Below are 57,671 nucleotides of genomic sequence, written 5' to 3'. Positions count from 1 at the left end.
ACGATTTGATGAATTTCATCTGCGATTACTGCCGCATCATCATCATCGGCAATGCCCGCTCGCACGAGATCGAGGCGCTGATGGACGAGGAAATCCAGACCATCAAGTCCGACAAGATGAAGGCTTATCACGCGATGGTGGCGGTCGGCGACGGCCTGCCCGCGCTCGGCATCGTCGCCGCCGTGCTTGGCGTGGTCAAGGCGATGGGCGCGCTCGACCAGTCGCCGGAAATCCTCGGCGGCCTGATTGGCGCGGCCCTGGTCGGCACCTTCCTCGGCATCTTCCTGTCCTATGCGGTGGTCGGGCCGGTCGCCACCAAGATCAAGACCGTGCGCGAGAAGAACAACCGCCTCTACATCATCGTCAAGCAGACACTGCTGGCCTACATGAACGGCGCATTGCCGCAGGTGGCGATCGAGTTTGGCCGCAAGACCATCTCGTCCTATGAGCGGCCGACGATCGACGCCGTCGAGCAGAGCACGATGAACACCGGCACTGCCGAGAAGAAGGCTGCCTGAGCGATGCGCCAGAGATCGGTCCCAGCATTGTCATGACAAGCCCGGGAAGCCCCTCGGAAGCCCGCTCGCTGATCATCGAGCGCCTGGTTGGCGACAGCGGCGAGGCCGCCCAGGTCATCGGCACCGGCCGGGGCATGGCCGAGCGCGCCGCGCCGCTGCTGCAGAAGAGCCTGACCAGTGAGCTTGGCGTTCCGGTCACCGTCGATCTCCGGGCCGTCGAGATCAGCCGCGTCGCGGAGGCGCGCTCGCATGCCGGCGATACGTTTGCCATGACCATCGTCGCATCAGCCACGTCGTCCGATGCCATGACCGTGGTGATCGATGCGCCGGCGATCGCGATCACGGTCTGCACACTGTTCGGCGGCGACCCGGAGATGCCGGCATCGCCTATCGAGCGCGATCTGTCGCAGATCGAGATCGATGTCTCGACCATGGTGTTCCAGCAGGTCGCACAGGCCCTGAACGGATCTGGACGGCGCTCGCTCGATCTGCGCCTGCCCGTGTCGCGGGCGACGTCGGGCACCGAAGCCAAACGGCACGTGCTGCGCGACGGCGCTGCAGTCCGCATCGTCTTTGGCATCTCGACGCCGGCCGATAGCGGCACCGTCACGGTGACGATGCCGCAGCGTATCGTGCTGGCCAGCCGCGACAGCGCCGCCGGTGTCAGCCAGGACGATCACAGCGCCAGCTGGCGCGCGCGCTTTTCGGAAGAAGTGATGCGATCCACGGTGGCACTAGAGGCCACCATGCCGCTTGCACGACTGACACTCGGCGACCTTGCCGATTTCGAAATCGGCCAGGTCATCGAATTCGAGGAAACGGCACAGTCGCAGGCGCGTCTCAGCGCGCGCGGCAAGACCCTGTTCGTATGCGAGTTCGGCAAACTGGGTCAGAATTACACCGTCCGAATCAGGCATCCCTACGATGCCGGGCAGGATTTTATCGACGGGCTGATGCCGGCTGCCGCCGGACGCGCCTGAGCATTTGGAGACGATTCATGGCCCAGACCAAGGCGGAAGCCGACCTCGACCAGCCCGACGAGCAGCTCGACCGCGCCATCGAAGAATTGCGCGGGGTCCTGCATGAAGAGGAGCAGCGCCCGGATGCGGCGTTCCGGGCCGCTTCCGGTGCCAATTCGAGCGTCATCATGAACATCCCCGTCGATGTCCAGATCATCCTCGGCAGCACCGAGATGCCGGTCTCCGACCTGATGGGGCTGCAGAAGGGGTCGACGGTGGCGCTCAACAGGCGCATCGGCGAACCTGTCGACGTCGTGGTCAACGGCCGCAAGATCGCACGCGGCGAGATCACCGTGCTGGAAAGCGATCCGTCGCGCTTCGGCATCAGGCTGACCGAAATCATCGCCGGCACGAAGGGCGCCTAGACATGGATTGCGGGGCTTGCCGGTGGCAGCGGAGGCGAGAGGCATGACGACGCTGGTGACCTTGACCCGCGCGCAGAAGGCGGCCGCCATACTGGTGGCGATGGGCAAGCCGTCGGCCAGCCGTCTCTTGAAATTCTTCAAGCAGGAAGAATTGAAGGCGCTGATCGAGGGCGCCCGGCTGCTGCGGACCATTCCGCAAAGCGATCTCGAGCGGATCGTCGCCGAGTTCGAAGCCGAGTTCACCGAAGGGGCGGGACTGCTCGATTCGGCCGACAGGATGGACACCATCCTCAATGAATCGCTCTCGCCCGAAGAGATGAGCGCGATCATGGGCGATAAGAAATTCGAGGTCGCGCCTGAAGCCCCGCTGCCGATCTGGCCCGAGCTCGAAAAGCTCGAACCGGCGCGGCTTGGCGCCTTCTTGGCCGGCGAACATCCGCAGACCGCGGCTATGGTGCTGTCGAAGCTGGCGCCGCAAGCGGCGGCGAGCGTGCTCCTGACGCTAACCAAGCCGACACGCGGCGAAATCATCAAGCGCATGGTGACGATGGCCAATGTTCCGGACGCCGCCACAAGGATCGTCGAAAACCGGCTGCGCAGCAGTGTGTTGACGGAAACTTCGACCAAGGACACGTCGGCCGGGCAGGCGCGCGTCGCCAGCGTTCTCAACGAGCTGGACAAGCCGCTGCTCGAGGAGGTCATGCAGGACCTGGAAGCCGCCGGCACGCCCGATCTCGACGGTGTCCGCGCTCGCCTGTTCGCCTTCGACGATTTGCCGCTGCTGACCCAGAAAGCGCGGGTGCTGCTGTTCGACGGGCTGTCGACCGAACTGGTCACGCTGGCCTTGCGCGGCACTTCGGCCGCGCTTGCCGAGGCGGCGCTGTCGGCGATCGGCGCGCGGTCGCGGCGCATGATCGAAGCCGAGCTCGGACAAGGGTCGGAGGGCGTCGCCCTTGCCGACATCATGGCAGCGCGCAAGTCGATCGTGTCGACGACGATCCGGCTGTCGCGCGAAGGCGCCTTCGAACTTCCCTCGACCCAGAACGCCGCCTAAGACCGCGACATGGCTGACGCGGTCGACAAGGATTCGAAAACCGAAGAGGCGACGGAAAAGAAGATCCGCGACACCATCGAACAGGGCAAGCTGCCCCATTCGCGGGAAACGGCGCTGCTGGCATCCTTCGTCGCCATACTGGTATTCACCGTCTTCTACGCCAAGGACGCCATCATCGATCTCGGCATGTTTCTGTCGATGTTCCTGGAGAAGCCGGAAGCCTGGCCGATGGACACCGAGACCGACGTCATCGCGCTCTACAAGATCGTCCTCCTGGAGGTGGGCCGCGCCATCGTCAGCCTGCTGGTGCTGTTGAGCGTTGCCGGTGTCGGCGCCTCGGTGTTCCAGAACATGCCGCAATTCGTCGGCGAGCGGATCCGGCCGCAACTCTCGCGCATCTCGATTGCCAAGGGCTGGAACAGGCTGTTCGGCATTCAGGGTTGGGTCGAGTTCCTGAAGTCTCTCGGCAAGGTCGGTTTCGCCATCGTCGTGCTGAGCTTCACGCTGTCGGAAGACCACCGCAAACTGCTCGCCGGCATGATCACCAACCCGGTCGCCTTCGGCCTCGTCATCCGTGGCATCGCCGTCGACATCCTGGTGGCGATCGTCTTCGTCATGGGGCTGATCGCGGCGGTCGACATCGTCTGGTCGCGCTTCCACTGGAAGCAGGACCTGCGCATGAGCAAGCAGGAGGTCAAGGACGAGTTCAAGCAGTCCGAAGGTGACCCGATCGTCAAGTCGCGGCTGCGCTCGCTGGCGCGCGACCGGGCGCGCAAACGGATGATGACGGCGGTGCCGCGCGCGACGCTGATCATCGCCAACCCGACCCACTTCTCGATTGCGCTGAAATATGTGCGCGACGAGGATTCGGCGCCGATCGTGCTGGCCAAGGGACAGGACCTGGTGGCGCTGAAAATCCGCGAGATCGCGCGGGAACACAACATCCCGATCTTCGAGGACGTGGCGCTCGCCCGCTCCATGTACAAGCAAGTTTCGGTCGATAATGTGATCCCGTCGCAATTCTATCAGGCCGTCGCCGAACTGGTGCGGGTCGTCTACTCGAAAAAGGCTGAGCGCAGACAGATTTCATGAACCGGCAACCGCACGCAAACTCCCGCGAGATCATCGTCGCCAGCGCCATCGAGCAAGTGGTGGGGGAACTCCGGCTGATCGATGTCGCCGACTACATCGCCTTCATCCGGCTGGAGCATTTCGTGTGCCTGTCGGATCTGGTCGATTCGGCGGTGGAGCTGTTTTTCATGCCGGGTACGCTGCGGCTCGGCCATGGCGGCGAGGCGCATGTCGACTGGAGCGGCAGCCCGCGCATCGTGCTCGATCTGGAGCTGAGGCCGCCGGGTGTCACCGTCTATTTCCAGCTGACGCTGAGCGAGCACGGTGCTTCCGTGGTGGTCAACTATGTCTCGTTCGAGAAGCCGGGCGAAGACCCTGAGCACAACACGGCCCTGCTCGAGGCGGTGATCGAACAGGCGCGCATCCGCAGGGTCGAGCCGCTGGCCTTTCGCTGAACATCGGCCGCTTCCGAGCCTTAGAGCGCGTCTCGTTGAAACGGGCTCATGCGAGGCGCTTTAAGCCTTTGCTTCCATGCATGTCGTTTGCCCAAAACCGGGCCATTCTTAAGCGACATGCATTAGCCGCAAGATCCTCGAATTGCCCTATTCGATGAGTCCCAGCCGCAACGCCTTGGCCACCGCCTGGTTGCGATTGACCGCGTTGAGCTTCTGGGTGGATTGCGTCAGGTACTGGTTGGCGGTGTGCACCGAAAGCTTCAGCAGCCGTGCGATCTCCTCGCTGGTGTTGCCATTGGCGGTCAGCTTCAGGCATTCGAGCTCGCGCTTGGAGATCGCGCGCATGCGGCCGGTATCGCTTGGGCGCATGAGGGCGACAGCGGCAAACAGCGAAAAGCAGCGGGCATGAATCTCGTAGAGCGCATCCTGGGGCAGGACGATCTCGGACCCCAGGAAGACGACAAGGCCGCATTGCCCACGCTCGGCATGGACGGGGAAGGCGATGCCGCTGGTGCCAGGCGCCAGCGGTGCCATCTGCTCGGTCCAGGCGAGATTGCCGAACGTCTCCGCCATGGCGGCGATGCCGTCGTCGGTCCACCAGCGCGGTTCCGTTGAGTTGCGGGTGTGGCGCACGATCTCCTCGCCATTGGCGCCTGAAATGAACTTGGTCGCCACCGCAACGCCGGGATAGTCGGAATCGAGGCAAGGCACGAGCCGTGCTCGTTCGGCCGACGGGCTGACGAAGAACAGGCCGAAGGCCGAGGCGTTGATGTCGACAGCGATCCAGCGGCAGCGGCGCACGGCGTCTGGAATGGTGACGGCGTGATGGGTCTCGGAGCCGAGCGTGAAGGCGCCGAACGGGTTGCGCTGCTCGTTGAAAAGGGCTTCGGCAGCCTCCTTGATATCGGCCTGTTTCAAATGATGCCGCTCCTGATCGCCGTGGCGATGGCCATCGCGCGGTTGCTGGCCGCGAATTTCTGGATGGCGTGGGTGATGTAGCTGTTGACGGTGTTGGAGGAGACGCCAAGGATGACGGCGACCTCGTCGGTGGTCTTGCCTTCGGAGACCCAGAACAGGCATTCGCGCTCGCGGTCCGACAGCGGATCCTGCATGGCGGCGGCGGCAATCAGCTGCGGGATGTGCGAGAGCGCGTAGCAGCATTTCAGCTGCGCCTTCATCAGCGCCGGCTGGTCGATGCTACCGGCAGTCGCTGCCGAGAACAGAGCGAACAGGCGCTGCCGGCCGACATTCAGCTTGAGCGAATAGACCTCGGCGTGACCGAGCACATCGAGAAGGCGGGCCTCCTCGCCCGTGATCAACCCGTCCGTCTCGGGCGCCTGCGACGCCACCAGCGGTCTCGGGCGGATGCCGGGCGCAACGGTGAGCGCGCCTTGTGCAAGCCCGGCGATCAGCCGCTTGCCGATCAGTTCGATGGCGTCGAAAATCCAGTTGGACGAAACGATGCGAGCATCGTTGCGGTCCTGGTCGTGGACAATGGCAACCAGCATGTAGCTGTCGGCGCCGATCTCGGCGGTCAGCTGCATGAAAAAGCTTGTGAGATCACCGCGCGACGTCAGGCGCGAGCCCAATGTATCGGATTGAAGAAGCGCGGCGGGACTGCTCATTCTTGTTGCTTTTGGCCGGAATCGTTTCTGCTGTCCGGATGCTGGGTGCCAGCCGCCGAACCTGAATACGCATTACTTTGACGAAGACACACGCTTGGCGCAGGGCTGCGCCAACCAGATCCGAATCCATTCAGGGAACGCGAAGCCGTCCGCGTCTGGTGCCGGAAAACTCCGGAGCAAGAGACTTTGGGTGGTTGCCGCGCCCCCCAAGGACCGGCTGATTCGGGTCTAATCTACCCGCAGTTGAATCTGACATCAAACGCGATTTGACAAAATCGAATCCGATGGACTCGCATGCGACTCAGAGGCGGACTCCCAAGCCCTTTCACCACCCTGGGTCACAGAAACGCCGACACGAAAAAGCCAGACGTTGTTGTTAAGTTGGCATATCGAGGGCCGATCGATTCCGATAGGTTTCCGCTGACCAGCAGGGATGGGCGTCCCTTCGGTCGGGCTGGGCGAGATGGGCAGCGCTTGTTCGCGGCCATCGGCATGGGGGGTGATCATGAAGCGGGTTTTCCTGGCGTTCACGGTGATGCTTGCGATCTTGATCGGTGCGTGGGCGGTAGCCCCCGCACAGGCCGAGCCTGTTGTCACCTATGCGCTCGACAACGGGCTGCAGGTGGTGCTGGTGCCTGACCATCGGGCGCCGAAGGTGGTGATGAACCTGCGTTACCGCGTCGGTTCGATGAATGAACCCGCCGGCCGCTCAGGTTTCGCGCATCTGTTCGAGCACCTGATGTTTTCCGGCACGCCGGCCTGGCCGAACGTGTTCGGCGCCCATGCCGCGCTCGGCAACGAAATCAATGCCTGGACCACCGAGGATGGCACCGTTTTCTATGTCGACGGGCTGTCGTCGTCGCTGCCGATGATCCTGTCGCTGGAAGCCGACCGCATGGCCAATCTCGGCCGCTCGGTAACGCAGGCCAAGCTCGACCTGCAGCGCTCGGTGGTCAAGAACGAGATGCGCCAGAACGTGCTGGACAAGGCCGGCGCATCCGGCTGGGAGGCCTTCTGGTCAGGGCTGTTCCCGAAACCGCATCCCTACAGCCGCATGGTCATCGGCTCGGTAGCCGACCTCGATGCGGCGACACTGGACGACGTGCGCGGTTTCTTCAACACCTATTATTTGCCCAACAATGCGGTGCTGGTGCTGGTAGGCGACCTCAAGGTCGATGACACCAAGGCGCTGATTGCCGACACGTTCGGCCGGGTGCCGCGCGGTGCCGATGTGGCGCGGCCAGCAGTGCCCGAGCCGACGCAGGCGCGACTGAAACTGGTGCTCGAGGACCGTGTGCCGAGCCCCGTCGTCGTGGTCGGCTTCAGCGGCCCGGCGGCGCAATCGCCAGACAATGGCGCGCTCAGCATCGCCGCCGAACTGCTCGGCAATGGCGAATACGGTTTCCTGCGCAATCGCCTCGTCTCGGAACAAGGCGTCGCCACCTATGCCAGTGCAAGCTGGACGGGCGGTTTGCTTGGCGGCCGCTTCACCTTCGAGGCCGGCGCGGCGGCAGGCGTGACGCCCGGAGCGCTCGAAAGCGCGATGAAAGCTGCTTTCGCGGATTTCCAGAAGATGCCGCTTGATGCGGCCGATGTCGAACGCGCGCGCAACGGGATATTGCTGGCCACGCGGCTCGGCAGCGAAGCGCTGAAGGATCGCGCCGGCACGGTTTCCTACAACGCCGACATTCTCGGCGACGCGCAAAGCGCGCTGGTCGACGATCCGCGCGTCAAGAACGCCAGCGTCGCTGATGTCGAAGCAACGATGAAGCGGCTGCTGAGGCCGGAAGATGCAAGCGTGCTGGTGTTGAAGCCGGGTCCGCGCGGCGGCTACCCCGACGCGCTGATCGGATCGTCCGGCACGCCGCAGCCGTTCACGGCGCCGGAGCGGGCAGCGATCGATATTCCGAAGCACCAGGCTGGCGAGGCGCCTTCGGCGGTGTTGCCCGCCATGGAAACGGCGACGCTGTCGAACGGCATCAAGCTCGTCCACTACACCATGCCGGAAGCGCCGATGGTCTATGTGGCGGCCAGCGCCGACGGCGGCTGGAACAGTGTGCCGGAAGGCAAGGAAGGGCTGCTCGAGCTTGCCGCAAGCATGGCAACGCGTGGCGCCGGCGAGCGCGGCTCGGCCGACTTCGCCAAGGCGACCAGCGATATCGGTGCCAGCGTCGGCTACCAGGCCGGATACCTGACCACCGCGATGACGCTCGGCGTGCCGCCGGAAAAACTGGACCAAGGTGTCGGTCTGCTTGCCGATGCGGTGCTGAAGCCGCGTTTCGACAAAGCCGACTGGAGCGTGCTGATGGCGCAGACCGTCGACTGGCTCAATGGCCGCGAGGCGGACCTGCCGGGCGTTGCCGGCCGCGCGGCCAAGGCGGCGCTTATTCCACAGGTGCCTGACAAGGCTGCGATCGACTGGTCGGCCAAGGCGCTGGCCTCGATCTCGCTCGACGATGCCAGGGCCGCCTTCAAGACGGAGTTCACGCCGAAGGCAGTGACGTTCTACAGCGTCGGTCCGATGCCGGTCGCGACGGTGGCGGCAAGCCTCGAAAAGGCGTTCGGCACGTGGGCGGATAACGCCGCCGGCTATGCGGTCGAGCCATCGCCTGGGGCGCATTTCAATGGCGGCCAGAAAGTGCTGCTGGTGCCCGAGCCCGGCGCCAGCCAGTCGGCGCTGTTCGTGGCGCGGCCGGCGCCCGGCACCGACGAGGGCGAGCGCGCGGAATCGACCGCGGTCGCCAATCTGCTCGGCGACGATTTCTCCAGCCGACTGAACTCGGTGATCCGCGAGGAGAAGGGCTATTCCTATGGCGTGTCGAGCTATCTCTTGAGCCCGATGAAAGTCGGGTCCGGGCTGGTGGTGGCAACCACCGTCGAGCGGGCCAACACCGGTCCGGCGATCACCGAGATCCTGAAAGGCTTTGCCGGCCTGACCACCTTGCCGGTGGCGCAGGACGAGGTCGACCGCACGGTCACGGTCTATCGCCGGGCGCTGGCCGGATCGGCGGAGACTTCGGCCGGCCTGTTCGGTTCGCTGATCGGTGCCGTCGGCTCCGGTTCGACGCTGGAGGACCAGCAGAGCCGGATGACGGCGCGCACCCAACTGATGCTCGGTGCGGTGCAGAAGCAGGCGCTGGCACTGTCTTCGCTCGATCCGTCGCTGATCGTGGTGGCAGGCGACCCGGATGTGGTGATGCCGCAGCTTGCCGCGATCGGCGTTAGGAATGTCGAGATCGTCAAGCGCGACGCGGAAGGCGAGCAGACGGCGATGCGGGCGCTTGACCTTTTCGGCGGCAAGCAGCAAGCGCCGCTGTCCGCCTCGCCATGGCGGGTCGGCGACGGTGGCACGACGCGGGCAGTGCATTCCTGTGCTTCGGCCAAGGATTGCGGTGCGCAAATCCACGCCGATTGATCGGTTCAATGCGCGGCCGTCGGCCGCGCGCAAATCTTGGCACTGTTGGTTTCGGGGGAAACGATGAGCGATTCATTTCGGGAAGTTACATCCGTCTCGTGGTTCGGGCGGATCAAGCGCGCGGTCGGTGGTGTCATTTTCGGCCTGCTTTTGATCGTGCTGATGGTGATCGGCCTGTTCTGGAACGAGGGCCGCGCGGTGCAGACGGCACGCTCGCTCGCCGAAGGGGCTGGCGCCGTGGTCTCTATCAGCGCCGACAGTGTCGATGCCGCCAATGACGGCAGGCTGGTGCATGTCAGCGGGCCGGTGACGGCGGACAGCGGCCTGTCCGATCCGGATTTCGGTATCGCGGCGCAAGGGCTGCGCCTGTCGCGCGACGTCGAGATGTACCAGTGGAAGGAAGAGTCCAAATCCGAGACCACCAAGAAACTTGGCGGCGGCGAAGAGACGGTCACCACCTACAGCTATTCGAAGGTGTGGGACGACAGCCAGATCGACTCGTCGGATTTCAAGAAGCCGGACGGCCACCAGAATCCGCCGATGGCAATCCACAGCCGTACCTTCCAGATTCCGGAAGGCAAGCTCAGTGCTTTCACGCTCGATCAGCCGGTGCTCGATCGTATCGAGGGTGACAAGGACTATTCGCTGTCGGCCAGTCAGTCAGCCGCGATCAAGGCCGCCTATACCGGCGCCAGGCCGCTCAACATCGTCGACGGCAAGATCTATCTCGGCGTCGACACGACGACGCCGGCGCTGGGCGACTACCGCATCGGCTACGAACTGGCGCCACTCGGCGTGGTCAGCATCGTGGCACGTCAGGCCGGCAGCCGGTTCGAACCCTACCAGACGGTGGCCGGCGACGAATTGCTGATGGTCGACACCGGCACTGTCCCAGCCAACAAGATGTTTGCCGAAGCGGTCAGCGCAAACACGCTGATCACCTGGCTGCTGCGCGCTGCCGGCCTGCTGTTGCTGACCATCGGCTTTGCCCTGTTCCTCAGCCCGATCGGGGTGATCCTCGACGTCATTCCGTTCCTTGGCAGCATGGCGCGGATGGGCACCGGCATCATCGCCTTCTTCCTGGCGATCCTGGTCGGCACGACGACGATCGCCATCGCCTGGTTCTGGTATCGGCCGGTGCTGGCGGCGGGCATCCTGGCCGCCGGCGCCATCGCGGCGGCGGCGGTCTATCATTTCGGCCGCTCACGCAAGGCAGCCGCACCGGCGGTCGTGCCGAGCACCGGCGCCGCAACTTGATCGCGAGAACCGGAAAGCAACGTCGCCCGGTCCCTGGTTTTGCTTCTGCCGTCGGTGCCCCAAAATCGCTCACGCCTTTGGGGCGACGGCATTTACCTGCCCTCGAAACCGGTCAGCACGCCGACGGCGTTGACGCCGATCTCCTCGACGGCATAGCCGCCTTCCATGACGAACAGCGTCGGCAGGCCGAGCCTGGCGATGCGGCGGCCGATCTTGGGATAGTCCGATGTCTTCAGCTTGAACTGGCTGATCGGGTCCTTCTCGAAAGTGTCGACGCCGAGCGAGACGACGACGACGTCCGGCGCGTAAGCGGCAAGCCTGGCGCAGGCATCTTCAAGCGAGGCATTCCAGGCGTCCCAGTCAGTGCCGAACGGCATCGGATAGTTGATGTTGAAGCCTTCACCGGCGCCCGAACCACGTTCATCGGCATGGCCGAGGAAAAAGGGATATTCGACCATCGGATCGCCGTGCAGATTGAGGACCTGCACGTCGGCGCGGTCATAGAAGATCTCCTGCGTGCCGTTGCCATGGTGGTAGTCGACATCGAGGATGGACACACGGCTGGCGCCCTGGTCGAGGAACCATTGCGCGGCGACAGCGGCGTTGTTGATGAAGCAATAGCCGCCCATGAATCCGGCCCCCGCATGATGGCCGGGCGGGCGGCAGAGCGCGAAGGCGGATGCCTCGCCGCCCTTGACCAGGCCGGCGGCGGTCAGCGCCACGTCGTAGGACGACTTGATCGCGGCCCATGTGCCTTCGACGAAGGTAGCCCCGGCATCGAAGGAATAGTAACCGAGCAGGGCGTCGATACGCTTAGGCGGCACGTCGCCGCGCAGGCCGCGGGTCGGCCATGTGAAGGGCATCGCCGAGCCCTTGAAACCGGCTTCCACCCATTGCGGCCAGACCGTCGGCAGGAAGTCGATGTAGTCGGCCTTGTGGATACGCCTGGCGGCCGCAAGATCGTGCTCGAGCGGAAGGACGATCGGACCCAGTTTCTCGCTTTCGACCCGCGCCTTGATGAATTCGGCCCGCGAGGGCATTTCGAAACCCGGCACGATCGCGGCAGTGACCAGTTCCATCTGGCCGGCATGGCCGGCATGAAGCGGCGAATAGACAGTCTTCATGAAATTCCTCTCGAAGTGCGAAATCAGTCAAGGTTGAGATAGGGGCTCACCAGAGCGAGCCACATGGTTTCCACATCGTCCTCGATGAGGTTGTATGTCCTGCGATCCCTCTTCAGTCCGACCAGCCGGCAGGCGTGCCCGACCTCCATCATCACAAGGCCGAGCCGTTTGGCGATCTTGTCTTCGAGAACAGGATTCACATGCCGCAGCCAGGCGGCGTAAAGCGCGATGATCTGCTCGTCATATTCGTCCTGGATAGGCCTGAGATCGGCATTGCCTGAAATGGCCTCGATCACCGGCATCAGGGTCGCGTTCTCGAGATAGATACTGGACGTGTCGATAAAGAGCTTGCGCACTTCGCGCCGGAATTCTTCGCGGTTGGTGGGCCGGGGGACCTTGATGCGCTTCTCGATCACTTCGGGAAAGGAGGACAGCCAGCGCCGGGCGAGGTCCAGAAGAATGGCTTCCTTGTTGGGGAAGTATTGGTAGACCGACCCGACCGACAGGCCTGCGCGCTGCGCAATGGCGAGCGTCGTCGGCGTCTTGGTTCCTTGCTCCCGCGTCAGGATCAGCGCCGCGTCGAGAATCCGGTCGACCACCTTGCTCGACCGTTGTTGGCGCGGCTGCTTGCGCGGTTCGAGCGCTATCCTGGTTTTGCGGTCGAGACTGCGCTTCACTGCCTGATGTCCCCGTTCCCCGCCCGGTCCCAACACACGGGGAGGGTGCTGTCCACAATACATTCCAAATTCCGCATGTTGACAAACGCGAATAAACAGTCGCATTCTTTATCCACGCTGTCTTCAGGGATAACAAGGGGAATTTCGAAGACAGCACGCTGGCATCGTTTTTTGTCCGTAGCGCCGCTCCAGTGGAATGGCCGCTCGTGGGCACAGGGTTGTCGGTCTCAGTCAGTCGTCAAAAGCGCGGAGTCGCGATGTCTGTCACGGGTGCGGGTCATAATGCTGATCTGATCGTCATCAACGGTCGCGTGCTGACCATGGACCATGACAATCCCGCCACAGAGGCTGTTGCCGTCAAGGACGGCGCCATCATCGCCATCGGCAGCCGCGCCTCCATCGAAGAGCTCAAGGGACCGGCCACCAAGGTCATCGACGCCAAGGGCGGTTCAGTGATCCCGGGCTTCATCGAAGCCCATATGCATCTGTTTTCAGGCGGGGCTGAACTTGCCCACCTTCAGCTCACTGGTATTCACGGGTTCGAGGCGCTGCAAAAGGCGATCCGCGACTATGCGCCAACCCGGCCGGATGCGAAAATGCTGGTCGGGCAGGGCGTCGACTACACGGTGCTCGGCAGCGAGCGGGTGACACGACACCATCTCGACGCCATTTTGCCCGATCGCCCCTTCTGCATGGCGGCGCCCGATCATCACACCATGTGGGCCAACACCAGGGCGCTGGAAATGGCCGGCATCCTGCATGGGCGCATGCTCGGCCCGGGCAACGAGATCGTCATGGGCGATGATGGCCTGGCCGGCGGCGAATTGCGCGAGGGCGAAGCCTTCGGTCCTGTGCTTGACCTTGCCGGCGAAAGCCGGGTGCGGCTGGGCCTGGCCACCGGCGGCGAGCCGGATCCGATGCCGACCGCGGCCGAGCGGGCCGCCGACCGCGATATCATGCGGCGCGGGCTTGCCTGGTGCGCGCGCCATGGCATCACCTCGATCCAGAACATGGACGGCAATCTCTATCAGCTTGAGCTGCTGGCCGAGATCGAAGCCGAGGAAGGGCTGCCCTGCCGCGTGCAGATACCGTTCCACTACAAGAATTTCATGACGCTCGACATGCTCGACAAGGCGTCCGACATGGCCGAGCGCTACAAAAGCGAGTGGTTGTCATCGGGCATGGTCAAGGTGTTCTACGACGGCGTGCTGGATTCCTGGACAGCGGTCATGGTCGAGCCCTATGCCGATCGTCCGGACTGGGTGGGCGAGCCACTGTTCACGCCGCAACAATTCAGCGACCTGGCTGTCGCCGTCGACAAACGCGGGCTGCAGATCGCCGTGCATTCGATCGGCGACGGCGCCGTGCGCGCGGTGCTCGACGGCTACGAAGCGGCGCAGAAGGCCAATGGCAAGCGCGACAGCCGCCACCGGATTGAGCACATCGAGGTCACCACCACCGCCGACGTTCCGCGTTTCGCCGAACTCGGCGTTATCGCCTCCATGCAGCCGCCGCACCCCCCTGGCGCCATGGATTTTCCGCTGGAGCCGACCATATCGCGCATCGGGCCGGCCCGCTGGCCGTTGAGCTATGCCTGGCGGACCTTGAAGGATGCCGGCGCGCGTGTGGTCTTTGCGTCGGACTGGCCGGTGTCGCCGATCGATCCGATCCTGGGCATCCAGGCGGCAGTGTTGCGCAAACGGTGGGCAGAAGGCGACCCGGACCAGAGTTTCTCGCTGCATGAATCCCTCGCCGGCTACACCGTCGAAGGCGCCTATGCCGAATTCGCCGAGCACCGCAAGGGCGTGCTGAAGTCCGGCTATATGGCGGATCTGGTGGTGCTCTCGGCCGATATCGAGGCGACCGCGCCGGAGGCGTTGCACAAGGTGCATCCGGTAACGACGATCTGTGGCGCCAAGATCACCTATCAGGCCTGACTGTGGCATGAGGCTTGCTAGCCAAACTACGAATTGAACTGTGATTCAGTGCCGGGCTTGCCAACATACCGGCCTTGTGTTCACATCGAACAGGGGAAAATTCCGCCAGCAAGAGCGGGGTCAACAGTGAGGCGTAATCGTGCCGGACAAACCGGATCGGAATGCGATTGAAGTTGTCAAAGTAAGCAAAATTTTCGGATCAGGAGAGGGGCAAGTCGCTGCCCTCGATACGGTCTCGGTATCCATCCGCGAAAACGAGTTCTTTACGCTGCTCGGCCCGTCGGGCTGCGGAAAGACGACGTTGCTGCGGCTGATTGCCGGCTTCGACTTTCCAACCGCCGGCGAAATTCTGCTCTACGGTCAGGACATCGCGCCGCTGCCGCCGTTCAAGCGGCCGGTCAACACCGTCTTCCAGTCCTATGCGCTGTTTCCGCACATGACGGTGGCCGAGAATATCGGCTTTGGCCTGGAGATGCTGGGCAAGCCGAAGGCTGAGATCAAGGCGCGCGTCGACGCGATGTTGAAGCTGGTCAAGATGGAAGCGCTCAGCGCGCGCCGCACCAGCCAGATCTCCGGCGGCCAGCAGCAGCGTGTGGCGCTGGCAAGGGCACTGGCTCCGCAGCCGAAAGTGCTGCTGCTCGATGAGCCGTTGTCGGCGCTCGACTACAAGCTGCGCAAGGAAATGCAGATCGAGCTGAAGCGGCTACAGCACGAGACCGGCATCACTTTCATCTTCGTCACCCATGACCAGGAGGAAGCGCTGACGATGTCGGACCGCATCGCGGTGATGTCGTCAGGCAAGATCCTGCAGGTCGGCTCGCCGCGCGACATCTACGACCGGCCGTCGGAACGCTTCGTCGCCGATTTCATCGGCGAGTCGAACTTCCTCAAGGCCGAGGTGGTTGGTGTCTCGGCAGGTCGCGCGACGGTAAAACTGTCGTCGGGCACGGAAATCCCGGCCTCGCTGCCGGAGGGCCTGGTTCCCAAGGGCAAGGTTACCATCGTCGTGCGCCCCGAACATGCGCAGTTGAGCGCCGCAAGCCCCAGTGCTTCGCTGTCGGGCACGGTCGAGAACATCGTCTATCTCGGTACCGACACGCATTTCCATCTGCGCCTCGCCGATGGTGAGCCCTTCATCGTGCGGCGCCAGAACAGCCGCGGCACCGGCGACGGTATCGTCCAGGGCGGCAAGGTCGGCATCGTGATTGGCGGCGACGCCGCCCAGGTCTTGAAGGACTGACGATGGCGACCGCAGAGGAAGTCGCCAAGGCAGCAGAGCGGCGCGATATCCGCGATCGCTGGCTTTTGTCAGCCCCAGCACTGCTGGTCATTTTTCTCGCCGCGACCGGCCCGTTGCTGATCGTGCTGGTCTATTCGTTCCTGACGCCGGGTTCCTATGGCGACGTGAAGTGGCAATTCTCGCCGGAAGCCTGGATAGCGGTATTTCTGGAGCGCGATATCTTCGACGATACGCTTTCCGTCGCCGCAGCCCACGTCACCATCTTCCTGCGCTCGATCAAGCTTTCGGTGGTGACGACCATCGCCACTTTGGTGCTTGGCTTCCCGACCGCCTATTTCATGGCGACGCGCAGCGAAAAGACCCGCGATCTATGGCTGTTCCTGATCACCATACCGTTCTGGACCAACCTTCTGATCCGCACCTTCGCGGTGCTGCAGATCATCCGCAACGAAGGCATCGTCAACACGATCCTGCTCAAGCTCGGCATCATCTCGTCGCCGATCCAGATCCTCTACACCGATACCGCGATCCTGATCGGCATGGCCTATGTCTACCTGCCGCTGATGGTGCTGCCGATCTATGCCAGCATGGAAAAGCTTGATTTTCGCCTGGTCGAGGCAGGCTATGATCTCTATGCGACACGCTTCAAGGTGCTGCGGAAGATCATTTTCCCGCTGGTCAAACCCGGCGTCATCGCCGGCTCCATCCTGGTCTTCATTCCGGCACTCGGCGCCTATGTGACGCCAAGCGTGCTTGGCGGCGGCAAGAACATGATGCTGTCCAACCTGATCGAATTGCAGTTCGGACAAGGCCGCAACTGGCCACTTGGCTCGGCGCTGTCGATCGCGGTGATGATCATCGTCATGGTGGCGCTGCTTGCCTATGTGCGCAATGCCGGCAAGTCGGGGGTGCGTCATGGCTAATCGCTTTTCCATCAAGCATCAGCCGGGATTCACGGCGATCGCCGCGACCTGCTTCATCGTGCTCTATCTGCCGATCGTCGTGCTGGTCATCTACGCCTTCAATGCCGCGACATCGACCTCCGAATGGGGTGGTTTCTCACTCAAATGGTTCCAGTCGGCGTGGCAGAATACGCAGGTCATCGATGCGACCCTGCGCTCGTTCCAGATCGGCGCCACCGCCGCGGTGTTCTCGACCATCTTCGCCACCATGGCCGCGCTCGCCACGACGCGCACGGCCTCCTATCCGGGTCTGACGTTCAAATACGCTGCGATCAACCAGCCGCTTATGGTACCCGAGATCGTCACCGGCGTGGCGCTGCTGATCTTCTTCTCGCGCATCAAGATCTTCACCGGCTATTCCGGCCTAGGTTACCTGATTGCCGCGCACACGGCGTTCTGCATTCCGTTCGCCTACTTGCCGATCCGGGCGCGGCTTGAGAACATGGACCTGACGCTGGAGCGTGCCGCCGCCGATCTGTATGCGACGCCGTGGCGAACCTTCAGGCGCATCACGTTGCCGCTTTTGTGGCCCGGCATTCTCGCCGGCCTGATGCTGGCCTTCGTCATCTCGCTCGACGATGTTGTCATCACGGAATTCGTCAAATCGGGCGGCCAGGACACGCTGCCCACCTACATGCTCGGCCAGATACGCCGCGGCATAACACCTGAGATAAACGCGATATCGACCGTGTTCCTGCTCTTGTCGGTCGCTATCGTGACGTTGTTCTTCTTCATCAGCAGGAAACACGACTAAATCTGAAAAATGGGAGTTAACACCATGAACTGGAAGACAACAGCGACCGCCATGGGGTTGGCGCTGCTCGCATCGACGAGCCTGGCTCGCGCCGATGGCGAACTGAACATCTACAATTGGGGCAACTACACCAGCCCCGACGTGATCAAGAAGTTCGAAGCGAAATACAACATCAAGGTGACCATCACCGACTACGATTCCAACGACACCGCACTCGCCAAGGTACGCCAGGGCGGCACCGGCTTCGACATCGCGGTTCCGTCGCAGACCTACGTGCCGATCTGGATCAAGGAAGGCCTTGTTCTGGAGACCGATCCAGGCAAGATGGAGAACTTCAAGAATGTCGCGCCGGAATGGGCCAATCCCGATTTCGACCCGGGCCGCAAATATTCGGTGCCGTGGGCCCTGGGCACTGTCGGCGTGGTCGTCAACACCGACGTCTACAAGGGACCTGCCGACAGCTGGGGCATCATCTTCAACACGCCCGACGAGCTGAAGGGCAAGGTCAATGTCGTTCCCGAAATGAACGACGTCATCTTCGCCGCGATCAAGTATGTCGGCGGCCAGCAGTGCACCACCGACAAGGAAGTGCTGAAGAAGGTGCGCGACACGCTTGTCGCCGCCAAGCCCAACTGGATCGCGATGGAGTACAACACTATCGAAAAAATGGGCGCCGGCGATTTCAAGGCGACCAGCGACTGGAACGGGTCGGCGCTGCGCCAACGGCTGGCCAATCCGGCCATCCACTACAACTATCCGAAAGAAGGCTTTGGCCTGTGGAGCGACAATGTGGTCGTTCTGAAGGAGGCCAAAAATGTCGAGAACGCCAAGCTGTTCCAGAACTTCATCATGGATCCGGAAAACGCGGCAGGTCTATCGGCTTTCCACCGCTACGCCAATGCCATCGTCGGCTCGGACAAGTACATGCCTGCCGACATGAAGGACGCACCGGAAGTTGTCATTCCGGCGGCCGACAAGCCGCATGCGGAGTTGCAGCAGATGTGCGCTCCTGAGATCCAGGACCTCTACACCAAGATCTGGACCGAACTGCAGAAGTAACTGCCTTTCGACGGACCCGGCGGCACACGCCGCCGGGTCCGTTTTGATGTTCACCGAGGCTTGGCTTTCATGGACTCCTATCGCAATTCCGATCCGCGGCCGCCGATCATGCAGGGCTCGCCGCCCGCCATGGTGCTACCCAAGCTCGACTGGGACCGGCCGCCATGGAACCGCTGGGCGTTCCAGCATATCCGCGAATTCCTGCCGACCGCCGAAGTCTGGCGCGGCAATGGCCATCGCCATCGCTTCGACCGCGCCGAGGTCGATCTCGACGGGTTGCCGGTCGAGGACAGCACGGAGGCGCCGACGACGCTCGCCGGACTTCTGGACGAGACCTATACGGACGGCTTCCTGGTGCTCAAGGACGGCAGGATAGCCTATGAGCGCTATTTCAATGGCATGAATGACCGCACGTTGCATCTGTCGCAATCGATGGCGAAGTCGGTGACCGGCTCGGTGTTCGGGATATTGGCCGGGCGCGGCCTGATCGATCCGGCCAGGCTTGTGACGGACTACCTGCCAGAGCTCAGTGCTACAGGCTGGGCAGGCGCCAGCGTGCAGCACGTGCTCGACATGACGAGCGGGGTGCGTTTTTCCGAGGCGTATACCGACCGCTATTCGGACATCGGTCAGGTCGATGTCGCGACCGGCTGGAAACCGGTGCCGCCGGGCAGCGATCCGGCCTTTCGCTGGCCCTCGCACATGTTCGAGCTGATCCTCGGCCTCACGGAAACGATCCGTCCGCACGGGGCTGCGTTCGAATACCGCTCGATCGAGACCGATGTGCTCGCCTTCATCATGGAGCGGGTGACGGGCAAGCGTCTGCCGCAGCTGGTCTCGGAAGAACTCTGGCAAAAGCTCGGCGCTGATGAAAGCGCCTGTTTCACCGTCGACAGTGCTGGCTACGCGGTGGCCGACGGCGGCTTCAACGCGACGCTGCGCGACTACGGCCGCTTCGGCCAGCTGATCCTCGACAATGGCGGCGGTGTGGTGCCGGCCGACTGGATCGAGGCGACGCGCAGCGGCAGGCACGGGCCGGACTTCAATCCCAGCCTGCCCGAAGGCAGCTACCGCAACCAGTTCTGGATCGAGGATCCGCGCTCGCGCGCGCTGATGTGCCGGGGCGTGTTCGGACAGATGATCCACATCGACTGGAACACAAGTATGGTCGTGGTGAAGCTTTCGACCTATCCGGATTTCAGCAATGTCGCCTATTCGGAGGCGACCGTGAAGGCCGTGCATGCGATCGCCACGGCACTGAACTGAGGGGCTGCTTGGAAACCCACTCCGGCGGCCATCTGGCGGCGTTTTCTGCGCTTCCGGTGCTCACGGACCCGCTCCGCTCCGGTTCTCGAAACCACCGCCATATGACTCGCCGGAGCGACTTTCGAAACAGCCTCTAAGAAACCCAAAGAAATCCGGAAGGAAACGCCATGACCGGCAAGACCGCGTTCGAAACCCGATACGGCTTTCGCCGCAATGAGGTGCTGCTCGCCAACTGGCGTGAAAACCCGTTCAACCGGTGGTCGTTCCAGAATCTCGGCGAGCTGGTGCCGACGGCGCCCGTGGCCGCCGCCCCGGGTGGTGTCGAGACGCCGGTGCGGGATATCAGCGGCCTGCTGGGCAACAAGGTCACGGTCGCCGGCGCGCCGGAGACGGTGGCTGATTTTCTTGTACGCTCGAACACCGACGCGCTGACGGTGATGAAGGGCGGCACGGTCATCGGCGACTGGTTCGCGCCGCATATGGATTTCGGCGCCCGCCACATCATCTTTTCGATCAGCAAGTCGCTGACCGCGATTGTCGCCGGCATATTGGAAGGCGAGGGCTTGTTCGATCCGGAAGCGCCGGTGACGCATTACATTCCGGAAGCCGCCGGATCAGCCTACGCCGACGCGAGCGTTCGGCATGTGCTCGACATGAGCGTCAGCCTCGACTTCGAAGAGGCCTATCTAGATCCGGAAAGCGCCTTTGCCCGCTATCGCCGGGCGACGCTGTGGAATCCGGGCGGCGGCACGGAAAGCCTGCGCGAATTCATCCTGACCTTGCAGCGGCTTGCCGAGCCGCATGGCCAGACCTTCCGCTACCGCTCCCCCAATTCCGACCTGCTCGGCATCCTGCTCGAGCGCGCCTCGGGCCAGCGCTTTATTGACCTGATGCGCGAGAAACTGTGGCTGCCGCTCGGCGCCGTCAGCGAAGCCTCGATCGGCGTCGACATGGAAGGTACGGCGCGCACCGCCGGCGGCATTTCGGTGACGCCACGCGACCTGGCGCGTGTCGGCGAGATGATGCGGCAAGGCGGCACGGCCAATGGCCGCCGCGTCGTGCCCGAAGCCTGGGTACGCGATACGATTGCCACCGGCGGCAGTTCGGAAGCCTGGCAGCGTGGCGCGATGCTGCCGCTGTTCCCCAAGGGCCGCTATCGCAACAAATGGTACCAGACGGGTCTACCGGGCGGCGCCTATTGCGGCATCGGCATCCACGGCCAGTGGCTCTATGTCGATCCCAGGACCGAAGTGGTGATCGCCAAGATGTCGTCGCAGCCGGTGCCGGTCGATGATCCGCTGGATATCGAGATCGTTGCCTTCTTCGAGGCGATGAGCCGGATGGTCTAATCTCCCTACCCGCCGAATCAGCGCGCGCTTTCCTGTGGACCCGCCGGGCTGATGAAAACGCTGCGGTTGGCGGACTGAACGTCTGCGCCTATGGTCGCCGCTCTTTTCGACGAGAGCAGGAACGACATGGCATCCGACTTCAAGCGTATCGCAGCCATCATCGCGGCCGAGATCACCGCGCGGCCCGAACAGGCCGCCGCGGCGATCGAACTGCTCGACGAGGGCGCAACGGTTCCTTTCGTGGCCCGCTACCGCAAGGAGGTGACGGGCGGGCTGGACGACACGCAGCTGCGCCTGCTTTCGGAGCGTCTCGCCTATCTGCGAGAGCTCGATGCGCGCCGCGACACCATCCTTGGGTCCATTCGCGAGCAGGGCAAGCTGACCGACGAGCTTGAAGGCAAGATCGTCGCCGCCACCACCAAGGCGGAGCTGGAAGACATCTACCTGCCCTACAAGCCGAAGCGCCGGACCAAGGCCGAAATCGCCAGGGAGCGCGGGCTGGGGCCGCTGGCCGAAGCCGTCCTCGCCGACCGGTCGCTGGTGCCGGCCGAACTGGCGCTGACCTATGTGACCGACGAAGTGGCCGACCCCAAGGCGGCACTTGAGGGCGCGCGCGACATCCTGTCGGAACAGTTCGCCGAGAATGCCGACCTTGTCGGCAAATTGCGCGCCTACATGAAGAAGCGCGCTTTCATGCGCGCCAGGGTGGTCGACGGCAAGCAGGAGGCCGGCGCGAAATTCTCCGACTATTTCGACCATGTCGAGCGCTGGGCGACCGTGCCGAGCCATCGCGCGCTGGCGATGCTGCGCGGGCGCAACGAGGAAGTGCTGTCGCTCGACATCGAGGTCGATGCCGATGACATTTCGCCGGTAAAGCCGGTCGAGCGGATGATCGCCAACGCCTATGCCATCGGCGGCAGCCTGCCCGGCGACCGCTGGCTGATGGAGGTGGCGGGCTGGACCTGGCGGATAAAACTGTCGCTGCACCTGACGCTCGATCTGATGCGCGACCTGCGCGAGCGGGCGGAAGAGGAAGCGATCCATGTCTTTGCCCGCAACCTAAAGGATCTGCTGCTTGCCGCCCCCGCCGGCTCGCGCGCCACGATGGGGCTCGACCCCGGCATCCGTACCGGCGTCAAGGTGGCGGTGGTCGACGGCACCGGCAAGGTGCTGACGACGACGACCGTCTATCCGTTTCCACCCAGGAACGATGTGCGCGGCACGCAGGCCGAACTGGCAAAACTCGTTCGTCTGCACAAGGTCGAGCTGATTTCGATCGGCAATGGCACCGGCAGCCGCGAGACCGAAAAGCTGGTGGCCGACATGCTGTCCGATATGCCGGCGGATGGTGGGCCTAAGCCGCTCAAGGTGATCGTCAGCGAGGCGGGCGCCTCGGTCTATTCGGCTTCAGCTACGGCGGCGGCGGAATTCCCCGGCCTCGACGTGTCGCTGCGTGGCGCGGTGTCGATCGCCCGGCGACTGCAGGATCCACTGGCCGAACTGGTCAAGATCGAGCCGAAGTCGATCGGCGTCGGCCAGTACCAGCACGATGTCGACCAGTACCGGCTTGGCCGCTCGCTGGAAGCGGTGGTCGAGGATGCGGTCAACGCCGTCGGCGTCGATCTCAACACCGCTTCGGCGCCGCTGCTGGCGCGCGTTTCGGGCCTTGGCGCATCGCTGGCCGACGCCATCGTCGCGCATCGCGATGCGACCGGACCCTTTGCCAGCCGCAAGGATCTGCTCAAGGTGCCCCGCCTCGGACCTCGCGCATTCGAACAATCCGCCGGCTTCCTGCGTATCGCCAATGGCAGCGAGCCGCTCGATGCCTCGTCAGTCCATCCGGAAGCCTATGGCGTGGCGAAGAAGATCGTCGCCGCCTGCGGCCGCGACGTGCGCTCGCTGATGGGCGACAGCGCCGCGCTGAAGGCACTCGATCCACGTGTCTTCGTCGATGAGCGTTTCGGCTTGCCGACGGTGCGCGACATCCTGGCGGAGCTGGAAAAGCCTGGCCGCGATCCGCGCCCCGGTTTCAAGACCGCGACCTTCGCCGACGGCATCGACGATATCAAGGATTTGAAGCCCGGCATGCTGCTGGAAGGCACCGTCACCAATGTCGCCGCCTTCGGTGCCTTCGTCGATATCGGTGTGCATCAGGACGGGCTGGTGCATGTCTCGCAACTGGCCGACCGTTTCATCAAGGACGCGCATGAGGTGGTCAAGGCTGGTGATGTGGTCAAGGTGCGCGTCGTCGATGTCGACATCAAGCGCAAGCGCATCGCCCTTTCCATGCGCAGGGATGGCGGAGAGGGCGGCGCCTCGCGCGGCGGGCCACGTGACACAACGGGTGGCAAGCCAGCGCCGCGTTCGCCTTCACCGCAGCGCCAGCCGGAACGGCCGGCGCAGCAAGGCGCGTTCGGCGCGGCGTTGGCCGATGCGTTGAAGCGGAAGTAGCGGTTCTTCTCGCTCCGCCAAGGTCGGTGCCGCCCCTCATTGCCCTGCCGGGCATTTCTCCCCGTATAGTGACGGGGAGAAAGGGCTGGCCGCATCGCCGTCACTCTTCTTGAAACGCTGGCGATTGGTGAAATCGCCAAAGACAGCCCCCTCTCCCCGTCACTATACGGGGAGAGGATGCCGGCAGGCAGGTGAGGGGCGGCGCCACCGCCCGTAAAGGTCACTGGAAGGCATTCGAAGCCGCCAGTACTCAAGGCTGTCCGCTGTATCTTGCTTCCAGCCGATCAAACCTGCTCCGCGGGGATGCCTGGGCCACTCTCCACACCTTTGCGAATGCCCTCGCGCAACCCGATGTGCATCAGCAGCCAGTCGCGAAAGCTTGCGACCGGCGGGTGGCCGCGCTTGTCGTGCGGGACGACGAGATAATAGGCGCTGCGGCTTTGCATCGGCTTGCCGGGCGCGGGCACCAACTGGCCGCGCTGCAATTCGCCTGCGATGAGGATCAGCGGCAGAAGCGCCACGCCGAGGCCCGCCATGCAGGCCTGGGCGGCGGTGCCGAACTGTTCGAACTGCATGCCCGGTCCGGTCGGCGCGCTCAGGCCCTGGTGCTCGAACCATTCCGTCCAGGCGCCGGGGCGCGTCGTCATGTGCAGCAGCGGCAGGCGGCCGATATCTGCCGGTGTGGCGTTGGCGCGGCCGGCGAGGAACTCGGGCGACACGACCGGCGCCACGGTTTCGCGCACCAGCAGCGTCGAGTCCGCCTCCGGCCAGTCCGGCAGGCCGTAGTGGATGGCGGCATCCAGCCGCTCGCGGGCGAAGTCGAAGCGACCGACGCGGGTGACGAAGTTGATGGTGATATCAGGATTTTTTTCGACGAAATCGGGGATCATCGGCATCAGCCAGCGCGTGCCGAAGGTCGGCAAGATGGCAAGGTTCAGGATGCCACTATGCCGATTGCTCATCAATCCAAGGGCGGCGTCACGCAATTGGCCAAGCGCCGACCGTACCGCGTCGGCGTAGACTTCGCCTGCCGTCGACAGCCTGACATTGCGGCTGTCGCGTTCGAACAGCCGGCGGCCGAACTGATCCTCCAACAGTCTGATCTGCCGGCTGACCGCGCCCTGGGTCAGGTCGAGTTCCTGGGCGGCAGCGGTGAAACTGCCGAGGCGGGCCACTGCCTCGAAGGCGGCAAGGGCACTGATGTTGGGCAAAAGACGGCGCTGGACACTCATGATCCATTACTAACGCTCATTGATCGGCGAAGCAATTTCGTTTGATTTTTTTGAGCCGCGGGTCGATAAGCCGGGCCAAGATTTTGCTTCATGCATGTCGTCATGCCAAAACCGCTGCACACTTTTGGGCGACCTGCATCAGTTGGGAGAGAGCCATGACCGCCGACAAGAATGCATTCGTCTGGGAAGACCCATTCCTGATCGAGAGCCAGCTTTCGGAAGACGAACGCATGGTGCGCGATGGCGCCGCGGCCTTCGCCGCCGACAAGCTGGCGCCGCGGATCGAGGACGCCTATCTCAACGAGACGTTCGACACGGCGATCTTTCGTGAAATGGGCGAGGCCGGCCTGCTCGGCATCACCATTCCCGAGGAGTTTGGCGGGCTTGGCGCCAACTACGTGACCTACGGGCTGGTCGCGCGTGAAGTTGAGCGCGTCGATTCCGGCTATCGCTCGATGATGAGCGTCCAGTCGTCGCTGGTGATGTACCCGATCTACGCCTATGGCTCGGATGAGCAGCGCAAGAAGTACCTCCCCAAGCTTGCCAGCGGAGAATGGATCGGCTGTTTCGGCCTGACCGAGCCGGATGCCGGCTCCGATCCGGGCGGCATGAAGACTCGCGCCGAGAAGACGGCCAACGGCTACAAGCTCTCCGGCTCGAAGATGTGGATTTCCAACTCGCCGGTCGCCGATGTGTTCGTCGTCTGGGCGAAATCATCGGCGCATGACAACCAAATCCGCGGCTTCGTGCTGGAAAAGGGCATGAAGGGGCTTTCGGCGCCGAAGATCGGCGGCAAGCTGTCGCTGCGGGCTTCGATCACCGGCGAGGTGGTGATGGAAGGCGTCGAGGTCGGCGAGGACGCGCTGCTGCCCAATGTTTCCGGACTGAAAGGCCCGTTCGGCTGCCTCAATCGCGCCCGCTTCGGCATTTCCTGGGGCTCGATGGGTGCCGCGGAAGATTGCTGGCATCGCGCCCGCCAGTACGGCCTCGACCGCAAGCAGTTCGGCAAGCCGCTGGCCGGCACGCAGCTTTACCAGAAGAAGCTCGCCGACATGCAGACCGAGATCGCGCTTGGATTGCAGGCCAGCCTGCGCGTCGGACGGTTGCTGGATGAAGGCAAGATGGCTCCGGAAATGATCTCGATCGTCAAGCGCAACAATTGCGGCAAGGCGCTCGACATCGCCCGCCAGGCCCGTGACATGCATGGCGGCAACGGCATCCAGATCGGCTACCACGTCATGCGCCACGCGCAGAACCTGGAGACCGTTAATACCTATGAGGGCACGCATGACGTGCATGCGTTGATCCTGGGACGGGCACAGACGGGCCTACAGGCGTTTTTCTAAGCCGGCACACCTGCTTAAATTAGGTGCACCGCAACATCTCTGCTTGGAGAATGGCCGCCATTTGTGTCAGGGTTCAGCGAATTCGTTTGAAACGCTGAACTCCGGGGCCCCATGGCAATTCTGGCAGCTGTCTACCATCTGACCCATTACAAATATGACCGGCCGGTGGTTCTCGGACCGCAGATCATCAGGCTGCAGCCGGCGCCGCATTCCCGCACCAAGGTGTTGAGCCATTCGCTGAAGGTCGAACCGGCGAACCACTTCGTCAATCTGCAGCAGGACCCCTACGGCAACTTCCTCGCCCGTTTCGTTTTTCCCGAGCCGGTGACGGAACTGAAGATCGAGGTCGATCTCGTCGCCGACATGACGGTCTACAATCCGTTCGATTTCTTCGTCGAGCCGTCGGCCGAGGCGTTTCCGTTCGAGTACCCGGAAGAGATCCGCGACGATCTCGCCATCTACCGCACACCGGAGCCGGCCGGTCCACTGCTTTCGGCCTTGCTTGGGACCATCGACCGCAACGCAAAGAATACCGTCAATTTCCTCGTCGACCTCAATGCCCGGCTGCAGCGCGAAATCGCCTATATCGTGCGCATGGAGACCGGTGTGTTCTCGCCGGAAGAGACGCTGGCCGCGAAAAAAGGCTCGTGCCGCGATTCAAGCTGGCTGCTGGTGCAGATCTTGCGCAATCTCGGCATCGCCGCGCGCTTCGTCTCCGGCTATCTGATCCAGCTCAAGCCGGATCTCGTCGCATTGGACGGACCGCCGGGAACGGCGATAGACTTCACCGATCTGCATGCCTGGTGCGAGGTCTATCTTCCCGGCGCCGGCTGGATCGGCTTCGATCCGACCTCCGGCTTGCTCACCGGCGAGAGCCATGTGCCGCTCGCCGCCACGCCTCATTTCCGCAATGCGGCGCCGATTTCCGGCATGGCGAGCTTTGCCAATGTCGATTTCGGCTTCGAGATGCGGGTCGACCGCATCGCCGAACACCCGCGCATCACCAAGCCGTTCTCGGATGAAAGCTGGCAGGCGCTCGATGCACTCGGCAACAAGGTCGATGCAGCACTTGCGGAAGGGGACGTGCGGCTGACGATGGGCGGCGAGCCGACCTTCGTCTCGATCGACGATTTCGAATCCGCGGAGTGGAACACCGCTGCCGTTGGGCCGACCAAGCGCGAGAAGGCCGATGCGCTGATCCGGCGGTTGCGCGAGCGCTTCGCGCCGGGCGGCTTTCTCCACTACGGCCAGGGCAAATGGTATCCGGGCGAAAGCCTGCCGCGCTGGACCTTCTCGCTCTACTGGCGCGCCGATGGTGAACCGGTGTGGAGCGACCCGTCGCTGATCGCGCGCGAAAAGAGCGCGGCCGATGTCGGGCCGAAACAGGCCGAAAGCCTGTTGACCGCGATTGCCGGCGAGCTCGGCATCGAAAAATCCATGGTCAGCGAAGCCTATGAGGATCCGGCCGAGTGGCTGCTCAAGGAAGGCAAGCTGCCGGACAATGTCGATCCCTCCAACTCCAAGCTCGAGGATCCGGAAGAGCGCAGCCGCATGGCGAAAGTCTTCGAACGCGGGCTGACCAAGCCGTCCGGCTATGTACTGCCGGTGCAGCGCTGGAACAGCCAGGCGTCGGGACCGCGCTGGCGGTCGGAAAAGTGGAAGACGCGGCGCGGCCGGCTGTTCCTGGTGCCGGGCGATTCCCCGGTCGGCTATCGCTTGCCGCTCGGCACGCTTCCCTATGTGCCGCCGGCGCAGTTCCCCTATATCGTGCCGGTCGATCCGTCGCTGCCGCGCGGGCCGTTGCCGGCGCGCGAGGCGATCCTTCCCATAGCGGCTCCGGCCGAGCTTGAAGGCGCCGATGAAATGGCGCGCCGCCAGCAGGCGGTGTCGTTCACCGCGGCAAGCGGCCAACAGGACCGGGTCGAACAGGAAATCACCGAGATCGGCGGCGCGGTGCGCACCGCACTCTCGGTCGAGCCGCGCGACGGGCGGCTCTGCGTTTTCATGCCGCCGGTCGAGGCGCTCGAAGACTATCTTGAACTGGTGGCGGCTGCCGAGAATGCAGCGCGGACCATCGGTCTGCCGGTGCATATCGAAGGCTATGGCCCGCCGCACGATCCGCGCCTCAATGTCATCCGCGTCGCGCCCGATCCCGGTGTCATCGAGGTCAACATTCATCCCGCCGCCAACTGGCAGGATTGCGTGGCGACGACGACGGCGATCTATGACGAGGCGCGGCAGACCCGGCTTGGCGCCGACAAGTTCATGATCGACGGACGACACACCGGCACCGGTGGCGGCAATCATGTCGTCGTCGGTGGCGCGACACCCAATGACAGTCCGTTCCTGCGCCGGCCCGATTTGTTGAAGAGCCTGGTGCTGCAATGGCAGCGGCATCCGTCGCTGTCCTATCTGTTCTCCGGCCTGTTCATCGGCCCGACCAGCCAGGCGCCGCGCTTCGACGAGGCGCGTCACGACTCCCTCTACGAGCTCGAGATCGCGATGGCGCAGGTGCCGCATCCCGACCAGGGCGCTGCACCTTTGCCGTGGCTGGTCGACCGGCTGTTCCGCAACCTGTTGACCGATGTCACGGGTAATACGCATCGCTCGGAAATCTGCATCGACAAGCTGTTTTCGCCCGACGGACCGACCGGCCGGCTCGGCCTGGTCGAGTTCCGTGGCTTCGAGATGCCGCCCAATGCGCGCATGAGCCTGGCGCAGCAACTCTTGGTCCGTGCCATTATTGCCCGCGCGTGGAAGAACCCGCTCGACGGCCGCTTCGTGCGCTGGGGCACCTCGCTGCATGATCGGTTCATGCTGCCGCATCATGTCTGGGCGGATTTTCTCGACGTGCTCGACGATCTCAAGCTCAGCGGCTTCGAGTTCCGTCCGGAATGGTTCGATGCCCAGCTCGAATTCCGCTTCCCGTTCTGCGGCGAGGTCCAGCACGCCGGGATCAAGCTGGAGCTGCGGCAGGCGCTGGAGCCGTGGCACGTGATGGGCGAACAGGGAGCGATCGGCGGCACCGTGCGCTTCGTCGATTCCTCTGTCGAACGGCTGCAGGTCAAGACCGAGGGGCTGAACCCTGAGCGTCATGCGGTGGTCTGCAACGGCCGCATCGTGCCGATGAAGGTCACCGACAACCGCGAGGTGGCGGTGGCGGGTGTCCGCTTCAAGGCGTGGCAGCCGGCTTCGGGCCTGCATCCGGCGCTGCCGGTCAACACGCCGCTGGTCTTCGACATCTATGACCGCTGGTCGGGCCGCGCGGTCGGCGGCTGCGTCTACCATGTCGCGCATCCGGGCGGGCGCAACTACGACACCTTCCCGGTCAACGGCAACGAGGCGGAGGCACGGCGGCTTGCCCGCTTCGAACCGCGCGGCCATACGCCGTCCTTCTATGTGCTGCGTGAGGAACAACCGGCGGAAGATTTCCCGATGACCCTTGACCTTCGGCGGCCGGCAAGACTCTGATCAACGATGGCAAAGGGGAATCACAAAAGGGTACGCGGCAAGCCGCAGATCCACAGCCTGCTGGAGCACTACCAGCCGATCGAGGGCGTCGTCGACGAGATGGTCGATGCGTCAGGCACTCCCCGTCCGGTCTGGAAGCACTTCATCGAGGCCCTCGACGAACTCGGGGCTGAGAAGCTCGGCCAGCGCTTCGCCCGCGCCGACCAGTATCTGCGCGACGCCGGCGTCTACTACCGCGTCTATGACAAGGCCGGCGCCAATGAGCGCGAATGGCCGCTGGCGCATGTTCCCCTGCTCATCGAGGACAGCGAGTGGGCCGCAATCAGCGCCGGCCTCGTGCAGCGCGCCGAACTGTTCGAAGAGACGATTGCCGATATCTACGGGCCGAACCGGCTGGTCGAAAAAGGCATCCTGCCGGCGGGGCTGATCGCCGCCAGCCCGGAATATTTGCGGCCAGTGGTCGGCACCAGGCCGGCTGGCGGCCATTTTCTGCATTTCTGTGCGTTCGAGCTCGGCCGTGGGCCCGACGGCCAATGGTGGGTGCTGGGCGACCGCACCCAGGCGCCATCCGGCGCCGGCTTTGCGCTGGAGAACCGCGTCGCCACCACGCGCGCGCTGTCCGATATCTATGGCGAGATGCATGTGCACCGCCTTGCCGGCTTCTTCCGCCGCTTTCGCGATGCGCTGATCGGCATGGCCAAGGAAACCGACGGCCGTGTCGCCATCCTGACGCCGGGGCCGCTCAACGAAACCTATTACGAACACGCCTATATCGCCCGCTATCTCGGCATCATGCTGCTCGAAGGCGAGGACCTGACCGTCTCCGGCGGCAGGCTGATGGTGCGCACGGTCTCCGGCCTGATGCCGATCAGCGTTTTGTGGCGGCGGCTCGACGCTGCCTTCGCCGATCCGCTCGAACTGCGCCCGGATTCGCAGATCGGCACCCCGGGCCTGGTCGAGGCGATCCGCCGGGGTGCGGTTGCGACCGTCAATGCGCTTGGCTCCGGCCTGATGGAAACACGCGCACTGCTCGCCTTCCTGCCCAAGATCTCGCGCGCCTTGCGGGGCGAGGAATTGCTGCTGCCGAGCGTCGCGACGTGGTGGTGCGGGCAGGTGACGGAGCGCGCGCATGTGCTTGCCAATATCGACCGCATGGTGATCGGTCCGGCGCTGTCGACACGGCTTGCGTTCGAGGATGACAACCAGACGAAGCTCGGCTCGGCGCTTTCCGCCGGGGAGCGGGCTGAGCTGGTGGCGCGCATCGAAGGTGAAGGCGGCGCCTTCGTCGGCCAGGAAGCGGTGACGCTTTCAACGACACCGGTCTTTGTCGGCGGCTGGCTGGAGCCACGGCCGGCGAGCCTGCGCGTCTATCTGGCGCGCACGCCCGAGGGCTGGACGGTGATGCCGGGCGGTTTTGCCCGCGTCGGCCTGTCGCTCGATCCGACGGCGATTGCCATGCAACGTGGTGGCCAGGCGGCTGACGTCTGGGTGGTCAGCGACAGACCGGTGGAGCGCGAGACGCTGCTGCCGCAAGAGGGTGACAGCTTCATCCGCACCAGGCCGGGCAGCCTGCCCAGCCGGGCGGCGGAAAACTTGACCTGGCTCGGCCGTTACATCGAACGCTCGGAAGACACGGTGCGCATCCTGCGCGCCTATCATGTGCGGCTCGCCGAGACGTCCGACCCCGACATGCCGCTGCTTGCCGACATCAGGGATTATCTCGAGCCTTTCGGCATCGATGTCGAGACGGCGATCCCGTCGGGGCTGATCGGGACGCTGGATAGCGCCGTCTACAGCGCCGGGCAGATCCGCGACCGGTTCTCACCCGATGGCTGGCTGGCGCTCAAGGATTTGTCGAAGACCATCCATCAGTTCGCCACGACGGTGGCGCCCGGCGACGACGCGACACGGGCCATGACGGTCATCCTGCGCAAGCTCGCCGGCTTCTCCGGCCTGCTGCATGAGAACATGTACCGCTTCGCCGGTTGGCGTTTCCTCGAGATCGGCCGGCGGCTGGAGCGCGGCATCCAGATCGCCCGCACGCTGTCCCGGCTGACCGGCGCCAAGGCGCCGGACGGCGCGCTCGACATGATGCTGGAGATCGGCGACAGCGTGATGACCCACCGCCGGCAATATCCGGTGCAGGCCGGCCGGCGCACGGTGGTCGATCTCCTGGCGCTCGACCCGCTCAATCCGCGCTCCATCCTGTTCCAGCTCGAACGGTTGAAGGCAGAGATCGGCCTGTTGCCGTCGCTCGGCGGCGAGGGGCACATGTCGCCGGCGGCCAAGGAGATCCTGCAGCTCAACACCCAGATCGCCATCAAGGAGCCTTCCGACATGACGGCAAAGGCGCTGGACGATCTCGCCTATGAAATCGGCGGCCTCTACAACAGCCTCGCCAAAGCCTATTTCGGCTAGGCAGGTTCCGCAAAAGGGTCACATGGTTTTGCGACAAGACCCTGCGCCAAAACAAGAAAAGTAGCGCATGCTTTACGACATCCGGCTCCATCTCCATTACGACTATGCCGCGGCGGCCGGCGGCGGCCGCCACCAGATCCGCGTGCTGCCATCGACGATTTCCGGCGTGCAGCGCGTCATCGCCGCGTCATTGTCCTTTGCGCCGGCGCCCAACGAGCGTTCGGATTTTTTGGACTTCTTCGGCAACAACGTCACCTCGATCGCCTTTCGCGACGCGCATGACGCGCTCGACATAAGGATGAGCGCACGCGTATCGGTGTCACGGCCCGAGCCCGGGCTCGACGTGTCGCCGGATATCGGCCGGCTCAGGCAGGAACTCGCCGCAGTGCGGTCGCTGGCGTCAGATGCACCGCATCATTTCCTGACGGGCAGCACCCATGCTGGCATCGATGGTGCGATCACCCTCTATGCGCAAGGCAGCGTCGGCGGCTCCGCCGCCGGCACGGCGATGGACCTGTGCAATCGCATCCATCGCGATTTCACCTATGACGGCGAGGCGACGACGGTGCGGACCCGGGCCAGCGACGCCTTCAGGTTGAAGCGCGGCGTCTGCCAGGATTTTTCGCACATCATGATCGCCGGCCTGCGCGGGCTCGGTATTCCGGCCGGCTATGTCAGCGGCTTCCTGCGCACCATCCCGCCGAAGGGCAAGCCTCGGCTGGAAGGCGCCGATGCCATGCATGCCTGGGTCAAGGTCTGGTGCGGGCGGGACGCCGGCTGGCAGGAATTCGATCCGACCAACGGCATGCGGGCCAGCAACGACCACATCACCGTCGGCTACGGCCGCGACTATTCGGACGTGGCGCCGATCGTCGGCGTGCTCAAGACCACCGGCGGACAGGTCGGCGAACAGGCTGTCGACGTCATTCCGGTTGTGCTCGAAAAAGCCTGAAAGCAGGCTCGGCGCCAGCGCTGTCGCCGGCTTTTCGCACGACCTTTGGAACCAGCAATCGGCCCGCAGCTTATCTACGGATATTTGCGTGGAGCAGACATGCTGCAAAAATCCGGATCGTCGCACGGCCGGCCGGCTGACGAAGATGCTGTGCCGAAGAACGGGGCGCAAACCTCGGCCGATCATGCATCGCTTACCTATGTCAGCGATGCCGAGCCCGGCATAAGGCGGCTGAAGGCAGGCAAGGGTTTTTCCTACAAGGGACCGGACGGGCGGCCAGTTCCCGACGTCACGCGGGCGCGCATCGAGGCAATCGTCATTCCGCCGGCCTGGACGGATGTGTGGATTTCGCCGGACGCCGACGGCCATATCCTGGCGACCGGCAGGGACCAGCGCGGACGCAAGCAGTACCGCTACCATCCGCTGTGGGCCGAAGAACGCGACGGCGCCAAATATTCGAGCCTTGTCGCCTTTGCCGAAAGCCTGCCGGCCCTGCGGCGCCGGATCGACGGCGATCTGCGCCGTCGCGGCCTGCCGCTCGAGCGTGTCGTCGCTGCCGTCGTCTGGCTGCTCGACAACACGATGATCCGCGTCGGCAACGCCGCCTATGCCCGCGACAACAAGAGTTTCGGGCTGACCACATTGCGCGACCGCCACGTCGACATCGTCGGTTCAAGCCTGCGCTTCGCCTTCAAGGGCAAGTCCGGCAAGGAGTGGAAGCTGAAGCTGGTGGATCGCCGCATGGCTGGGATCGTGCGCGGCGCGCAGGACCTGCCGGGCCAGAAACTGTTCCAGTATCTCGATGAAGACGGCAACAGGCGGCCGGTCCGTTCAGAGGACGTCAACAGCTATATCAGGGAGGCCGCCGGCGATGCGTTCAGCTCCAAGCACTTCCGCACCTGGGGCGGCACCATCCATGCCGCGTCACTGTTTGCGCAGGCGGAATTGCCGGAAAGCCAGGCGCAGCAAAAGCGGGTGATGAACGGCGTCATCGACGAGGTCGCCGAGCGACTGGGCAATACGCGCGCCGTCTGCCGCAAATGCTATATCCATCCGCAGGTGTTCGAGGCCTGGTCGCAAGGACGATTGCTCGACGAAATGGCGCAAGCCAACAAGCGCAAGCGCTCGATAGACGGTCTCGATAGCGAGGAAGCTCTCGTGCTGAGATGGCTAAAGGTGCGCGAAAGCTAACCGGCGGCAAGGGCGGTTACCAAATGCGCGGCACCCAGACTTTTTTATCGACGTCGTGTCGGGATCGGTCCTAGTGTTTCGTCCTTTGACAGAGAAAAGGACCAACCATGCTCTACGCAATCCTCTGCTATGCCTCCGAAGACGTCGTCAGCTCGTGGAGCAAGGCGCAGGACGATGAAGTCATAGGCAAGCTTCTCAACGTTCAGGAAAAGTACGTCCAGGCCGGACGACTTGGCCCAGTGGCGCGGCTGTTGCCGACCACGGCGGCGACGACGCTGAGAAAGGTCAAGGGCGAAGCCGTCGTCATCGACGGGCCTTTCGCGGAGACCAAGGAGCAATTCCTCGGCTTCTACACGCTCGAATGCGCAGATCTCGACGAGGCTGTCGAGTTCGCCCGTGAACTGTCCGACGTCAACCCGAGCGGCGGCTCCTACGAGATCCGGCCGGTTCAGATGTTTCACACCAACAAGATTCCCGCATGACCGAACTCGCCTGGATAAGCTCGACAATCAACACCGCCCGTCCGCAGGCGATGGGCGCGCTGCTGCGTTATTTCCGCGATCTCGATACGGCGGAGGAAGCTTTCCAGGATGCGTGTCTCAGAGCCTTGAAGAACTGGCCGCAGAACGGGCCGCCGCGTGATCCGGCGGCCTGGCTGATCTTTGTCGGCCGCAACAGCGGCATCGATGCGGTACGCAAGCGTGCCAAGCAGGCGCCGATGCCGGAGGAAGACCAGATCTCCGACCTGGAAGATGCCGAGAGTGATATGGCCGAGCGGCTGGACGGCGCGCATTACCGCGACGACATCTTGCGGCTGCTGTTCATTTGCTGTCATCCCGATCTGTCGCCGACGCAGCAGATCGCGGTGGCGCTGCGCATCGTCTCGGGCATCACCGTCAAGCAGATCGCGCGCGCCTTCCTGGTCGGCGAGAGCGCCATGGAACAGCGCATCACCCGCGCCAAGGCGCGCATTGCAGACGCCGGCGTGCCGTTCGAGACGCCGGGCGCGGTCGAGCGCTCGGAACGGCTCGCCGCTGTCGCCGCCATGGTCTACCTGATCTTCAACGAGGGCTACTCGACCAACAGCGGCGAGGCGCCGGCCCGCGCACCGCTGTGCGAGGAGGCGATCCGGCTGGCGCGGCTTTTGCTCAGGCTGTTCCAGACCGAGCCGGAGATCATGGGGCTGACGGCGCTGCTGCTGCTGCAGCATGCGCGCGCGCCGGCCCGTTTCGATGAAGACGGCGAGATCGTGCTGCTTGAGGATCAGGATCGCAGCCTGTGGAGCCGCAAGATGATCGACGAGGGGCTGGCGCTGGTCGACAAGGCGCTGCGCCATCGCCAACCCGGTCCCTACCAGGTGCAAGCCGCGATTGCCGCGCTGCATGCGCGAGCCGACAAGGCCGAGGACACCGATTGGGTGGAGATCGATCTGCTCTATGGCCTGCTCGAACAGATGCAGCCGTCGCCGGTAATCACGCTCAACCGCGCGGTCGCGGTCTCAAAGGTGAGTGGACCGGCGGAGGCGCTCGCCATGATCGAGCCGCTCGAACAGAGGCTTTCCGGCTATTTCCACTTCTTCGGCCTCAAGGGTGGCCTATTGATGCAGCTTGACCGGGGCGAAGAGGCGCGTGTCGCCTTCGACCGCGCCATCGCGCTCGCCAACACGGCCGCGGAAGCCGCCCATATCCGCATGCATATCGACCGGCTGATGAAAGACGGTGCGGTACGGGGATCTGCCCGCACGGCGAAATGACTGACTTTTGGTCTGGTTCAACGGTCTGCTCTCGGCTTGGACCATGCCGGGGTGGCGATTTTCCCCTGGAACGAGTAATGCCACGCCATGACAGTGCCTGAGGTGCCTTTTCGGCACGCAGGCGACATGGCGCGCGGCTTAATCCGGCGCCATATGATGGCGACGGGATCTGAAAGGGACAAAAAATGACCATAGCGAAGGAAACGGCCGAGCTGCTAGCGAAACTGGGTGTGGCCAAGGACGCGCTTGTCGGCGGCGACCTGATCGTGCGCAGCCCGGTGACGGGTGAGCAGATCGCGGCGCTGAAGACGATCTCGCCGGCCGATGCGGCCAAGACCATCGATGCCGCGCACAAGGCGTTCCAGGCGTGGCGGATGGTGCCGGGCCCGCGGCGCGGCGAACTGGTGCGGTTGCTCGGCGAGGAGCTGCGCACGCACAAGGCCGAGCTTGGCCGGCTGGTCTCGATCGAGGTCGGCAAGATTCCGTCCGAGGGGCTTGGCGAAGTGCAGGAGATGATCGACATCTGCGATTTCGCCGTCGGTCTGTCCCGGCAATTGTACGGCCTGACCATCGCCACCGAGCGTCCGGGCCATCGCATGATGGAAACCTGGCATCCGCTCGGCGTTGTCGGCGTCATTTCCGCCTTCAACTTCCCGGTCGCGGTGTGGTCTTGGAACGCAGCCCTGGCGCTGGTCTGCGGTGACGCGGTGGTGTGGAAGCCGTCGGAAAAGACGCCGCTGACGGCGCTCGCCTGCGAGGCGATTTTTGCCCGCGCGGTAAAGCGTTTCGGCACCGACGCGCCGCAGGGCCTGGCGCCGGTGCTGATCGGTGACCGCGCCGTCGGCGAGATCCTGGTCGATCATCCCAAGGTGCCGCTGGTATCGGCCACCGGCTCGACGCGCATGGGCCGCGACGTTGGCCCGCGGCTGGCCAAGCGCTTTGCCCGCGCGGTGCTCGAACTCGGCGGCAACAATGCCGGCATCGTCTGCCCGACTGCTGATCTCGACATGGCGCTGCGCGCGATTGCCTTTGGCGCGATGGGCACGGCGGGACAGCGCTGCACGACGCTGCGGCGCCTGTTCGTGCATGACAGCGTCTATGACGCCCTGGTTCCACGTCTCAAGAAGGCCTACGAAAGCGTCTCGGTCGGCAATCCGCTGGAGACCTCTTCACTGGTCGGGCCGCTGATCGACAAGGCTGCCTTCGACGCCATGCAGAAGGCGCTGAAGGAGGCGGGTTCACATGGCGGCAAGGTGACTGGCGGCGCCCGGGTCGAGAACGGCCATCCGGACGCCTATTATGTGCATCCGGCGCTGGTCGAAATGCCCAAACAGGTTTCGCCGGTGACGGAAGAAACCTTCGCGCCGATCCTCTATGTGATGAAATATTCGGATTTCGACGCCGTGCTCGACGAGCACAACGCGGTTGGCGCCGGGCTGTCGTCGTCGATCTTCACCCGCGACCTGCAGGAATCTGAGCGCTTCCTCGGCGTCGACGGATCGGACTGCGGCATTGCCAATGTCAACATCGGCACTTCGGGCGCCGAGATCGGCGGTGCCTTCGGCGGCGAGAAGGAAACCGGCGGCGGTCGCGAGAGCGGCTCCGATGCGTGGAAGGCCTATATGCGCCGCGCCACGAACACGGTGAACTATTCAAAGGCGCTGCCGCTGGCGCAGGGCGTTTCGTTCGACATCGATTAAGGACGCCGGGGCTCCCATGCATCCCCCGCACGGGGGATGCTGCACCGATCATCTGCCTGCCGGCAAGCCGAAGGCCTCGACGAAGGCGGCATCGATGATGGCCAGCTTCACGGTCTGGGCGGTCATGTATTCGCGGTAGAAATCGGCCGACACCCACATCACCGAATTGCCGCGTTGGCCGAGCCAGCCGACGCTGCCGAGGTCCTCGGCATCACGCAGCTTGCGCCCCAGATGGGTTCGCGACAGTTTGAGCCATTTGGCGAAATCGCCGATCGAGACGATGCCGGTCGGGATTTGATCAAGTCCGGCATGATCGGGATCGACGCTCGATATCAGCCAGTCCATGACGACGCCGCCATTGTTGAGCCAGGTGAACAGGGAAAAGGTCTGCCTGGGCTCGCGGACGGGGTTGGAGGAGACCAGGCCGTCGGCCACCAGCGGCTGCACCCTGGCGAGCGCGTCGGGCCGTTCGAGGAACGTCGCCAGACGGTTCGCGCCGTCGAGGCTGTCCAGCGTGTGCAGATGCGCCATCATCCAACCGGCGACCGTCTCCAGCGTGTTTACTGTGGGTTGTATCGGTCGGATGCGCCCGTCCTGCGCTGTCGGCAGAAGCTCGACGAAATTGTAATGCAGCATCTCTTTGATGAAGGCGTCAGCGGTGTTGCGGCTGGCGACAGCGTTCTGGCGGATCACGTCGATGAAACGTGCCGCCGTCAGTTGCTTGCGGTAGTCATCAGGCTTCCGCCTGAAATGCAGGGCGAGGCCGATATGCGCCATCAGCCAACGCTGCTGGGTGGCGAACACCGACGAGAGCCGAGGGCTCATTCCGTAGGCCTGGATCAGCGCCTGCGCCTGGGCACGGACACAGCGATACAATGCCGGGTGGCCGGCAATAAGCTCCGAGGTCAGCGCCATTCTCCCCCTGCTCCGATTCGGCCTGACGGCTGCGAAGACCCAACCACATTTTCAGCCTTACGCTTCTGTGTCCAGAAGCAGTCCGCCGATGCCGGTTCACAGCATCGTGGGTTTGGTGCTTGACCTACGATTTCCCTGTGGGGCAGGCCGATGTCACGGCGATTGTCGGCGGGCCTCGCTTGGCGGAAAACAGGCGTTGAAAGCGGCATCCACAATGGCCAGCTTGGCGGCCTGGACGGTCATGTACTCCTGGAAGAACGTCTTCGACACCCACATCACCGAATGGCCGCGCGGGCCGAGCCAGCCGATGCTGCCGAGATTCTCGGCCGCGCGCAGCTTGCGGGCAAGATGGGTCCGCGAGAGCTTGAGCCATCTGGCGAACTCGCCGATCGAAACCACGCTGGTTGGAATCCGATCCAGGCCGGCATGATCGGGATCGATGCCGGACATCAGCCAGTCCATGACGATGCCGCCATTGTTGAGCCAGATGAACAGGGAAAAGGTCTGGTTGGGTTCGCGCACCGGCTTGGAGGAAAGCAGGCCATCCGCCACAAGAGGCTGCAGCCTGGCAACCATCTCGGGCCGCTCCAGGAACCTCGTCAGGCGATCGCCGCCGTCGAGCTGATCCAGCGTCTGCAGATGGGCGAGGACCCAGCCGGTAAACGTTTGCACGGTGGCCGCCGTCGGCTGCAGGGGGTGCGTGCGGCCGTCGCCACCCGACACATATTCGGCGATGTGGTAGTGCAGCATCTCCTTGATGAAAGCGTCAGCGGTGTTGCGGCTGGCCACCGCGTGCTGGTGCACGACCTCGATGAAACGCGACACCGTCAGTTCCTTGCTGCGATCGTGCGGGTCACGCCTGAAATGCATGGCAAGTCCGACATGGCCCATCAACCAACGCTGCTGCGTGGCGAAAATGGAAGCCAGCCGTGGGCTCTCTTCATAGATGTGGATCAGCGCCAGCGACTGTGCCTGAACATGGCGATGCAGGGCTGGATGGCCGGCAATGTCTTCCAGATTCAGCGCCATCCTCCTTGTGTTCCGAGCGAGCTTCTGCAACCCAGACGACGTAACCACATTTTCAGCCTTCGCCGCTTGTGTCCAGACGTTCCATCCCGGTCCACAGGCATGGCGAGCAGGGCCGAGGCGGGCCAGGGTACAGGCCGTTGATCGCAGTGAGGAGTTTGGGATCTCTGCGTCGGCCGGTTCTCATTCTCCCGGCTGTGCACCGGGCTGCCAGGGGCGCCACTTTGGCGACCGCAGCCTCTGGCACCAGCGGCCGAAGCGGTCGACATAGATGTAGATGACCGGCGTCGTGTAGAGGGTCAGGATCTGGCTCAGCACCAGGCCGCCGACGATGGCGATGCCGAGCGGCTGGCGCAGTTCGCTGCCTTCGCCAAGGCCGATGGCCAGCGGCACGGCGCCGAACAGTGCCGCCATGGTCGTCATCATGATCGGGCGAAAGCGCAGCAGGCACGCCTGGTAGATGGCATCATGCGCCGACTTGTTCTCGTTGCGCTCGGCGGCCAGCGCGAAGTCGATCATCATGATCGCATTCTTCTTGACGATGCCGATCAGGAGGATGATGCCGATCAGCGCCATGATGCTGAATTCGATGTCGAAGGCCGACAGGGCCAGCAGCGCGCCGACACCGGCCGAAGGCAGCGTGGAGAGAATGGTCAGCGGGTGGACGTAGCTCTCGTAGAGGATGCCGAGCACGACATAGACGGCGATGAGCGCGGCAAGGATGAGCAGCGGCTGGTCGGAGAGCGAATCCTGGAACACCCGGGCCGTGCCCTGGAAACTGCCGTGGATGGTGGCCGGCATGCCGATGCGGTCCGCCGCCGCGTTGATGGCCGCGACCCCGTCGCTGAGCGCGACGCCTGGCGCGAGATTGAACGACAGCGTGGTAGCGACGAACAGGCCCTGGTGGTTGACCGAAAGCGGCGTGCTGCCGGGGCCATAGCTCGCGACCGACGACAACGGCACCATCGTCTCGGCACCGGTGCTGACGGCCGATCCGGTCGATGCGGCAGTCTTGCCGGTGCTGGTGATGGAATTGGTCGCCTGGTTGCGCGCGGCATCCGTCGCTGCGGCCGCGGCGCTGCCGGACTGTCCCGGCGCGACGAATGTACCGGCAACCGCATTGCTCGCCTGCGAACCATGCACCGATCCGCCCGACGTGCTGACATAGACCTGTTTCAGCGCTTCGGGGTTCTGCCAGTATTGCGGCGCCACCTCCATGATGACGTGGTACTGGTTGCGCGCCACATAGATGGTGGAAACCTGGCGCTGGCCGAAGGCATCGTAGAGGGTGTTGTCGATCTGGCCGACGGTGACGCCAAGGCGCGTCGCGGTGTCGCGATCGATGACGATGTCCGCCTCCAGGCCCTTGTTCTGCTGGTCGCTGTTGACGTCGGTCAGCTTCGGCTCGGTCTGCAGTGCCGCCGCGAGTTTCGGCGCCCATCGCGCGAGGTCGTCGAAACTGTCGCCTTGCAGCGTGTACTGGTACTGCGCGTTCGACTGACGCCCGCCGACGCGGATATCCTGCACCGCCTGCAGGAAGAGGGTGGCGCCCGGCACCACCGCGAGTTCGCGCCGTAGCCGGGCGATCACCTGGTCGGCGGAAACCTTGCGTTCGGCCAGCGGCTTCAGCGACACGAACATCGAGCCGGAATTGGTCTGGCCGCCGCCGGTGAAGCCGACAGCGGCATCGACGGCAGGGTCCTTGCTGACGATGCCGGCGAACTGGCTGAGTTTTTGCGACATCAGCTGGAAGGAGGTCGCCTGGTCGGCCTGGATCGAGCCGACAAGCCGGCCGGTATCCTGCTGAGGAAAGAACCCTTTGGGGATGGTGACGTAGAGATAGCCATTGAGGCAGAGCGTTGCCGCGAGTACCGCCATGATCAGCAGCGGATGGTCCAGCGCCCAGGAGAGCGACCGGCGGTAGCCGCTCAGCATGGCGTCGAAGACGCGCTCGCTGAAGCGGTAGAGACGGCCATGGCTGCGACCCTTTTCGCCGCGCAGCAGGATCGAGCACATCATCGGGGTGGTGGTCAGCGAAATCGCGAGCGAGACCAGTATTGCGGCCGACAGCGTGATTGCGAACTCGCGAAACAGCCGGCCGATGATGCCGCCCATCAGCAGGATGGGAATGAAGACGGCAATCAGCGAAAGGCTCATCGACAGCACGGTGAAGCCAACTTCCTGCGCGCCCTTGATCGCCGCCTCAATGCGGCCCATGCCGGAAGCGGCGTGGCGGGAGATGTTCTCAAGCACGACAATGGCGTCATCGACGACGAAGCCGGTGGCCACTGTCAGCGCCATCAGCGACAGATTGTCGATGCTGAAGCCGAGCAGGTACATGGCGCCCAGCGTGCCGACCAGCGACACCGGCACCGCCACGATCGGCACCAGTGCCGAGCGCGCGTCGCGCAGGAAGGCGAAGACGACCAGGATCACCAGGCCGATGGCGATCATCAGCGTCTGCGCGACTTCCCGCAGCGAGGCGCGGATGGTGGTCGAGCGGTCGACCGCCAGCGACAGATCGATGGCCGGCGAGATCGAGGCGCGCAGCGACGGCATAAGCGCCTTTACGCGGTCGACCGTGGCGATGATGTTGGCATTGGGCGATCGGTTGAGGATGATCAGCACCCCCGGCTTGCCGTTGGCAAGCCCGGCATTGCGGATGTTCTCGACGGAATCGTTGACCTGGCCGACGTCGGAAAGCCGCACCGGCGCGCCGTTGCGATAGGCCACCACCAGCGAGCGATAGGCGTCCGCATGGTTGGCCTGGTCGTTGGCGTAGATCTGATAGCGCTGCGGGCCGACGTCGATGGCGCCCTTCGGGCTGTGGGCATTGGCCGAGGCGAGGGCCGCGCGCACATCCTCCAGCCCGATGCCGTAATTGTAGAGCGCCTGCGGATTGAGCTCGACGCGCACCGCCGGCAGCGAACTGCCGCCCACCGACACCTCGCCAACGCCATCGACTTGCGAGAGTTTCTGCGCCAGCACGGTGCTGGCGGCATCGTAGAGCTGTCCCTTGGACAAAGTGTCGGAGGTGAGGGTGAGAATGAGGATCGGCGCGTCGGCGGGATTGACCTTGCGATAGGTGGGGCTGGAATGCAGGCTGGACGGCAGGTCGGCGCGCGCCGCGTTGATCGCCGCCTGGACGTCGCGTGCCGCACCGTCGATGTCGCGATCGAGGCCGAACTGCAAAGTGACGCGCGCGCTGCCGACGCTGCTCGACGACGTCATTTCGTTGACATCGGCGATCTCGCCGAGATGCCGTTCGAGCGGGCTGGCGACCGTGTTTGCCACGACCTGCGGACTGGCGCCCGGCAGCGATGCCTGCACCGAGATCACGGGGTAATCGACCTCGGGCAGCGGCGCCACCGGCAATTGCGGAAACGCCACCAGTCCTGCCGCCAGCAGGCCGAAGGTCAGCAAGGTCGTTGCAACCGGGCGCCGGATGAAGGGAACCGACAGGTTCATGGCGCGGCGTCCGCGCCATACGCAGGCGGAAGGTCGGGCTGGGCGCCTTGCAGCCGGGCGGCAAGGCGATCAAACCAGAGATAGATGACCGGCGTCGTGAACAGCGTCAGCAACTGGCTGACGAGCAGGCCGCCGACAATGGTGACGCCCAGCGGATGACGCAGTTCCGAGCCGACGCCGGTGCCGAGCATCAGCGGCAGCGCGCCAAGCATCGCCGCCAGCGTCGTCATCAGGATCGGGCGGAAACGCAGCAGGCAGGCCTGGTAGATGGCTTCGCGCGGCGCCTTGCCTTCGTTGCGCTGCGCGTCGAGCGCGAAGTCGATCATCATGATGGCGTTCTTCTTGACGACGCCGATCAAGAGGATGATGCCGATGATCGAGATGATGGTCAGATCCTCGCCGGCGATCATCAACGCCAGCAGCGCGCCGACGCCGGCCGAAGGCAGTGTCGACAAGATGGTGATCGGGTGGATGAAGCTCTCATAGAGCACGCCGAGCACGATGTAGACGGTGATCACCGCCGCCAGGATCAGGAACAGCGTGTTGTCGAGCGAAGCCTGGAATGCGCGCGCCGCTCCCTGGAAATTGGTGATGACGCTGAGCGGCATGCCGATCTCGCTTTGGGCCTGCTGGATCGCGGTGACCGCTTCGCCAAGCGACACGCCGGGTGCCAGGTTGAACGACACGGTGGTGGCGGGGAATTGCCCCATATGGGAGATCTGCAGCGGTGCGGTCGCGACGTGAGTGCTGGCGACCACGGCCAGCGGCACCGGACTGCCGCCGCTCGATGACGGCAGGTAGACGGAGGACAGTGCGTTGAGCGAATCCTGCAAGGAGGGATCTGCTTCGAGAATGACCCGGTACTGGCTGGATGTGGTGAAGATGGTCGAGACGATGCGTTGGCCGAAGGCGTCGTAGAGCGCGTTGTCGATTGTCGCCGGCGTGATGCCGAAGCGTGCCGCCTGGTCGCGGTCGATGTCGACGAAGACGGCGAGCCCGGCATCCGACAGGTCGCTGGCGACGTCTGCGATCTCAGGCAGCGTGTTCAATCTAGCCAGCAGCTTCGGCGTCCACAGCGTCAACTCGTCAGGATTGGCGTCCTGCAGCACGAATTGATACTGCGTACGGCTGACCGTGCCGTCGATGGTCAGGTCCTGCACCGGTTGCATGTAGAGGGTGACGCCGGCCGTGGCGGCGGTCGCCTGCTTCAGCCTTGCTATGACTTGCGTGATGTCGGCGGTGCGCTTTTCATGCGGCTTGAGGTTGATCAGGATGCGGCCGACATTGAGCGTGGTGTTGGTGCCGTCGACGCCGATGAAGGACGACAGGCTGTCGACATCGGGGTCTTTCAGGATGATCGTGGCCAGCTCTTGCTGCCGCTCGGCCATCGAGGCGTAGGACACCGATTGCGGCGCCTCGGTGATGGCCTGGATGACGCCGGTATCCTGCACCGGGAAGAAACCTTTTGGGATGACCACGTAGAGTGCAGCCGTCAGCACCAGCGTGGCAGCCGCCACCAGAAGCATCAGCGTCTGCCGGTCGAGCACCCAGGTCAGCGCGCGGCCGTAACCCCTGATCACCCAGTCGAAGAAGTCGCGGCTGGCGCGCTGCAGGGCGTTCTCGCGCACCGCCGACAACGGCTTGAGCAGCTTGGTGCAGGCCATCGGCACCAGCGTCAGCGATACCACGGCGGAAATCAGGATGGTGGTGGCGAGCGTGATGGAAAATTCGCGGAACAGCCTGCCGACGACATCGCCCATGAACAGCAGCGGGATCAGCACGGCGATCAACGAGAAGGTCAGCGATATGATGGTGAAACCGATCTGCTGCGATCCCTTCAGCGCCGCCTGCAGCGGCGTCGCACCTTCCTCGACATAACGCGCGATGTTCTCGATGACGACGATGGCGTCGTCGACGACGAAGCCGGTGGCGATGGTGAGCGCCATCAGCGAAAGATTGTCGAGGCTGAAGCCGAACAGGTACATCACCCCCAGCGTGCCGACCAGCGACAGAGGAACCGAGAGGCTCGGGATGAGCGTCGCACGGGCGCTGCGCAGGAAGACGAAAATGACCAGCACGACGAGGATGACGGCGAGCGTGAGTTCGTATTCGACGTCGCGCACGGACGCGCGGATGGTGGTGGTACGGTCGGTCAGCACCTTGACGTCGACAGTGCTTGGCAGCGAGGCCTGCAATTGCGGCAGCAGCGCCTTGATGCGGTCGACCACCTCGATGACGTTGGCGCCGGGCTGGCGCTGGATGTTGACGATGATGGCCGGCGTGCTGTTCATCCAGGCCGCCAGCCTGTTGTTCTCGGTGGCGTCGACCACCGTTGCCACATCGCTCAGCCGCACCGGGGCGCCGTCCTTGTAGGCGACGATCAGCGAGCGGTATTCCTCGGCGCTTTTCAGCTGGTCGTTGGCGTTGATGGTGTAGGCCCGCGACGGCCCGTCGAAATTGCCTTTCGGCGTGTTGACGTTGGCGCTGCCCAGCGTGGTGCGCAGATCGTCGAGATTGAGGCCATAGGCGGCGAGCTTGCGCGGATCGGCCTGGACGCGCACGGCCGGGCGCTGGCCGCCGCTGAGGCTGACCAGACCGACGCCCGCCAGTTGCGAGATCTTCTGCGCCAGCCTTGTGTCGGCAAGCTGCTGCACTTCGCGCAGCGGCATCGTGTCCGACGTCAGGCCGAGCGTCAGCACCGGCGCATCGGCCGGATTGACCTTGGCGTAGATCGGCGGCGCCGGCAGATCGGCCGGCAGCAGATTGCCGGCGGCGTTGATGGCCGCCTGCACTTCCTGCTCGGCGACATCGAGCGAGATCGCCAGGCTGAACTGCAGCGTGATGACCGAGGAGCCGGCCGAACTGACCGAATTCATCTGGTTCAGGTTGGCGATCTGCCCGAGCTGGACCTCCAGCGGTGCGGTGACCGAGGACGTCATGACGTCCGGGCTTGCGCCCGGATAGAAGGTCTGTACCTGGATAGTCGGATAGTCGACCTCGGGCAGCGCCGAGACCGGCAGATAGCGGTAAGCCAGCAGGCCGGACAGCATGATGGCGACCATGAACAGCGATGTCGCCACCGGCCGCAGAATGAAGGCTCGCGACGGGCTCATTGCTGCTGCCCGGACTCCGCATGGCGATGCTTGCGGCCCTGGCCCTCGTGCCTGCCGGTGTCGTCCGGCTTCGGCGTCACGGATGTCGGCTGATCGGGTGGCTGCGCAGGCGCCGAGGCCTGCGGGGGTGTCAGTGCCGGAGCCTGTGTCTGGCCGTCCTGTTGCAGGTTGATATGGGCCCCGTCGCGAAGCTTGTCGGCGCCGTCGACGACGATGCGGTCGCCGGGGGTCAGGCCCGCCAGGATCTCGACGTGCTCGCCATTGGTGACGCCAAGCGTGACCTTGCGCACGGCGACGGTGCTGTCGAGATTGACCAGATAGACGAAGGTGCCGGGCTGGCCGCGCTGAATCGAGGCGATCGGGGCGATCGCCACGTCCTTGTGCTCGTCCACCAGCAGCTCGATGTTGACGAACTGGTTCGGATAGAGAATGCGCGTTTCGTTGGCGAAACCCGCCCTCAGCTTGATGGTGCCGGTGCTCGGATCGATCTGGCTGTCGAAGGTTTCAAGCTGGCCGTCGGCGAGCTTCTTGCTGACGGCGCGGTCGAAGGCGGTGGTGGGCAGCGTGGCGCCCTGCTGCAGGCGCTGCGCGATCTCCGGCAAGTCGTCCTCGGGCACGGTGAAGAGGACACTGATCGGCTGCAGCCTTGTGATGACGACAATGCCGTTGGCATCGCCCGGCGTCACGTAGTTGCCCTCATCCACCTGGCGCAGGCCGGCGCGGCCGTCGACCGGAGCCAGGATGCGGCAATTGTCGAGATTGAGGGTGGCGGTCTGAACCAAGGCCTGGTCGACCTGGATGGTGCCGGCGTCCTGCGCGACCAGGGCGACCTGCGCGTCGAGCGTTTGATGCGTCGCCGCGCCCTGGGTCACCAGTGTCTTGTCGCGTGCAAGGTCGAGCTGGGCGTCCTTCAGCATCGCTTGGTCGCGCGCAAGCTGGCCCTGGGCCTGAGCGAGTGCTGCCTGGTAGGGACGGGGATCGACCTCAGCCAACAGGTCGCCCTTGACGACGTCCTGACCCTCCTTGAAGTTCACCTGGACAAGCGGGCCGGTGACCTGCGGCTTGACCGTGACGGTGGAGAGCGAGGTCACCGTGCCAAGCGCGTCGAGTGTGACGTCTATCGTGCCCTTCTCGATGGTGGCGGCGCCGATCGACATCGGCTGCGCCCCCCTCCTGTTGCTCGGTTGCCTGGCCTCAACATGCGAGCGTTGGTAGAGATAGGTGCCGGTGGCGGCAACGACGGCGAGGAAGATCAGCCAGGGAATCCAGCCGCGCGAACGGCGTTGCGCGACATTCGTTTGCAGGGGCGTCTGCAGGGGTATTTCCAACTGCTGGTCCATGGCGGCATCTCTCACCCCCATCAACCAATATGGCCGAAACCGACCCAAGTCGAATTAACAGTTGGACAGGTTTGACCGGCTTTGCCGGCGGTCATTCACCTCGATTTCTGCTGTTTCCGCGGTCGCGTCCTGACGGCCGGCGCGCCGGATACATGCGCATCAGCGGGCCGCCGTCGAAGGCGAGTTCGATGCCGTCGCACATCACCGACCTCGAATTGCAGCGTTATTTTCGTCAGCTGATCATCAAAACGAAAATCGGCCGGCTTGTGCCGACCGGTTGTTCCGGGCGAGATCAACCGCAGACGCGGACTTCCTCGATCACCCTGTGGTGGTGGCGCCAGGTCCTGACCAGTTCGATATGACAGCGGTGATGCCGGTGGTAGCGGCGATATTCGCCGCCCTGGTAATCACCGAACTGTACGCTGTCGTCACCATACTGGTTATCGTAATCGCGCCGGTGGTGGCGGCGATACTCACCACCTTGATAGTCGCCAAACTGCGCGCCGTCGTTCTGATCGTCACCATATTGGTTGTCATCGTAATGACGGTCATGATGGCGGCGGATGATGATCTGGCCACCGTTGTCGGGCTGATCGTCCGATGAGTACTGGTTGTCGTCGGACTGGATAATCAAGCTTGCGGCTTGCGTTGGCGCAATGACGGCGGCCGTTGCGGCCAATGCCATCACCGAAGCCAGGAATAGGTTTTTCATGTCTCGTACACTCCTAGGGTTCAATCATATGAACTCGCGGGAAGGCTTAGCGTTCCAATATCGCTTTTCATAGCCGTGGACGCCAGGTTGGGCGTCATCGGCGGGACAATTTGCCTTACAGGCGCACAAATGCCGTCAACGGCAGGTGGTCGGACGCCACACGCGAAAGCGGCGTGTCATGCGCCTCCACGGCCGAGATCATGCCGTGCCGGTTGGCCATGATGCGGTCGAGCGCCAGCAGCGGCAGGTTCGACGGGAAGGTGGGCACTGCCGGCGGCAGCGGGCCAAAGGTGACATGCAGCGTATTCAGCGCGGAGCGGTTGCCGAGCCGCCATTCGTTGAGATCGCCGAGCAGGAGCGTCGGCGTGGCATCGGGGCTGTTCATGATATCCAGCACGACACGGGCCTGCTGCGAGCGGGACCGGCGCAGCAAACCGAGATGGGCGGCGATGACGCGCAGGGTCCGGTTTCCGTCAAGATCGATCTCCGCCACCACGGCGCCGCGTGGCTCCAGCCCCGGCAGCCTGATCTGATGCACGTCGCGGACGACGCCCTTCTTGAACAGCAGGACATTGCCATGCCAGCCATGCCCCTTGCCATTGGCCGCAATCGGCACCGGCACCAGGCCGGTTTCATGTTCCAGGCGAGACAGGTCGAGAAGCCCGTCACGGTCGCCGAAGCGGTTGTCGGCTTCCTGCAGCGCAATCACGTCAGGATCGATTTCGCGGATGACGCGGCTGGTCCGCTCGGGATCGAACTTCCTGTCGAGGCCGATGCATTTGTGGACGTTGTAGGAGGCAACCAGCGTTCCGGTTGTGCCTGTCCGCTTGGGCGCACCGGCGTTTGCCTTCCGCATCCTGCGGTCGCGAATGGATAGAAGCATGCTTGCCGGAAGGCTGCGTCCAGTTCTGTGCATATCCGTGCTGCTCGTCCTCGCTGGCTTCAATTCGGAACCGGGCTACAATCAAAATAGGCGCCGTGGGCATATATTCCATGACAGGCAGGCTTCACACGCGCCAACCTTGGCTAGAGATAGGGCGAACCGAGCCACAATACCCGGTCGAACAGCCTGATTAGGAAAGGTCGAGCCCGCAAGGCGTCGAGCGTCACCGGCACTGCGGTGGCGAGCGCCGATCCGATCCGTGCCCCGATCTCGCTGGCAAAGCCGGCGTCGAGGACCTCGAGGTCGATCTCGAAATTCAGCCGCAGCGACCGGGCGTCAAGGTTGGAAGAGCCGACATACGCCCACACGCCGTCGATCGAAAGCAGCTTCGAATGGTCGAACGGTCCCTTCGTGCGCCAGATGCGGCAATAGTTCTTCAGCAGTTGATCGAACTGCGCCGTCATAGCGCGGTCGACAAGGAAAAGGTTGTTGACCGCCGGCACCACGATGTCGATTTCGACGCCGCGCCTTGCAGCTGTGGCCAAGGCGCTGATCAGTTCACGGTCCGGAAGGAAATAGGGCGACATCAGGCGGATCGATTTGCGGGCGACGGAGAACGCGCCGATCAGCAGCTTGTGGTTGGTCTCGATGCTGGCGTCCGGGCCGGACGCGACCGCCCGCACCAGCATGGGCAGGCCGGGCGCCGGCGACAGCGGCCCAATTCGCCAGGCATCGCCCTTCAACGGTTCGTCGGTCGCGAAGCGCCAATCCTCGGCGGCGACCGAGAAGAGATCGGCGACGACCGGACCAGTGACCCGGAAATGCGTGTCCCTCGCGCAGTTGGAACCGGCGAACTCGGCCGAGAAGCCCTTGCGGATGTTCATGCCACCGGTGAAGGCGACCTTACCGTCGATGATCAGGATCTTCCTGTGGGTCCTGAGATTGGCGTAGGGCAGGCGCAGGCCCATGACGATGTTGCCGTTGAAGACATCGGCGGTGATGTCGGCGCTGCGCAGATGCCCCAGGATGCTCGGCACGGAATAGCGGGCGCCGACGGCATCGATCAGCACGCGGACCGTGACGCCGCGCCGGACGGCGCCGGCGAGCGCCTCGACGAAGAGCATGCCGACGGCATCATTGTCGAAAATATAGGTCTCGAGCAGGATGCTGCGCTCGGCGCCGTCAATCGCCGCGCACATGGCGGCATAGGCCTCGTCGCCTGTCTCCAGCACATCGATCGCGTTTCCAGGGTGGAGCGCGCGCCGCGCCACCCTGTCGCCCAGTGTCCGCAGACCGGTGAACCGCTGCCCGTATCGCTCGACGATCAGGGCCTCTTCGGCGGCAACGTCGCGCTCATGCTTGGCGGACACCGCGCCGCCGGTAAGCGGGCGCTGCGCGCTGATCGAGGCGCGACGGATGCGGTTGATACCGGCGACGGCATAGATCAGCACGCCTATGATAGGCGACAGCACCATCACGCCGACCCAGCCGGTGGCTGCGCGGACATCTTCCTTGGTCATGACGACGTGGATGATGCCGACGGTCGCCATCACCACCGAGATGATCGCAAGGATTTGGGGCCAGTGAGTCGCCAGGGTCTCGAACATTGCCGAGACTATCCAGCGAGCGGTTGCAGAAGGCAATGCGGCCCCGGCGTGGGGGGCGAATCCACGGATCGGCGTTACCCGGTAAGTGTCTACAACCGTTGCGAGTGGCGCAGCCGAGGCATTATCTGAATTGTCTCGGTACGGAGCAGCAGGCTGGCACCTCCATCTGCTTTGACCGGCTTCGGAATCTTTCTGTCAGTCAGGGCGATACGATTGAGGATCAAGCCAAGGAACTCGCCGGCGAAGACTTGTGCGCCTCACTTCCGGTCGAGAAAAGTCCGCACGGCTGCGATCGTGGCCTCCGGCTGCTCTTCCATGAGCCAATGTCCCGAATGGGGGACCACAACTTCGGTCACGTCCGTCGCCGCATTTCGCATGACGATCGCCTCGGTTGCTCCAAAGGATTTTTCGCCGCCGATCGCCAGCACTGGCATGGTGAGTTTCGTCATCATGGATACCTTGTTGTCTTCGACGTCCTGCCGGATAGAGCGGAACTGCGCGAAGGCCGAGCGCATCGCTCCCGGAAGGGCGTAGAACTTGGTATAGTGTTCACGCGTTGCTTCGTTGATCTTGGACGGATCGGCTGCGAATTCGTTCCAGAAACGATCAAGGTAGATGCGTTCACGTCCCGCCACCAGCCGCTCTGCATCCGGCCCGCCAAAGTCGAAATGCCACAGCGCCGGGCTGCGCACGATCTCATCCCAGGGCGGAATGCCGGGAACCGGCGCGTCCATCACCACCAGCTTTTCGGTCTTGTCCGGATAACGTGCCGCATAGGCGTAGGCGACCATCGTGCCAATATCGTGCCCGACAATGGTGGCATGGTCGATATCAAGCGCGGTCAGAATTGCGCGGATGTCGGCCGCCTGTGTCCGTTTGTCGTAGCCATCGACTGGATGGGACGACAGACCCATACCCCGCAGATCCGGAATGACGATCCGGTGATCGCGGGACAGTTCGGTGGCCAGCGGCCCCCACATATCACCGGTGTCACCGAAACCATGTATCAAAACCACCGGGGAGCCCTGTCCGCCCACACGGACATGCAGCGTCACGTCACCGACCTTGATATCCTGCGTCTGGAAGCCAGGGGGCAGCGATTGAACCTGCGCTGCAGCAGGCAATGAAATCACAAGCATGCCAAAAAGGCCAAGCAGGAACCTGAACATCTCTTAATCTCCGCCAATTGGTCCCAGTCTCGTGACCATCATCTGTACCTTGCTTGAGTATGGCGCAGGACTTTCGTTCTGATTAGCCATATAATTCGGGAACTCGAATTCGGAAAATGCGGACAATCATGAAGCTTGAAGGCATCGGCACGTTCGTCACCGTCGCGGAAGCCGGTTCGATCAGCGAAGCCGCCCGGCGTCAACGATTGTCCAAATCGGTGGTGAGCGAGCGTTTGGCCGACCTCGAAAGAAGCCTGGGCACGACCTTGCTGCATCGTACCACGCGCAGACTTACCCTGACGGAGGATGGGATAGCCTTCCTCACACGAGCGCGCCGCATCGTCAGGGAAGTGGAGGACGCCGGAGCCGACATGGCGGAACGACGCGGCGAACTGGTCGGGCCGCTGCGTATCTCGGCGCCGGTCACATTTGGACGCATGCATCTCGGGCCGGCGCTTTACCCTTTCCTGGCGCGCCATCCAGGGATCGAATTGACGCTCGATCTCGATGACCGGCGCGCCGATGCCGCTGCCGATGGTTACGATGCGGTTGTGCGACACGGCGCGATCCAGGATTCGCGGCTGATAGCATGGCGCCTCGCGGCGAGCCGACGCGTTCTCGTCGCGTCGCCGGAGTATATCGCCCGGAACGGCGCGCCTGCGTCAATGGCTGACCTGGCCAGCCATCGGGGCATTTTCTACACCCATCGTGGCGTCGCCGATTGGCGCTTTCCCAGCCCCGACGGCGCTGCGATTGTCCGGGGTCGGATCGGGTTGCTCGTCAACAATGGTGACGTCATGCGTGAGGCTGCGACCGCGGGTCTAGGAATAGCCTTGCTGCCGACATTCATTGCCGGAGGAGCAATCAGAACCGGTGAGCTCAAGATCGTCGATATCGGCGTCGAGGCCGAAGGCGAATTCATCTATATCGCGTATCCTGAAGGACCGCCGCCATCGGCCAAGCTCAAGGCGTTCGCGGAATGCCTGATCAGTGCAATCGGTGATCCGCCCTACTGGGATGTGCCTGATTGCCGCCCGACGGACAAATGATTATCCGCTCCATCTAGGCAAATCACTTAAGACCCAGGGCAATCTTGAAAGCAGAAAGCTCGTCGTCGGTGACGGGGACCACGTGCTGGGGCTCGGGGTAGGCGCCCGTCTGCACGTCGGATATGAACTCGCGATAGGCGGCGATGCGCTCACGCTGCAGCCGCTCATATTCGGCGGCGAAGTTGCGGTAGGTCTTGGCATGGCGCGGCCTGTGGCCGGCGGTGTGGCCGAGCACGTCCTCGCTGAAAAGATACTGCGCGTCGGCATGCGGCCCGGCGCCCATGCCAAGCATGATCATGGGCGTATTCCTCGTAATCAGGTCGGCAACCCGGTCGGGCACCACCTCCAGTTCGGCGCCGAAGCAGCCTATGGCCTCCAGGCACTTGACGTGATCCCACACCGCACGCGCACTCTCGGCCGTCCTGCCGACGGCCTTGAAGCCGCCGGTCCAGGTGCATTGCGAGGGGATCAGGCCGACATGGGCGACGACCGGCACGGCGTTGTCGCAGAGCGCCTTCTGGATATCGAGCGAGGCGGCGCAGTAGAAGCAGTCGCCGCCGATGCGCATGAACTGGTAGGCGGTTTTCAGATAATCCTCCGAGGTGACCAGATTGCCGGCGGGACCGTAGGGCAGCCCGACCTGCACGAAGCATCCGCCGGCCGCCTCGCGCATCTCGGGCGAGAAGAAGCGCCCCTCGATCGAAAGCATGTCTATGCCGGCCGCATTCGCTGCCGCCGCCTCTTCGAGAGAGGTGACGTAGAGCATGGAAATCTTTTGTCCGCGGCCCTTCATGGCGCGGATGTCGGCGACGGTGGGACGGCTGCTCTTGGTGACCATTCTTGTTCCTCAGACGGTGAAAGCTTCACGGAAGGCCTGCAGTGCAGGCTCGGGATCAGCCGAAGCAAACGCTTCCATGCCCACCGGCCCGCGGTAGCCCATGTCCTTCAGCGCGCGGGCGATGCCGCGATAGTTGATCTCGCCCGTGCCGGGCTCCATTCGGCCCGGCACGTCGGCCACCTGGACTTCGCCGATCCATGGCAGGCAGGCGCGGCACAGCGCGATCAAGTTCCCTTCGCCGATCTGTGCATGGTAGAGGTCGAGGTTGAGGCGCAGGCCCGGCCGGTTGACGCTCGATACCAGCGCAAGCGTGTCTTCGGCTCGTGCAAAAGGCACGCCGGGATGGTCGACCGGAAGGTTCAAATTCTCCAGCGTGAATGTCACGCCTTCAGCCTCGGCGAGATCCGCAATCCGGTTCAGCGTGTCGTGTGCCCTGAGCCACATGGCGCCAGTGACGGTCTCGCAGGGTGCGACCGGCAGGCCGCCGTCACCCAACCCGGTACCGTGCAGGTTGAGCCGGGCGACGCCGAGGCGTTTGCCGACCGCCGCCGTCTCTTTTGCCGTCTTCAGCAGTTCCGCGGCGCCCTCGCCATCGGAGAGACGGCCGCGCAGATAGCCGTTCATGATCGAGAAGGTCGCGCCGGATTTCTCGAGCATTGCGAGGTCGTGATCGGGCCAGTTCCAGAGGCCGACCTGGAAGCCCATTTCGGTCAGGCGCCGCACGCGCCATTCCATCGGCCGGTCGCGCCAGAGCATTTCGGCGCAAGCCGCAAGGGTGAAGGTATCGGACATGTCAGACCTCGATGTACACGCGGCCGTCCTCGACCTTGGTGTTGTAGATTTTAAGGTTCACGCAGACCGGTGCGCGCAGCGCTTCGCCGGTCCGGTAATCGAACACGCCGTTGTGCTTGGGGCATTCGATCCTGTATTCCATAACCAACCCGTCGCTCAGATGCACCTTCTCATGCGTGCACAGCCCGTCGGTGCAGAAGAACGCATCGTCCGGGCTGCGGTAGATGGCGAATGTCCGGCCCTCGTGATCGAAGCGGATAACGTCCTCTTCCTCGATTTCATCGGCCGCGCACGCATCAATCCACCTTGCCATTGTCGCCCTGCAGTCTGTTCTTGGGTTGGTCGAAAAGACAGCCGGCGGAACCACGCATTCCGCCGGCCGCACAGGAAGATGCCCGGGAGGAGGAGATGGGCGTCTTCACTGGGTTCATGCATGGCTTGCGCCATGCGGCGCATGCCTGTCGTTAGCCGCCGAGAAGCTCTCGATCTCGGCTTCGAGTTCAGCCATCTGCTCGCCGCCTGCCATCAGGTCGGTGATCGCTTCACGGCTTTTCTCGCCCTTGCGGAAGTCGGCGGCCTTGGCGCCCCTGATGAGGACGGCGAAGTGGTCGCCGACGGTCAGGGCATGAACGACATTGTGGGTGATGAAGATGACCGCGATGCCCTTGCGACGTGCCTGCAGGACGATGCGCAGGACGTGCGCCGCCTCCTTGACCCCAAGAGCCGCGGTCGGCTCGTCGAGGATCAGCACGCTGGCGCCGAAATGCACGGCGCGCGCGATCGCCAGCGCCTGCCGCTCACCACCGGACAGTCCACCGACCAGGCGATCGCCGTCGTCGATGCGGGTGATGCCGAGCTGGCGCATCTCGGTGACGGCGATCTCATTGGCCCGCTTGCGGTCGTAGATGGTGAGCGGTCCCCAGCGCCGTGTCGGCTCGGCGCCGACGAAGAAGGAACGGCCGATGCTCATCAGCGGGAACGTCCCGCCGAATTGGTGCACCGTCGCGATGCCGTGGTCGCTGGCGTCGCGCGGGCTGTCGAAGGCGACGGCCTTGCCGTCCATTTCCATCGTGCCCGATGTCGGTTTGTGGACGCCGGAGAGGATCTTGATCAGCGTCGACTTGCCGGCGCCATTGTCGCCGAGCAGGCACAGCACCTCGCCTCTGTTGACCTCCAGCGAAATGTCGTGGAGCACGTCGATTGGACCGAACGACTTGTTGATCCCGGTCAGCCTGAGCAGGGGCGGGGTCATGAGCGAACCCTCGATTTGGTGCGCGGCGCATAGGTCAGCGCCATGGTGCGGAAGGTGTTGTTCATCAGCACGGCCGCCAGCAACAGGACGCCGATGATCAGACTCGCCCAATTGGCGTCGAAGCCGGTGTAGAAAATGCCCTGGTTGACGATGGAGAAGGTCAGCGTGCCAAGCACGATGCCGACCACCGAACCATAGCCGCCGGTGAGCAGCACGCCGCCGATGACCACCGCGATGATCGAGTTGAAGATGAAGGACTGCCCCGCGGCCACCTGGGCGCTGTTGTAGAGGATCGCCTGCGACATGCCGACGAAGGCCGCGCACAGGCCGCTGCTCATGAACAGCGCGATGGTGACCCGGTCCGTCGGGATGCCTGCATTGCGGGCGCTGACCGCGTCACCGCCCATGGCCAGGATCCAGTTGCCGAAGCGCGAGAAGTTCAGGACGAACCCGACGACCAGGACGATGGCGATCCACCAGAACAGGGTCACCTGGAACTTGCCGCCGAGATAGTCGCCAAACACAAGCTTGGCGATCGGTCCGCTCTTCAGCGCGACACTGGTGCTGCCGGACAGGATGATTGAAAGACCGAGCGTCAGGCCGGCCAGCGCGAACAGCGTTGCCAGTGTGACGACGAAGGACGGCACTTTGGTGCGGATCACCAGAACCCCGTTGATGAAGCCGACGGCCAGCCCGAGGCCGAGCGCGGCGACGATGCCGACTATGATCGGCTGGTCGTAGTGGCCCGAGATGATGGCAATGGTCATCGAGCTGGCGGGGATCATCGAGCCGACAGAGAGATCGAGATGTCCGGCGATCATCAATAGTCCCACCGGGAGAGCGATGATGCCGAGTTCCGAGGCGACGTTGAGCCAGCTCGCGGCACCGCCGGCCGACATGAAGTTGGCGCCGCCGAAGATCGAGAAGAACACCAGCACGGCGATCATGCCGATCAGCGAGCCGACCTCCGGGCGCCGCACGAGCCTGCCGATCGAGGGTATCGAGGAATGCGGGGCGGGTAGCGCCGTCGCTACCACTGTGGGTTGGTCATGGGCTTGGGATGTCATCGAAGTGGTCCCTGGCTTGAACAATTAGGTGCCTTGCCCTCGGAGGGGCGCCGGCCGGCGATGTCCGACCCACGGCGGGGCCGGACACTCGGTTTGCGCAATCAGCGGGCGCCCGCCGCCGCACCACCCATCGTCGCGCCGACGTTGGCGGCATCGACGATCCCCGGTCCGGTCAGCACCGGCTTCGTCGGCAGGTCGAGCCCGTAGTTGACGAAGCCGTTGAGCAGCGACACCGCGAGATAGCCCTGCAGATAAGGCTGCTGGTCGATCGAGAACATCTGCGTGCCGTCCTTGATGCGCTCCAGGCCGGTTTCGTCCATGTCGAAGGAAGCGAGCTTGACCTTGTCGCCAAGATTGGCCTGGCTGATGGCGTTGGCCGCACTGTTGGCGTCGCCGGCGCTGATGGTGATGAGGCCGTCGAGGGTGTTGTCTTTCAGCACGGCAGCCTTGATCGCCTCGGCGACCGCGGTCGGGTTGCCGAAGCTGGATGAGGGCAGCGGCAGCTGGGTGGATTTGCCGCCGCTCTTGGCGATGGCGTCGGCGATGCCCTTGCAGCGGTCTTCCGTGTTTGTGGAGCCCGGCAAGGTGTTGACGCACAGCACGTTCTTGGCGCCATGGTTGCCGAAATAGGCGCCGCCACCAAGACCGGCAGCGTATTCTTCGTTGCCGACATAGTTCATGGCGCCGAGCCGCTTGGCTGCGTCCATGCCGCCGGAATTGTAGATGATGAGCGGCACGCCGGCGGCAACGACTTCCTTGAAGGCGTCATCCATGGCCTC

At 63.9% G+C, this 57,671-nt stretch carries 45 protein-coding genes (2 of these 45 cut by a window edge); 25 read left to right on the top strand and 20 right to left on the bottom strand.

Annotated elements, in window-relative coordinates:
• The 6 genes in view from motA to CGZ66_RS12690 are tightly spaced (at most 43 nt apart) and all read left to right on the top strand, a layout consistent with a single transcriptional unit that may run on beyond the window.
• Positions 1–518: the 3' portion of a flagellar motor stator protein MotA gene (motA, locus tag CGZ66_RS12715; RefSeq protein ID WP_095084502.1), read on the top strand. The gene continues 358 nt to the left of window position 1, outside the view; the window shows 518 of its 876 coding nt (coding positions 359–876); the start codon falls outside the window, past its left edge; the stop codon is at positions 516–518.
• A 32-nt stretch (positions 519–550) separates the two neighbouring features.
• Positions 551–1,498, top strand: coding sequence for a FliM/FliN family flagellar motor switch protein (locus CGZ66_RS12710; protein WP_095084501.1), 948 nt, complete (start codon positions 551–553; stop codon positions 1,496–1,498).
• Positions 1,499–1,515: 17 nt separating this feature from the next.
• A complete protein-coding gene (fliN, locus tag CGZ66_RS12705; protein WP_095084500.1) occupies positions 1,516–1,902 on the top strand; it encodes a flagellar motor switch protein FliN in 387 nt (128 codons plus the stop codon).
• A gap of 43 nt (positions 1,903–1,945) precedes the next feature.
• Positions 1,946–2,956 carry a flagellar motor switch protein FliG gene (locus CGZ66_RS12700; RefSeq protein WP_095084499.1) on the top strand — a complete coding sequence of 337 codons (1,011 nt, stop codon included), beginning with the start codon at positions 1,946–1,948 and terminating at the stop codon, positions 2,954–2,956.
• Positions 2,957–2,965: 9 nt separating this feature from the next.
• Entirely contained in the window at positions 2,966–4,048 is a 1,083-nt protein-coding gene (gene flhB / locus CGZ66_RS12695; RefSeq protein ID WP_095084498.1) for a flagellar biosynthesis protein FlhB, read from the top strand.
• Entirely contained in the window at positions 4,045–4,482 is a 438-nt protein-coding gene (locus CGZ66_RS12690; protein WP_095084497.1) for a hypothetical protein, read from the top strand. Before flhB ends, CGZ66_RS12690 begins: the two co-directional genes overlap by 4 nt.
• Positions 4,483–4,629: 147 nt before the next feature.
• Here the strand turns inward: CGZ66_RS12690 and CGZ66_RS12685 are convergent, their stop codons facing one another.
• Positions 4,630–5,400 (bottom strand): helix-turn-helix transcriptional regulator, encoded by a 771-nt coding sequence (locus CGZ66_RS12685; protein WP_095084496.1) that lies wholly within the window; start codon positions 5,398–5,400, stop codon positions 4,630–4,632.
• Entirely contained in the window at positions 5,397–6,107 is a 711-nt protein-coding gene (locus CGZ66_RS12680; RefSeq protein WP_095084495.1) for a helix-turn-helix transcriptional regulator, read from the bottom strand. The genes CGZ66_RS12685 and CGZ66_RS12680 overlap by 4 nt, the downstream gene beginning before the upstream one ends.
• A gap of 505 nt (positions 6,108–6,612) precedes the next feature.
• Here CGZ66_RS12680 and CGZ66_RS12675 point away from each other — a divergent pair.
• Together CGZ66_RS12675 and CGZ66_RS12670 are read left to right on the top strand one after the other, a co-directional pair.
• Positions 6,613–9,522 carry a M16 family metallopeptidase gene (locus CGZ66_RS12675; RefSeq protein ID WP_167392095.1) on the top strand — a complete coding sequence of 970 codons (2,910 nt, stop codon included), beginning with the start codon at positions 6,613–6,615 and terminating at the stop codon, positions 9,520–9,522.
• Positions 9,523–9,585: 63 nt separating this feature from the next.
• Complete coding sequence (locus CGZ66_RS12670; protein ID WP_095084493.1) at positions 9,586–10,779, top strand: TMEM43 family protein; 1,194 nt, start codon at positions 9,586–9,588, stop codon at positions 10,777–10,779.
• A gap of 92 nt (positions 10,780–10,871) precedes the next feature.
• Here the strand turns inward: CGZ66_RS12670 and CGZ66_RS12665 are convergent, their stop codons facing one another.
• Both CGZ66_RS12665 and CGZ66_RS12660 read right to left on the bottom strand, forming a co-directional pair.
• On the bottom strand, positions 10,872–11,903 hold the full coding sequence (locus CGZ66_RS12665) for a histone deacetylase family protein (protein ID WP_095084492.1): 1,032 nt from the start codon (positions 11,901–11,903) through the stop codon (positions 10,872–10,874).
• Between the two features lie 23 nt (positions 11,904–11,926).
• Positions 11,927–12,580 carry a TetR/AcrR family transcriptional regulator gene (locus tag CGZ66_RS12660; RefSeq protein WP_095084491.1) on the bottom strand — a complete coding sequence of 218 codons (654 nt, stop codon included), beginning with the start codon at positions 12,578–12,580 and terminating at the stop codon, positions 11,927–11,929.
• 257 nt (positions 12,581–12,837) lie between these two features.
• Here CGZ66_RS12660 and CGZ66_RS12655 point away from each other — a divergent pair, with 257 nt between their 5' ends.
• The 8 genes from CGZ66_RS12655 to CGZ66_RS12620 all read left to right on the top strand — a co-directional run bounded on the left by CGZ66_RS12655 (position 12,838) and on the right by CGZ66_RS12620 (position 23,598).
• The gene (locus tag CGZ66_RS12655) at positions 12,838–14,517 is read left to right on the top strand and encodes an amidohydrolase (protein ID WP_095084490.1); all 1,680 of its coding nucleotides are present in this window, start codon (positions 12,838–12,840) and stop codon (positions 14,515–14,517) included.
• A gap of 139 nt (positions 14,518–14,656) precedes the next feature.
• Positions 14,657–15,757, top strand: a complete 1,101-nt coding sequence (locus CGZ66_RS12650; protein WP_095084489.1) for an ABC transporter ATP-binding protein — start codon at positions 14,657–14,659, stop codon at positions 15,755–15,757.
• Between the two features lie 2 nt (positions 15,758–15,759).
• Entirely contained in the window at positions 15,760–16,680 is a 921-nt protein-coding gene (locus tag CGZ66_RS12645) for an ABC transporter permease (protein ID WP_095084488.1), read from the top strand.
• On the top strand, positions 16,673–17,473 hold the full coding sequence (locus CGZ66_RS12640; protein ID WP_095084487.1) for an ABC transporter permease: 801 nt from the start codon (positions 16,673–16,675) through the stop codon (positions 17,471–17,473). Before CGZ66_RS12645 ends, CGZ66_RS12640 begins: the two co-directional genes overlap by 8 nt.
• 24 nt (positions 17,474–17,497) lie before the next feature.
• Positions 17,498–18,532, top strand: a complete 1,035-nt coding sequence (locus CGZ66_RS12635) for an ABC transporter substrate-binding protein (RefSeq protein WP_095084486.1) — start codon at positions 17,498–17,500, stop codon at positions 18,530–18,532.
• 69 nt (positions 18,533–18,601) lie between these two features.
• On the top strand, positions 18,602–19,798 hold the full coding sequence (locus tag CGZ66_RS12630; protein WP_095084485.1) for a serine hydrolase domain-containing protein: 1,197 nt from the start codon (positions 18,602–18,604) through the stop codon (positions 19,796–19,798).
• A gap of 167 nt (positions 19,799–19,965) precedes the next feature.
• Entirely contained in the window at positions 19,966–21,147 is a 1,182-nt protein-coding gene (locus tag CGZ66_RS12625; protein WP_095084484.1) for a serine hydrolase domain-containing protein, read from the top strand.
• 126 nt (positions 21,148–21,273) lie between these two features.
• Positions 21,274–23,598, top strand: a complete 2,325-nt coding sequence (locus tag CGZ66_RS12620; protein ID WP_095084973.1) for a Tex family protein — start codon at positions 21,274–21,276, stop codon at positions 23,596–23,598.
• A 284-nt stretch (positions 23,599–23,882) separates the two neighbouring features.
• On the opposite strand, the gene CGZ66_RS12615 is transcribed toward CGZ66_RS12620, so the two are convergent.
• Positions 23,883–24,830, bottom strand: coding sequence for a LysR family transcriptional regulator (locus CGZ66_RS12615; protein WP_095084483.1), 948 nt, complete (start codon positions 24,828–24,830; stop codon positions 23,883–23,885).
• A gap of 155 nt (positions 24,831–24,985) precedes the next feature.
• Here CGZ66_RS12615 and CGZ66_RS12610 point away from each other — a divergent pair, with 155 nt between their 5' ends.
• From CGZ66_RS12610 to amaB, 8 genes are all read left to right on the top strand, one after another.
• The gene (locus CGZ66_RS12610) at positions 24,986–26,176 is read left to right on the top strand and encodes an acyl-CoA dehydrogenase (protein WP_095084482.1); all 1,191 of its coding nucleotides are present in this window, start codon (positions 24,986–24,988) and stop codon (positions 26,174–26,176) included.
• 111 nt (positions 26,177–26,287) lie between these two features.
• On the top strand, positions 26,288–29,647 hold the full coding sequence (locus tag CGZ66_RS12605) for a transglutaminase family protein (protein WP_095084481.1): 3,360 nt from the start codon (positions 26,288–26,290) through the stop codon (positions 29,645–29,647).
• 6 nt (positions 29,648–29,653) lie between these two features.
• Positions 29,654–32,065, top strand: coding sequence for a circularly permuted type 2 ATP-grasp protein (locus CGZ66_RS12600; RefSeq protein ID WP_095084480.1), 2,412 nt, complete (start codon positions 29,654–29,656; stop codon positions 32,063–32,065).
• Positions 32,066–32,132: 67 nt separating this feature from the next.
• Positions 32,133–33,017: a transglutaminase family protein gene (locus tag CGZ66_RS12595; RefSeq protein ID WP_095084479.1), complete on the top strand. Its 885-nt coding sequence runs from the start codon at positions 32,133–32,135 to the stop codon at positions 33,015–33,017.
• A 99-nt stretch (positions 33,018–33,116) separates the two neighbouring features.
• Positions 33,117–34,208 (top strand): DNA topoisomerase IB, encoded by a 1,092-nt coding sequence (locus CGZ66_RS12590; protein ID WP_095084478.1) that lies wholly within the window; start codon positions 33,117–33,119, stop codon positions 34,206–34,208.
• Between the two features lie 107 nt (positions 34,209–34,315).
• On the top strand, positions 34,316–34,690 hold the full coding sequence (locus CGZ66_RS12585) for a YciI family protein (RefSeq protein ID WP_095084477.1): 375 nt from the start codon (positions 34,316–34,318) through the stop codon (positions 34,688–34,690).
• Positions 34,687–35,961, top strand: a complete 1,275-nt coding sequence (locus CGZ66_RS12580; protein WP_095084476.1) for an RNA polymerase sigma factor — start codon at positions 34,687–34,689, stop codon at positions 35,959–35,961. Before CGZ66_RS12585 ends, CGZ66_RS12580 begins: the two co-directional genes overlap by 4 nt.
• A 185-nt stretch (positions 35,962–36,146) precedes the next feature.
• The gene (gene amaB / locus CGZ66_RS12575; protein ID WP_095084475.1) at positions 36,147–37,661 is read left to right on the top strand and encodes an L-piperidine-6-carboxylate dehydrogenase; all 1,515 of its coding nucleotides are present in this window, start codon (positions 36,147–36,149) and stop codon (positions 37,659–37,661) included.
• Between the two features lie 48 nt (positions 37,662–37,709).
• On the opposite strand, the gene CGZ66_RS12570 is transcribed toward amaB, so the two are convergent.
• From CGZ66_RS12570 to CGZ66_RS12530, 9 genes are all read right to left on the bottom strand, one after another.
• Complete coding sequence (locus CGZ66_RS12570) at positions 37,710–38,576, bottom strand: hypothetical protein (RefSeq protein WP_095084474.1); 867 nt, start codon at positions 38,574–38,576, stop codon at positions 37,710–37,712.
• Between the two features lie 153 nt (positions 38,577–38,729).
• A complete protein-coding gene (locus CGZ66_RS12565) occupies positions 38,730–39,605 on the bottom strand; it encodes a hypothetical protein (RefSeq protein WP_167392094.1) in 876 nt (291 codons plus the stop codon).
• Positions 39,606–39,785: 180 nt separating this feature from the next.
• The gene (locus CGZ66_RS12560) at positions 39,786–43,070 is read right to left on the bottom strand and encodes an efflux RND transporter permease subunit (RefSeq protein WP_095084472.1); all 3,285 of its coding nucleotides are present in this window, start codon (positions 43,068–43,070) and stop codon (positions 39,786–39,788) included.
• Positions 43,067–46,183 (bottom strand): MdtB/MuxB family multidrug efflux RND transporter permease subunit, encoded by a 3,117-nt coding sequence (locus CGZ66_RS12555; RefSeq protein WP_095084471.1) that lies wholly within the window; start codon positions 46,181–46,183, stop codon positions 43,067–43,069. The genes CGZ66_RS12560 and CGZ66_RS12555 overlap by 4 nt, the downstream gene beginning before the upstream one ends.
• Positions 46,180–47,523, bottom strand: coding sequence for an efflux RND transporter periplasmic adaptor subunit (locus CGZ66_RS12550; protein WP_095084470.1), 1,344 nt, complete (start codon positions 47,521–47,523; stop codon positions 46,180–46,182). Before CGZ66_RS12550 ends, CGZ66_RS12555 begins: the two co-directional genes overlap by 4 nt.
• Positions 47,524–47,815: 292 nt before the next feature.
• Entirely contained in the window at positions 47,816–48,235 is a 420-nt protein-coding gene (locus CGZ66_RS12545; RefSeq protein WP_095084469.1) for a hypothetical protein, read from the bottom strand.
• 115 nt (positions 48,236–48,350) lie between these two features.
• Positions 48,351–49,151 (bottom strand): endonuclease/exonuclease/phosphatase family protein, encoded by an 801-nt coding sequence (locus tag CGZ66_RS12540; protein ID WP_095084468.1) that lies wholly within the window; start codon positions 49,149–49,151, stop codon positions 48,351–48,353.
• 110 nt (positions 49,152–49,261) lie between these two features.
• Complete coding sequence (locus tag CGZ66_RS12535) at positions 49,262–50,725, bottom strand: phospholipase D-like domain-containing protein (protein ID WP_095084467.1); 1,464 nt, start codon at positions 50,723–50,725, stop codon at positions 49,262–49,264.
• Positions 50,726–50,982: 257 nt separating this feature from the next.
• Positions 50,983–51,894 (bottom strand): alpha/beta fold hydrolase, encoded by a 912-nt coding sequence (locus CGZ66_RS12530; RefSeq protein ID WP_095084466.1) that lies wholly within the window; start codon positions 51,892–51,894, stop codon positions 50,983–50,985.
• Positions 51,895–52,019: 125 nt separating this feature from the next.
• On the opposite strand from CGZ66_RS12530, the gene CGZ66_RS12525 reads away from it, so the two are divergent.
• Positions 52,020–52,943 carry a LysR family transcriptional regulator gene (locus CGZ66_RS12525; protein WP_095084972.1) on the top strand — a complete coding sequence of 308 codons (924 nt, stop codon included), beginning with the start codon at positions 52,020–52,022 and terminating at the stop codon, positions 52,941–52,943.
• Positions 52,944–52,965: 22 nt separating this feature from the next.
• Here the strand turns inward: CGZ66_RS12525 and CGZ66_RS12520 are convergent, their stop codons facing one another.
• The 6 genes from CGZ66_RS12520 to CGZ66_RS12495 form a co-directional block, all read right to left on the bottom strand.
• On the bottom strand, positions 52,966–53,781 hold the full coding sequence (locus CGZ66_RS12520) for a 3-methyl-2-oxobutanoate hydroxymethyltransferase (protein ID WP_095084465.1): 816 nt from the start codon (positions 53,779–53,781) through the stop codon (positions 52,966–52,968).
• A 9-nt stretch (positions 53,782–53,790) separates the two neighbouring features.
• Complete coding sequence (locus tag CGZ66_RS12515; RefSeq protein ID WP_095084464.1) at positions 53,791–54,573, bottom strand: hydroxypyruvate isomerase family protein; 783 nt, start codon at positions 54,571–54,573, stop codon at positions 53,791–53,793.
• Position 54,574: 1 nt separating this feature from the next.
• Positions 54,575–54,886: a MocE family 2Fe-2S type ferredoxin gene (locus CGZ66_RS12510; protein ID WP_095084463.1), complete on the bottom strand. Its 312-nt coding sequence runs from the start codon at positions 54,884–54,886 to the stop codon at positions 54,575–54,577.
• 114 nt (positions 54,887–55,000) lie between these two features.
• Positions 55,001–55,825, bottom strand: a complete 825-nt coding sequence (locus CGZ66_RS12505; protein ID WP_095084462.1) for an ATP-binding cassette domain-containing protein — start codon at positions 55,823–55,825, stop codon at positions 55,001–55,003.
• Complete coding sequence (locus CGZ66_RS12500; protein WP_206073713.1) at positions 55,822–56,772, bottom strand: ABC transporter permease; 951 nt, start codon at positions 56,770–56,772, stop codon at positions 55,822–55,824. The genes CGZ66_RS12505 and CGZ66_RS12500 overlap by 4 nt, the downstream gene beginning before the upstream one ends.
• A gap of 221 nt (positions 56,773–56,993) precedes the next feature.
• Positions 56,994–57,671, bottom strand: the 3' portion of a protein-coding gene (locus tag CGZ66_RS12495; protein WP_095084461.1) for a sugar ABC transporter substrate-binding protein. 303 nt of this gene lie beyond the right edge of the window; the window shows 678 of its 981 coding nt (coding positions 304–981); the start codon falls outside the window, past its right edge; it ends in the stop codon at positions 56,994–56,996.

Origin of the sequence: Mesorhizobium sophorae, from assembly GCF_002270415.1 — a bacterium.
GTDB lineage: Bacteria > Pseudomonadota > Alphaproteobacteria > Rhizobiales > Rhizobiaceae > Mesorhizobium > Mesorhizobium sophorae.
This window is presented reverse-complemented; position numbering and strand designations above follow the sequence as displayed.

Bases quoted from the DNA above. Each gene is read 5' to 3' on its own strand.
- CGZ66_RS12665 (WP_095084492.1), bottom strand. From the start codon at position 11,903: ATGAAGACTGTCTATTCGCCGCTTCATGCCGGCCATGCCGGCCAGATG.
- CGZ66_RS12505 (WP_095084462.1), bottom strand. From the start codon at position 55,825: ATGACCCCGCCCCTGCTCAGGCTGACCGGGATCAACAAGTCGTTCGGT.
- CGZ66_RS12560 (WP_095084472.1), bottom strand. From the start codon at position 43,070: ATGAACCTGTCGGTTCCCTTCATCCGGCGCCCGGTTGCAACGACCTTG.
- CGZ66_RS12700 (WP_095084499.1), top strand. From the start codon at position 1,946: ATGACGACGCTGGTGACCTTGACCCGCGCGCAGAAGGCGGCCGCCATA.
- CGZ66_RS12605 (WP_095084481.1), top strand. From the start codon at position 26,288: ATGGCAATTCTGGCAGCTGTCTACCATCTGACCCATTACAAATATGAC.
- CGZ66_RS12590 (WP_095084478.1), top strand. From the start codon at position 33,117: ATGCTGCAAAAATCCGGATCGTCGCACGGCCGGCCGGCTGACGAAGAT.
- CGZ66_RS12580 (WP_095084476.1), top strand. From the start codon at position 34,687: ATGACCGAACTCGCCTGGATAAGCTCGACAATCAACACCGCCCGTCCG.
- CGZ66_RS12630 (WP_095084485.1), top strand. From the start codon at position 18,602: ATGGACTCCTATCGCAATTCCGATCCGCGGCCGCCGATCATGCAGGGC.
- CGZ66_RS12610 (WP_095084482.1), top strand. From the start codon at position 24,986: ATGACCGCCGACAAGAATGCATTCGTCTGGGAAGACCCATTCCTGATC.
- CGZ66_RS12545 (WP_095084469.1), bottom strand. From the start codon at position 48,235: ATGAAAAACCTATTCCTGGCTTCGGTGATGGCATTGGCCGCAACGGCC.
- CGZ66_RS12670 (WP_095084493.1), top strand. From the start codon at position 9,586: ATGAGCGATTCATTTCGGGAAGTTACATCCGTCTCGTGGTTCGGGCGG.
- CGZ66_RS12600 (WP_095084480.1), top strand. From the start codon at position 29,654: ATGGCAAAGGGGAATCACAAAAGGGTACGCGGCAAGCCGCAGATCCAC.
- CGZ66_RS12635 (WP_095084486.1), top strand. From the start codon at position 17,498: ATGAACTGGAAGACAACAGCGACCGCCATGGGGTTGGCGCTGCTCGCA.
- CGZ66_RS12645 (WP_095084488.1), top strand. From the start codon at position 15,760: ATGGCGACCGCAGAGGAAGTCGCCAAGGCAGCAGAGCGGCGCGATATC.
- CGZ66_RS12640 (WP_095084487.1), top strand. From the start codon at position 16,673: ATGGCTAATCGCTTTTCCATCAAGCATCAGCCGGGATTCACGGCGATC.
- CGZ66_RS12620 (WP_095084973.1), top strand. From the start codon at position 21,274: ATGGCATCCGACTTCAAGCGTATCGCAGCCATCATCGCGGCCGAGATC.
- CGZ66_RS12690 (WP_095084497.1), top strand. From the start codon at position 4,045: ATGAACCGGCAACCGCACGCAAACTCCCGCGAGATCATCGTCGCCAGC.
- CGZ66_RS12585 (WP_095084477.1), top strand. From the start codon at position 34,316: ATGCTCTACGCAATCCTCTGCTATGCCTCCGAAGACGTCGTCAGCTCG.
- CGZ66_RS12500 (WP_206073713.1), bottom strand. From the start codon at position 56,772: ATGATCGCCGTGCTGGTGTTCTTCTCGATCTTCGGCGGCGCCAACTTC.
- CGZ66_RS12565 (WP_167392094.1), bottom strand. From the start codon at position 39,605: ATGGCGCTGAATCTGGAAGACATTGCCGGCCATCCAGCCCTGCATCGC.
- CGZ66_RS12710 (WP_095084501.1), top strand. From the start codon at position 551: ATGACAAGCCCGGGAAGCCCCTCGGAAGCCCGCTCGCTGATCATCGAG.
- fliN (WP_095084500.1), top strand. From the start codon at position 1,516: ATGGCCCAGACCAAGGCGGAAGCCGACCTCGACCAGCCCGACGAGCAG.
- flhB (WP_095084498.1), top strand. From the start codon at position 2,966: ATGGCTGACGCGGTCGACAAGGATTCGAAAACCGAAGAGGCGACGGAA.
- CGZ66_RS12655 (WP_095084490.1), top strand. From the start codon at position 12,838: ATGTCTGTCACGGGTGCGGGTCATAATGCTGATCTGATCGTCATCAAC.
- CGZ66_RS12550 (WP_095084470.1), bottom strand. From the start codon at position 47,523: ATGGACCAGCAGTTGGAAATACCCCTGCAGACGCCCCTGCAAACGAAT.
- CGZ66_RS12530 (WP_095084466.1), bottom strand. From the start codon at position 51,894: ATGTTCAGGTTCCTGCTTGGCCTTTTTGGCATGCTTGTGATTTCATTG.
- CGZ66_RS12515 (WP_095084464.1), bottom strand. From the start codon at position 54,573: ATGTCCGATACCTTCACCCTTGCGGCTTGCGCCGAAATGCTCTGGCGC.
- CGZ66_RS12615 (WP_095084483.1), bottom strand. From the start codon at position 24,830: ATGAGTGTCCAGCGCCGTCTTTTGCCCAACATCAGTGCCCTTGCCGCC.
- CGZ66_RS12570 (WP_095084474.1), bottom strand. From the start codon at position 38,576: ATGGCGCTGACCTCGGAGCTTATTGCCGGCCACCCGGCATTGTATCGC.
- CGZ66_RS12675 (WP_167392095.1), top strand. From the start codon at position 6,613: ATGAAGCGGGTTTTCCTGGCGTTCACGGTGATGCTTGCGATCTTGATC.
- CGZ66_RS12535 (WP_095084467.1), bottom strand. From the start codon at position 50,725: ATGTTCGAGACCCTGGCGACTCACTGGCCCCAAATCCTTGCGATCATC.
- CGZ66_RS12680 (WP_095084495.1), bottom strand. From the start codon at position 6,107: ATGAGCAGTCCCGCCGCGCTTCTTCAATCCGATACATTGGGCTCGCGC.
- CGZ66_RS12595 (WP_095084479.1), top strand. From the start codon at position 32,133: ATGCTTTACGACATCCGGCTCCATCTCCATTACGACTATGCCGCGGCG.
- amaB (WP_095084475.1), top strand. From the start codon at position 36,147: ATGACCATAGCGAAGGAAACGGCCGAGCTGCTAGCGAAACTGGGTGTG.
- CGZ66_RS12510 (WP_095084463.1), bottom strand. From the start codon at position 54,886: ATGGCAAGGTGGATTGATGCGTGCGCGGCCGATGAAATCGAGGAAGAG.
- CGZ66_RS12625 (WP_095084484.1), top strand. From the start codon at position 19,966: ATGACCGGCAAGACCGCGTTCGAAACCCGATACGGCTTTCGCCGCAAT.
- CGZ66_RS12540 (WP_095084468.1), bottom strand. From the start codon at position 49,151: ATGCACAGAACTGGACGCAGCCTTCCGGCAAGCATGCTTCTATCCATT.
- CGZ66_RS12555 (WP_095084471.1), bottom strand. From the start codon at position 46,183: ATGAGCCCGTCGCGAGCCTTCATTCTGCGGCCGGTGGCGACATCGCTG.
- CGZ66_RS12520 (WP_095084465.1), bottom strand. From the start codon at position 53,781: ATGGTCACCAAGAGCAGCCGTCCCACCGTCGCCGACATCCGCGCCATG.